The sequence below is a fragment of the uncultured Tateyamaria sp. genome (assembly GCF_947504105.1).
Classification (GTDB): domain Bacteria; phylum Pseudomonadota; class Alphaproteobacteria; order Rhodobacterales; family Rhodobacteraceae; genus Tateyamaria.
The window spans coordinates 110,904-168,017 of the sequence record NZ_CANNGP010000004.1; the positions used below are offsets into that span (position 1 = coordinate 110,904).

A 57,114-nucleotide genomic window follows, 5' to 3' on the forward strand; every position below is an offset into this window, starting at 1 on the left:
GGGCGCAGGACGACAGCCAACACGGGTATCATCCCGGACAACGCGTGTCCGGTCGCTACCTGGGGCACCGCTTTGCAGGTTTCGTGAAATCCGCGCGGCTCATGCCGAATGGGCGCCACGCCCTGACCCTGCGCTTTGACGATGCGATTGACGTTGTCGCGTCGCGGCACTTCTCGGCGTGGCGCAAGCAGGTGAACTGTGTCGTGGATCAGCGCGGGCGCACGTTGCGAACAACATCCAATGGGCAACCGCATGTGGTGATACACGATGCCTGGTCCGGCAGATGATTGGGTAAGGCGGTCCTTGGCCCGCCTAGCTCAACCCTGACACGTCTTCGCGCACCAGCACATAGGTGTGAATGGCAAACACCACCGCACGGCTTTGCGGCAGGCGCAGCAGCGTCTGCCGCTCGCTCCTATAATATGGCCCCTCGGTCAGGCCCGCCCCCACCCCGCGCGGTTCTGACTGAGACCGGGGCTGGAACAGTTCAGGGTCCTGATACCAAAGCTGGTTGAACCGCCACAGCGGACGCCCGACCTGAATCCCGTCAAACAGGCGCTGCACGCGGCGTGCAAGGTCACCGGTGTATTCCGAGACGGGTATGTGAATGTCGACCAGAGGCCGGCCAGCTTTCTCGCTCAGTCGCCACGAGGCCGGAAAACACAACACAGCGCCAGTCAACACATGTTCGTCGCCACGCTTCTGCATCAATACAAAGTCGTTCTGGCACAGCCGCCCCAATGTCCTCATCGGCGCGGAAAGATCCAGCGATACAATGCGCCCATCCGGACAGGTGACGTCATTGCCATCCCGCTGAAACCCCTGCGCAGGCAGGATGTCGAGCACTGCATTCAGCAATTCCGTTGCAGCATCCCGCGCCAACGGGTCTAGGTACAAAACATCCGCCGGGCGTTCCACCAACAAGGTCTCGCGCCGCGCCATCTGTTCGGCATAGGCATCATCAACGCGCAACCATGGCCCGCCCTCGGGCTGGATACCCGGCAAGGCGCGGCTGACGCGCATGTCTTTGGGCAATTCACGCTGCAAAATCACGGTCATGGCGCACATTTGCACGGGGTTCGATCAACACGCCACAGCAAAAAAACGCCGGATGCCTGTCGGAAACGGGCAACTACACCGCGCGAATCCACGGCACCCTGCCCCCAGGGAAGGACGCACCATGAACCAGCATTACCGTGACACACGCAAAATCGATCCCAATCGTGGCGCCGCGTTGGGCGATGGCACACCGAATGATGCCAACCGCATTGAAATCGGCCCAACGCAACTTGCCTTTGCTGAATGGGAGGCCGCTGGCCTGCAACTGCCAAACCTCGCCAACATGCGCGAATACCGCTGGCGCAGGCTGACCCAGCACATCGTTGATCGCGGCTATGCTGGCCTTTTGATGTTTGACCCGCTCAACATCCGCTACGCCACCGACTCGACCAACATGCAGCTTTGGAACACGCACAACCCGTTCCGGGCCGTTCTGCTGTGCGCTGATGGGTATATGGTGATCTGGGATTACAAGAACGCGCCCTTCCTGTCCTCCTTCAATCCGCTGGTCAAAGAGGTCCGGCACGGGGCCGACCTGTTTTATTTCGACCGGGGTGACAAGATTGATGTTGCGGCAGATGCTTTTGCCAATGCCGTGCGTGAAATCTGCACTGAGCATGCGCCCGGCCATACACGGCTGGCCGTCGATAAGCCCATGGTTCATGGGCTGCACGCGCTTGAGGCGCAGGGGTTCACTGTCATGGACGGTGAGGAAGTCACCGAAAAATCCCGTTCGATCAAGGGGCCCGATGAAATCAAGGCCATGCGCTGCGCCGTGAACGCCTGTGAGGCATCCATCAAGGCGATGGAGGATTTCGCACGGACCAATGTGGGCGACGGGGCAACGTGCGAGGACGATATCTGGGCCGTGCTGCACGCCGAGAATATCCGGCACGGCGGCGAATGGATCGAAACGCGGCTCCTGTCGTCCGGACCCCGCACAAACCCGTGGTTTCAGGAATGCGGGCCCCGCATCTGTCAGCAAAACGAGATCATTTCGTTCGACACCGACCTTGTCGGATCATACGGCATCTGCGTCGACATCTCGCGCAGTTGGTGGATCGGGGACCAGAAGCCGCGCCCGGACATGGTCTATGCCATGCAGCACGCCCATGAACACATCATGCAGAACATGGAGATGATCAAACCCGGCGTGATGATCCCTGAGCTGACGGCCAATACCCACGTGCTTGACGACAAGTTTCAGGCGCAGAAATACGGCTGTCTCATGCACGGTGTTGGCCTGTGCGACGAGTGGCCACTGGTGGTCTATCCAGACAAGGCGGTGGCTGGTGCCTTTGACTACGCGCTGGAACCCGGCATGGTGCTGTGTGTCGAGGCCGCCGTGGGCGAAGTTGGCGGAGACTTTACCATCAAGTTGGAGGACCAGGTGCTGGTAACCGAAGACGGGTTCGAGAACCTGATCGGATATGAGTTTGATCCGGCACTGATGGGGGTATGAGCCTCGAAACGGAAGCGCATGCGTTTGAAACAACTGCCCCCGACGGCCCTTAGATGACGTGCATTGCGCATCGTTCACTATGGGTGCCGGGGACTTAAGATCTTGCGGACGGGCGTTAGGATGGATCCCCTGTAAATCCGCAGGCAGTCAAAAGGGTTTCGGCAAAGTCACGGCGGAACGTTCGGATCGCTGTAAAGCTTTCACCAAACGCATGATGCGCAAAAACGACTGAAACCGCATCGTCGCGCATCAGCCAGCCCGCGTACCAACCCTCGAACGCACGGGACAGCACTCCGGTCCTCGCGGGCCCGGACCCCGTCTTTCCATACAACGTCGCGGTGCCAATGGGTCCAGCCTTGGCTATTTCCATCAGGTCAGCAAGAGATGCCCTATCAACGTCCAGCTCATGTCCGAGCAAGCGTTCGAGAAAGCGCACTTGTTCCGTCACAGAGAGTTTGAGTGGGCCACTAAGCCAGAAACTGTCGCTGCCGTCAGGCACCTCTGCGTTGCCATAGTCCCATGCACCCAGCGTTTCACGATATCGGGACGTGCCGACCTCCAATGCGATGTCTTGGAAATACCAGACAGCGGAGCGTTGGAACGCCGTTCCAAGGGTCTGTCCCTGCCTCCAGGCGTCAGGCCAATAGCCTTGGGCCGGGCGCAAATCGCTGTTCCAGTCGCGCCAGGCGTCAATGTTGTCCGCCACGCCAGTATCCAATGCGATCAGCGTGTTAGGAATCTTGAAGGTAGACCATGGCGCGTGTCGCGTTTCCAGATCACTCCCCTCAAGAATGCAGCGCTGGCCCGTCGCGAGGTCAAGCGCGAGAAAACTGGACTCTCTTTCACCAATCCGGTCAGCGAACGGGCTTCGATCAAGCAGGCTGTCGGCATTGGCCGAGAGGGCAAAGATCCCAGTAAAAAGCGCAGCGAAACCCGCCCGCACAGAAAAACAGATTGGCATATGTATATCTTCCTTCGACGAAAAATGTGAATCGGCGGGGATGGAATGCGCCCCATGCGCCAGCACTAGCCCGGTCCAACGCACCTCTCCAGCCCAACAAAAAGGATGTGCATGTTTCCGCCGCGCTGCGTTTCTCGGCCCTTTTTTTTGAGCTATTTCAATATATGCAGCGCCCATAATGTGATCATGACCAGTGTCGGCCAGTGTCTGTTTGTCCTCTTTCCCCGGCGCGGGCATGAAAACTATATGCTGATCCAAATTTCTCGCATAACGTGAATATATCAATCGATTCTATTTTTTGTTGAACTCGCACTTTCAGCTCACGCATGAGCAAAAAGTTGTTTTTGAGGGCCATATGAACGCCGCTGATATTGAAAGCATCGCAATCCACCCGGCAATCGGTGTCGCCCGTGTCGGGAATGCGAAAGACGCATATTTCCTTGCCCCCGAGGTGATCGGGGAAACACCGAAAGACACAGATGGTTTTCGCGGCGCCCATGGTCACCTCAAACGTCAAGTGGCGCGCTTCCGCGTATACGCGACGCTCAAATCCGGGGAGGTGCGCGAAATCACGGCGTCCGAAGTCAAGATCAACTGGCGGGTCGAGGTGGCGAACCTCAAGGCCGGTTGGTACGAATTCCAGCACGCAATGGACCTGCCCCCCGACCAGGTGTTTGAGCCGCCCAAACGCAACGCTGACTTCAATGGTGATGATCGAGAGCGTCTGAGCATACGGCCCAGCATGCGCGACATCAGCGGCACCAACAAAACATCGGACGCTTTCGACGACGGCACCTTTTTCGGCAAGCCCGTGTATCTCGGCGAGTTACGCACCGATGACAGCGGGCGGCTTCTGTTTTTTGGCGGGCATGGCAAGTCCGAACCGTTGGTGCCGGGCACAGCACCGACGACATTTGCCAACAATGATGGTTGGCATGACGACACATGTGACGGACCGGTTCGTGCCATGGTCACCATCGGCGGCCGTGACATCGAAGCACAGCCTGCGCACGTGATCGTCGCGCCGCCGAACTTTGGGCCCGGCCTGTTCGGCGTCGTGACGATGGACGACGTAGTACGCGGTCTGTTCTTCGGGCTTGGCATTCTGGACGCCCCGGAACACACCAGCTTCACCCGCGACATCTGGCCCATCTTCGACAGGATGACCGGGCATCAATGGGTGTGCGACGGCATCTTGCTTCTTGCTGGTCAAGGGACACCGCTGGATGCACGCGACCCGGCGATCATTGCGCAGATGGGGGACCCTTCGGACGCCAGCGCCGCCTACAGGCAGGCCGTATTCAATCTGTTCCGCAACAGCAAGACAGAGGCCCTGAATCATGCAGCCGTGCCCCCATTCTATGGGGACACATACGGGGATCGGTATCTTGATGGTCCACGCGAGGGGGAGTTGGTTAATCCCGCGCGGGAGGACCTGTTCCTGACCAAGACCCAGTATCAGCACCTCGAAAACTGGGCGAATGGCGACTTTGAAGCCGACTGGGATGGTATCCCCACAATCCCGGACTTTGACGACATCGCCGTCGCGGATCAGCCCCGCGAACTGGATCGCGCTGCGTTGCACGAATGTCTGGGTGGCCCGTTTCACCCGGGCATCGAACTGACCTGGCCCATGCGCCTCGCCTCAATGTGGGATCCGGACAGGCCCTATCGGTTGCGCCCCCTGCCCGAGGGTGAGTCGGTGCGCCAGAACTACGGCGTGACGCTCAGCCGTGAACAGGCGCTGGCACCGGATGGCCCTTGGGGACCAACCGGCGCAGGCAGTCTGACGCGCTGGATGGGGGTGCCATGGCAGACGGACGAGGCATCGTGCAATTCGGGCCTTGTCTACACGCCTAGCCTGTACCTCAGCTCGCCCAGTTTTTGGGGCGCGCGCGTGCCGAACCAAGTGCTGCTGATCGAAGCCTACGCTATTGCCACCACTCCGGACCTTGCCCCGCTTCAGGTACAGCGCCACTTCAGCAACCGTCGCTTCTGGCTGCGCGATTTGCAAGGTACAGGCTATGCGGAACGCATCGACAACATTGTGCACAAATGGTGGATGACCGGTCTGGTCGAAGCCCATACACCGCCCGAAGGCTCGGGCCTGCCTGCCCCCTGCTTTGTCGAGACCGGACGCGCCCCCAGTTTCAGCAAAGGTGATCCGAGCCTGAAGCTGGCGCAGGATGTCGTGGCACTGCAGACGCAAGAGGACAAGGCCGCTGGGCCATTGGGTGCAACTCCGGGCGCTGACGATGCCAAAGAGGAACAAACCTTCGAACGGTTTGGACGCGGCGAGGTTTAGTGGCCAATGTTCTGATTGCCGGTGGCGGGCCCGCGGGGCTTGCCGCTGCTATTGCGCTTGCGGAACGCAAGGTGCCCGTCACCGTTGTCGATCCATCAGGAAAAACAGCCGAAACACGCGGCGAACTGCTGGCCCACGGCGCGGCGCAGATTGTCCAGCGTTTGGGCTTGGGCCACGTTCTGAACGATGCGCTGTTGATCAGCGATGTTGTCAGCCATTGGGGTGCCGCTGGCCTGCAGTCCCACGGTACACATCCCAGTCTCGGCCTGCACGGCTGGGGTATCGACCGCCGCGCGCTCGCCAATGCAATGCGGGAACGGGCGCTTGATCTGGGCGTGACACTGCACAAGGCGCGCGTCGCCCAAAGCCACCCATCTGACACGGGGTGGCGTGTGATGGTGAGAACACCCACAGGCACGGAAACACAGCATGCAGACTACGTGATTGACGCAACGGGTCGCCCGGCCCATATCGCCAGACGTCAGCAGGCCACTGTTTTACACGGGCCCGCACTGGTCGCTGTTCTTTGGCAAACAGGCGCGCCGCAACATGCAACAATGCAGGCCGAAGCCGCGCCGAATGGATGGTGGTACACGGTTCCGCACAAAACCGGCGGAACTGTTGGGTTTGTCACAGACGCCGCCACCGCCAAACGCATCAGTGCCAGACCGACCGCCTTCCTGGACAACGTGAAGGACACACTGTCGCTTGTATCGCTTAACGGAATAGCCACTCCGCCCTGGTCAATGGATTGCCGCAGCGCGGTTCTGGATCACACCTCTGGCCCCGGATGGCTTGCAACGGGCGATGCTCCAGCCGCCTTTGACCCCATCACATCCCAAGGCCTTTTCAATGCGTTATCCGCAGGTTTCTTTGCGGGCAATGCTGCCGCAGATGCGGTTTCGGGCGATGCAGAGGCCCCCAAAGTATACGATGCCCTGCTGACCCGGACGGTCGAACGCACGCATGCCACAACCCATCTGCAATACGCCGCTTTACCCTTTGACACGCCGTTTTGGCGACACCACGCACGGGCCGGTCTGGAAAAGAGCAAAACATCGGCAGTTCCCGCTTGAGTGGAATCTGCCGCATATGCAAGCTGGCCCTATTCAGGTGCCGCATTCACGAATGGTTATTCAGATCATTCCATATTTCTGGGAGGAACGCAGTTGCCCACATTTGAGATTCACCCCCGCATTGGCGTTGCACGGCTTGGGAACAGCTTGACGGACTTTTATCTGTCGCCGACCGAAACCGGTGGCCTGCCCGTTGCCTGCGATGAATGGGGCAATGAAACGCCGGACGCCGGGCCTGTCACCGTGTTCAAGGACGCAACCGGCGCGATCAAGCGGCAAGCCGCGAAATTCCATGTTTTTCAAAAGGATGACGATGGAGCTGAACGTAAGGTGTCATTGGACGACGCAGAGATCGACAAGATCGAATGGGTGGCCCATGTCGCGAACAAGAAGCCGATCTGGTACACGTTCTCTGAACTTCTGGGTGACCTCGAATTCGGCGAAAGCGACAGCTACGACAACAACCACGTCTCGTGGAACAACCCTGATGTGACCAGCAGGAAAAAGCGGCAAAAGCTGATCATCGACCCCGGCCCTCGCCACATCTCAACCCCGCAAACCAGCATAGATTTCTCGCGCTACAATATCCCTGAAGACTACAAGCACGGGTCCTTCCCCGACCCATCAAATGGTGGTCAGCAGATTGACACGCTGGGCGAGTTGAAGATGGATGCGCAGGGCAGCTTGATTGCATTGGGTGGCTTTGGTCGCGTCACGGGCAGCGCAGAAATCTCCAGCTTCCGTGGGGCCGCAGGCTATTGGGACGACATCGCGGATGGTTATGTCTTTGCCCGCGTCACCATGGCCGATGGCACGGTGCACGACACATCATCGGCCTGGCTGGTCGTGGGCAGCCCGAAATACGCGCCCGAAATCGTGAACATCACGACGCTGGCTGACACGATGGACGACGTGGCCATCCGCAAACGCAATGCGCGGCCTGATATCTTCCCCGGTGGGGATACCTCCTCGGATTGGCCCCACGACCCACGCAATGGCTATACACCCCTGCAAGGCTTCAACCCGGACTATGTCGTGAACTTCGAACGGGATGTGCAGCCCATCGTCGACCGCATGGGCCTCTACAAATACGTGGCCAACGTCCCCACCATGGATGATTTCGCCAATCCGAAATTCGATATGCGGGATGCCAGCGACACCAACGCCGATCACCGCATGCGTTATTTCGAACTGTTCCGCATGCCCCTTCTGCCCAAGGACTATGCCGAGTTCTACACCACCATGTCCAAAGGCCCCGGCCAGCTTTATGCACTCAAGGACAACGACCCCGACACATTATCGGGCCTGCCCATGATGCCCCTGAACTCGGGCGACAACTCGGTCACCAATACCGGCCCGATCTACAAGTTCGAAACCCTGTCTCCGACGCAGTATTTCTGCCTGTACCAATGGGCCTGCGGACGTTTCACAACTGATAAACCCGATCCGCTGTCACTGACCGACCATATGGACCGGGTGGACGCCAGCAACTGCGTGGGTGCCCCGTTCAGCCCCGGGATCGAAGTGACGTGGAGTGTACGCAGCGCAGCCATCTATGACGCCCCCCTGCATCTCAAGCTCGCCCATTACAAGCGCGGCTATGCCAAGATGACAAAGCACTACGAAAAAGAGGGCCTGAGCGTTGATCACAACGAATGCGCGGGCGGCGGCTGTGAACCCGGCGATCTGACCAAGCGCATGGCGATCCCATGGATGGCCGATTTCCATGAATGCACGGTCCAGACCCCGAACCTGACCAACATCCACGTCAACCAACTGGCAGACGGATCGGGGATCGAGGTGCCACCGGCCTTCTATGTCTACTGGTGGCCGCCACAAAGCCCGTTCAATGTGACCACCGGCACGCAATTGCCGCAGGATCAGGTGCTCGACGCCTTTGTCAGCGACATTGACGGGCAGACCATCGTGCCACAGGGCCAGAATGTCGAATTCCAACGCGGCATCGATTCCGCACAAAAGATGATCGACTCGTGGTTCATGCTGGGCTTCCTGCTGAACCGCGGCACCGAAGAGGTTCCCTATATCGTTGAAACCGAACGGAACTTCGGACAACTGGCGCAGGCGCACATTACCGAAATCGCGTCAGCGGCGGCTGCGGCTTCCACTGCGGCCAAGGGCTGATTGTGGATCAGCATGTCGATGTTGCGATCATCGGCGGCGGACCTGCGGGCACCGCCGCCGCACTGACGCTGTGCAAGCGCAGCGACATCTCTGTCACCGTCCTTGAACGGGGTGCCTATGCACAGCCGAAAGTCGGCGAATCCCTGTCACCGGGCGTCCGTGGGTTGCTGCAATATCTCGACCTGTGGGACCGGTTCGAACAGGAACAGAGACTCAGCTTGCTAGGAAGCGAGGCGGCGTGGGGCAACGACACGCTTGGCACCATGGACTTTATCCTGACGCTGCACGGCGCAGGCTGGGCGCTCGACCGCCAGCGTTTTGAACAAATGATGGCGGACGAGGTAGAGCGGCGGGGTGTGCCGCTACAAACCGAAACAAGCGTCATGGCCTGCCACCACGATGGTGCAGTCTGGCACCTGGATTTGGGCGATCGTGTCATGACCGCGCGTTACGTGATCGATGCAGCTGGGCGAACATCGCGACTTTCACTGCGGGACGGGGCGCATCGACAACGCAACGACACGCTGATGGCCATCAGCACACGCTGGCCACGCGCGGACGATGCCCGACAGATGACACGCGTCGAAGCCTTCGAAGATGGCTGGTGGTATGCTGCCCCCCTGCCCACTGGGGACACCATTCTGTGCCTGTTCTCGGACGCCGAACGCATACATGCCTTGCGACTGTCGGACCCGCAGGTGTGGGCAGACCACCTGTCACAAACACAGCATATCAAGCCGCTGATCAAAGCGGGTCAGACACAGCTATCACAGCTCGAAACCCTGCCCGCCTTCTCCAGCCTGCTGAGCCGCGGAGATCCAAACACTCCCATGGTGGCCGCAGGGGATGCCATCGCCGCGCGTGACCCGCTATCGTCCTCCGGCATACCCAACGCGATCAGCAGCGGCATCCAGGCAGCCCGCGTAGCCGCCGACTGGCTCTTTGGAACCGGCGCATTGAAACCCGCCTATCTGGACGGTGTGGCGCAGGATCACGCGGCGTATCTGAAAACACATTGGCGAACCTACAGGACCGAAGACAGGTGGGCGGACGCACCGTTCTGGCGCTTCCGCTCTGCGCAGGTGACCAGAGGGCCCGGTGCAAGAGTTTGCGCCGCTCCCAATGGGGATACCTCGCTTTTTGTGCCGGGCCATGTTGCCCGCTGGATTGCAGGCGAAGCGCAACGGCCGACATCACAGCTTGATCTTGTCAGACAGGCCCGCCAGACCTTTCCCGACATCCCGGACGAACGACTGCTGCTTGCCATCGAAGACCTGACAATCGTTGCTGATACAGCCCCGTCAGCCTGACATTATCCCGGCAAACCCCATTTGTCCGTTCCCGTTTGCACGCAGCTTCTCACCCGCGCGGCTCGGGTTCCAGATGGCACGCCATATGTCACGGCAACACCTGTGCGTGAGAACTATGTCACGCCCCTTCTTTTCAAAGGCATCCTGCCCCATTCTCCCTGTCAAGGAGACAGCACATGCCCACTGAACGCATCACATTCCCCGGTCATGCCGGAACCCTCGACGCCCGGCTCGACATGCCCGATGGGCTGCATCTGGCCACAGCCGTCTTTGCTCACTGTTTTACCTGCGGCAAGGATATCCCGGCCGCGCGCCGGATTTCGGCGCGGTTGACCACGATGGGCATCGCCGTGCTGCGCTTTGATTTTACCGGTTTGGGCCACAGCGACGGAGAGTTTGCCAACACCTCCTTCACCTCGAATGTCGAAGACCTTGTGCAAGCCGTCGCATATCTCGAGGCGCGAGGCTTGCCACCCACCCTGATGATCGGCCATTCTCTTGGCGGCGCTGCCGTGCTCAAGGCAACCGCGCGGCTGGATCAGATCAAAGCTGTCGCAACCCTTGGTGCGCCTTTTGACCCCAAACACGTGACGCACAATTTCTCTGACGCCCTGCCCGAGATCATCGCGCAAGGGGAAGCCGAGGTGAACCTGGGTGGCCGTCCCTTCCGCATCGGCAAAGGCTTTGTCGAGGACGTGACCGACGAAGCCCTGCAGCCTGCCATCGCACGGCTCAACGCCGCTCTACTGGTTCTGCACGCCCCGCGCGACACGATCGTCAGCATCGACAACGCGAGCGAGATTTTCCTCGCTGCCAAACATCCCAAAAGCTTCGTCACCCTGGACGATGCAGATCACTTGGTGACCAAGGCAGAACACGCCGAATACGCGGCTGACATCATCTCCACATGGGCCAAGAAGTACCTGCAGCTCAAGCCACCCGCCCCGCCCATCGGCGCACCCGAAGGCATCGTGCGCAGCTCGGAAGCCGATCCAAAGGGGTTCCTACAGGACATCACCCACGGAACGCGCCACCACATCCTCGCGGATGAACCCCGCGCCTATGGCGGCACCAATCAGGGCCTGTCGCCCTATGGCCTGCTGTCGGCCGGTCTGGCGGCCTGTACATCCATGACCATCCGCATGTATGCGCGCCGCAAGGAATGGCCGCTGGATCATGTTCATGTCGATGTCAGCCACAACAAAGTGCATGCGCAGGACGCAGGAACAGGTTCAGGCGACAAGATCGATGAATGGAAGCGTCGGATCAGCCTGACCGGTCGCCTGGACGATGCACAGCGGCAACGACTACTCGAAATCGCGGATAAATGCCCTGTTCACAGAACGTTAGAGCGAACCTCTAAGGTTTTGACTGAACTCGCGCCCGTGGGTGAGGTCTTGGAGATCACCTGAGACTTTACGGGCTCAGATCGGCAACTTGACCCCAAGAATGAAATGAGGCGCGGCCCCTTCAGGGACCGCGCCTCTCATTTGGATCAAGGGAAGGATCAGCCGCGTGCGCGGCCCACCAGTTTCCATGCCGCCGGCAGAACCAGAGCGGCCAGTGCCAGCTTCAGCGCATCACCGATCAGGAACGGTGTCAGACCCCACGCGAGGATCGGCTTGTCCCAGCCATAAAGCTGCCCCAGCCACGCCAGACCGGGCACATAGATCAGCACGTTGCCGATCAGCATCGCCAGCGCCATCCACAGCACCGACCGGTCCCAGCCGCGTTGGGCCAGTGCGCCCAGCGCAACGGTCGCCATCACATATCCAACCAGGTAGCCGCCTGTGCCGCCCATCATGTAGGTCAGGCCAAATTTCTCTGCCGACGATCCGGCAAAGACGTCAAAGCCAAGCGCGCCGACAATCATGTAGCCAATGATCGTGACCAGACCCAGGCGCGCGCCATAGGCCGCACCAATGGTCAGAACGACAAAGGTCCCCATCGTGATCGGAACGGGCCACATTGGCACCTTGATTTTTGCTGCAACTGCAAGAAAGGCAATGCCCAACACCACCAGGGCAACTTGCTTGACGCGCAGCGCCGTACCCTCTGTTGCGCCAAGCATATCGCTCAGCACCTTGTTATTCCACGTCGATTCCATGAGGCCTCACCTGTCAGGTCAAAAAGAAGTGGGCGTGTTGTGCCAAGGGGTCGCGGTTTCTGCAAGTGCAAAGCGGATGTTTGCGATCACATCAGCCCATGCGGCTATATCGGGTCACGCTCAAATAGCCCTTGCGCGGTCCACTCACGTCCCACGTCACATTGAATGAAGGCCAGGCCGTAAAGTCATAGGTTCCGACATAAGTGTCCGGATCACAAAAGTGCTCGGTGCGGCCGCCCGAGCACGGCACCCTGTGAAAGAAACGGCCATCGTCAAAGAACACGAACAGATCCTGTGTCCAGTGGTACTTGCGCTCCGCCTGCATCGGGGCCGCACCTTCCATCTGCAAGACACCTCTTTCGAAATAGTCCAACCCATCTGATACAGGCACCCAGCGGGCCGTTCCCTCAAAGCGGGCCGCAGGCCCGACCGTGTGCGTGATCGTGCGTTCGATGGCCCACTCGCCGGCAAAATCTGCCAACGTACGATCAGTCTGCATAGCTGGCTTCTGTGATGTCTCCGCCCTGCCCCACAAAGCGCAACCTATCCCCCTTGCGATCCATCGTGTAGCACGCCCACATGTCATTCGGCGGCCATTGACTGCAGTACTGATCATCTTCGATGCGCCAATAGCCCCAGCTTTCACGCCCCTTGTAGATATAAAGGGTTCGACCCGACATGCGAAAATCCTGCGTGGTGTCAGGATAGGCCAGCATGCGCCCGGTCAGGGCGTCGCGAATCTGCTCGCCCGTCATAGCCTCCCAATCCTCGGCAGCAGCAGGGCTGCCCATCAGGGTCAAGATCAGGGCAAAGCGTCTCATATGGGGGCCTTCGTCTTGTCGTTCGTCGGGCCTCAGTCTAAGGACGCGGCACGATATCCGACAGTCACAAAAAGGTGCCCCATGATCCCACGTTATTCCCGCCCCGACATGGTTGCGATCTGGGACCCGGCCACCAAGTTCCGCATCTGGTACGAGATCGAGGCCCACGCCTGTGACGCGATGGCCGATCTGGGTGTGATCCCCCGCGAAAACGCGGACGCCGTGTGGAAAGCCAAGGATGTTGAGTTCGACGTCGCCCGCATTGACGAGATCGAAGCGGTGACCAAGCATGACGTCATCGCCTTCCTCACGCATCTGGCCGAACATGTGGGCAGCGACAAGGCGCGTTTTGTGCACCAGGGCATGACCAGCTCAGACGTGCTCGACACCTGCTTCAACGTGCAGCTCACCCGCGCCGCCGACATCCTGATTGCCGATCTCGAAGGGTTGCTCGCCGCCCTCAAACGCCGCGCGTTCGAGCACAAGGACACGCCACGCATCGGACGCAGCCACGGCATCCACGCCGAACCGACGACAATGGGCCTGACCTTTGCCCGCTTCTATGCCGAGATGGACCGCAACCTCAGCCGCATGCGCGACGCGCGGGCCGAGATTGCAACGGGCGCCATCAGCGGTGCCGTCGGCACCTTTGCCAATATCGACCCTGCCGTCGAAGAACATGTGTGCGACAAGCTGGGTCTCGTCCCAGAACCGATCAGCACGCAGGTCATCCCCCGCGACCGCCACGCCGCGTTCTTCGCAACTTTGGGCGTCGTTGCCTCCTCCATCGAAAACGTTGCCGTCGAAATCCGCCATATGCAGCGGACCGAGGTGCTGGAAGGGGCCGAGTTCTTCTCGATGGGCCAAAAGGGCTCGTCGGCGATGCCGCACAAGAAGAACCCGGTTCTGACGGAAAACCTGACGGGCCTCGCCCGCATGGTCCGCTCTGCCGTGATCCCGGCGATGGAAAACGTGGCCCTTTGGCACGAGCGGGACATCAGCCACTCCTCGGTCGAGCGCATGATCGGGCCGGATGCCACGATCACGCTCGACTTCGCCCTTGCCCGTCTGACCAGCGTTGTCGACAAGATGCTGATCTTCCCCGAGAACATGCTGGACAACATGAACAAATTCCCCGGCCTGATGATGAGCCAGCGCGTGCTGCTGGCCCTGACCCAAGCCGGTGTCAGCCGCGAGGATGCCTATACCCTTGTGCAGCGCAACGCGTTGAAGGTCTGGGAACATCGCACAGATTTCAAAGAGGAACTGCTGGGCGATGCGGACGTGACCGCCGCACTGAGCAAGGAAGAGATCGAAGAGAAATTCGACCTTGGCTATCACACCAAGCATGTCGACACGATCTTTGCCCGGGTGTTTGCCGAAGGTTGACCTGCAGGGCGGACGACACGTCCGCCTTACTCATTTTTGATCACACAGCATGCAATAAGGCGCATCAGGATGCGCCTTACTTTGTTTTTATTTTGCGGAATGGCATCTGTGCCCTACCCTTTGTCCACCAAAGACAAAGGAGAGGACAGATGAAGACCAAAACCCTTGTGGTGGCACTGGCGTTCACCCTCGCCCCGACGCTCACCCTCGCCATGGGCTGCAACTATGGCAAACACGACCAACAGGCGATGTCCTGCGCTGCTGGCACCATCTATGACGCCGACAGCAACCGCTGCGTGGCCACGACCGGATAACGCTCACGATTTCGTGATCGCATAAAAATCGGAGGCGCCGGGTTGTCTCTGCATCAAACCCGACGCACCCAATACGGAGACTTCCCATGCTGCGCACCCTGATCCTGACCACGGCCATTGCCCTGCCTTTGGCCCTGCCCACCAGCAGCTTTGCCGCCGGCGGTGACGACAATGCAAAACCGAAGAAGACGGAGACCACCCAAAATTGCCTGCAGGCCCGTCAATGGGATCCAGAGAAAAAGGCCTATGTCCGGTTTTCACAGCCTGTGAACGGTGTGTGGGATGCGACAATCCAGAAATGCGTACGCCCCGACAAGACATCCCATCTGGATGCTGACACGCTCTATAAAGCCGTGCGCGAGCTTGCCTATGCAGGCCGGTACGAGGACGCGATCACCGTGCTAGACCAGATGCCCGATCAAGCGGAAGACCGCGTACTGACCTATCGCGGCTTCACGGCGCGCAAGCAGGGCGAACTTGAGCTGGCCAATGTCTATTACCAGCAGGCCATCGATGCGAACCCCGACAACATCCTTGCCCGGTCGTATATGGGACAAGGCAAAGTGGTCGCAGGGGACAAGGTCGCCGCCCTGACCCAATTGCGCGAGATTCAGGCGCGTGGTGGTGCGGGCACGTGGGCCGAGGAAAGTCTGCGCAACGCCATCGAAAGCGGAACCACCTACAACTATTGATCTCGGATTACGGTTGAGAGATTCTCAACCTTTGCCTGCCAGAACGGTGTTAAATCGCTTCGAGGCAGGACATGACCGATCTGGTACCCGTGTCCGCCACCCCTGCCCCAGTGCAGCAGGGTGGCGGCTTTTCTTCCACCCGCAAAACGCCGTCACTGTCTCGTCGGGCTAAGGCTGCCATCGTCGTGCGCCTGCTTCTGAACGAAGGTGCGGATATCCCTCTCGAAGAATTGCCGGAAGACCTGCAGGCCCACCTGACCAAGGCGATGGGCTCCATGCGGGTGGTCGATCGGGACACGTTGCAGATTGTAGCTGCCGAATTTGCGGAGGATGTTGAGCGCATCGGGCTTAGCCTTCCAGGCAGCATGGCCGGGGCGCTGGATGCGCTTGATGGCAAGATCAGCGCACAGACGGCGGCACGTCTGCGGAAAGAGGCGGGTGTGAAACGCGGTGGCGATCCTTGGCAGCGCATCCGCGAAATGGGACCCGACACCTTGTTGCCGGTGCTCGAGGAAGAGGCGGTGGAGATCGCGGCTGTTATGCTGTCAAAGCTGGACGTAAGCAAGGCAGCCGAACTTTTGGGCTTGCTGCCTGGTCCACGCGCCCGGCAGATCACCTATGCCGTATCGCAGACGGGTGCGGTCACGCCAGAGGCCGTGGAACGGATTGGCCTGTCATTGGCCAGCCAGATGGATGCACAACCCCTACGTGCCTTTGACAATGGACCGGTCGAGCGTGTTGGTGCGATCCTGAACTCCTCGACCTCGACAACCCGCGACGAGATGCTTGCCGGGCTTGAAGAGACGGATGAAGGTTTCGCAACGGCGGTGCGCAAGGCAATCTTCACCTTCGCGAATATCTCGACCCGCATTGCCCCGCGCGACGTGCCGAGAATCCTGCGGAATGTGGAACAGGAGGATCTTGTTATCGCCTTTGCCGGGGCACCGGCCATGGGGCTCGACGCATCTGTCGAATTCGTGCTGAACAACATATCAGCACGCATGGCTGATCAGGTGCGCGAAGAGGTGCAGGAGGCCGACACGCCAAAACCTGCGGATGTCGAAGAGGCGATGGGTAACGTTGTCAAAGCCATCCGTGACATGGAAGCGAGCGGAGACCTGATGCTGATCACGGAGGAAGAAGAGTAAACCTTCGATCCAGATGCGTGGTCTCTGCCCCACGGCACAGCCCACGGAACGAGGACCAAACTGCTGCTCTCGACACAGGTCATGGCACCGCGTAAGCGGCACGGATGTCCGATCATCCAAGCAACCCATCGCGCGCCATTCTACTGACCATCGCGGCCATTTTCTGCTTTGGCGTAATGGACGTCGCGGTCAAGGCAGTATCACCTACGACTGGCACAATCCCCGCCTTGTGGGCGCGCTATGCAGGCCAGATGCTGATCGTACTGCTCCTTGTTGCACCCAGGTTGCGAAACGTTGTGCGCAGCAAATATCCCAAATTACAGATCGCGCGCTCTGTTCTTTTGATGCTTGCCACCTTCTTTTTCTTTTTGGCGCTGGGTCGTATCGGCCTGGCCGAAGCAACTGCAGTTATGGCCCTGAATCCGGTCCTGATCACTTTGGGCGGTACCCTGTTTCTTGGTGAAAGGTTGGGATTGCGTCGCATAGGCGCAATCGTCGCGGCGCTTTTGGGCGCGCTGATCATCATCCGCCCCGGGACGGAGGTGTTCCAACCTGCGGTACTGTTGCCGCTTGTCGCGGCCTTATGCTTTGCCAGCTACACGCTGATCACCCGCCGTGTCGGCGCGGATGAAGACGTCTGGACATCGCTGTTCTACACCGGGCTCATCGGGTCGCTCATTGTTACCAGCCTCGTTCCTTTTCACATGCCACCACTGACATTTCCGTCGATGGCGCTGCTTGGGATGATCGGTGTGTTTGGCACGTTGGGGCAATTGATGCTGATCCGCGCCCTTTCGCCGGCCGAGGCGGGGCTGCTGGCACCGTTCAACTACGTAGGGCTGATTACGGCAGTCATCTGGGGCCTGCTTTTGTTCGACGAATGGCCCGACACCCCGACACTCATCGGCGCGCTTGTGATCGCGGGGGCCGGGATTTATGTCTGGCATCGGGAAACGCGGGCCAATTGACGGCGCGCCCAGAACACGGACCGGTATGCGATACGATCCCGAAGACCTGCCCTGGCGCATCAAGCTCGCCTATCTCGCCACCAACGGGGTTGCGCGAGCCTGTATCGGTGCGGCGCTTGCGCTGCCCTACAGGATGCGGGTGCCCTTCATGGGCTGGATCATGTCGCGCATTGTTGGGCCTGCGGCAGGGTTTCAACGCCGCGCAGTCGAACATGTTGCTTTTGCAATGCCGCATCTGCCGCACGCCGAACACCAGCGCATCGCACGCGACAGCCTTGGAAATGTTGGGCGCACCCTGATCGAAAACTATTCGACGCGCATCCTGCTGGACCGTCAAAAGGAAGCAACCATCGACGGCCCCGGATATGAAGCGATGGTCCAGGCAGCCGCGAACGGACAACCGGTCATTCTCGTGACAGGGCATTTCGGGAATTACGAAGCACTGCGCGCCGCCCTTGTAGGGCGCGGGTTCAAGGTGGGCGGGCTCTACCGCGACATGTCGAACCCCTATTTCAACACCCACTACGTGCGCACCATGCAGGCGTTTGGTGGGCCGGTGTTTCCGCAAGGGCGCAAAGGCACGGCAGGCTTTGTGCGTCACCTGAAGGCAGGCGGTCAACTCGTCCTGCTGTTCGATCAACACGTATTTCAGGCACCTGTGCTGAAGTTTCTCGGGCACCCGGCCCACACAGCGATTTCGGCCGCCGAACTGGCCCTGCGCTACAATGCGGTGCTGATCCCATTCTACGGGATTCGGATTGCTGATGGGCTGAATTTCGATTGCGTCATGGAAGCACCGATCCCCCACTCCGATCCGCTGACAATGACGCAGGCCATGAATGACAGTATCAGTTCCCGGATCCAGGCGAATCCAGAACAATGGCTTTGGGTTGCACGCCGCTGGCGCGTCAAAGCCCGCTGACCCGTGACTACCTAAGTTGAGCCGCCGCCAGAATGGGACCACTCAGCCCCTTCTGAACCATGACAACCAACGGCTTTTCACCGGGCGCATCCGCTTTGATCTTCAGGTCTGTGATGCCATCCCACTCCTGCAGGATTTTCCAATCCTCCGTGACATTGGCATAGGATATGGTGTGGCCCGCGTTTTCGCCGCGCGTAATGCGCGCCGTCCGCTCGCGCGTGTAGCGCAGCATTTGCACCACCAGCGGACCGTTTGACGCGCTACTCTGGGCGACAATCTGCACGCTTTCGCCATCGCGGGTAACTTCCAATGAAACGGGCGTAGACTTTTCCGCATATTCCATAATCAAACGCGACAATTCCATGGGGCGTGCACCAACGATGTCGGTCTGCCCATTTATGATCATCTGCGGCGTATAGACGGACCGGCGTCCGGCCTCGACCGCATAACCGCGCTGCCGCTTGGCATAGGCAGGGTCCGCGAACTCGTCTTTCCAGCCAATGTAATCCCAGTAATCCACGTGCAGCGCCAGGGCGATCACGTCATCCCGTTTGGCCAGTTCATGCATAAGCTTGTCCGCCGGTGGGCACGACGAACACCCTTGCGAGGTAAACAGTTCGACCACCACGGGCGACTGTGCGACAGCGGGGCTGACCAAGCTTGCAAATGCCGCAAAGGCAATGGGGATGAAACGATGCATCAAGGGGGCGCACTACCTGTCTGGTTCGATTTTGTCCTGTACCGCTTAATTATGAAAGACTTTCCCAAATCGCCAATCAAGGTTTGTTGAGCGTATGTGACAGTCGGATCACAACATTGCGCACGAAAACTGTATGCAAAGGTATACAAAATCGTCGCACAGCGCTCAAATGCAGTTGATCGCAACCGTCTATTTAGGGCATGACGCTCGCAAATCATTGCCCCATCCGTTTCAGGAAAGGAAAATCCCCCATGCCCATCACCGTTGGTCACGATACATCGAAGGCGCGCAAGACGCTGACCGTTGGCAGCCAGTCCATCGATTACTATTCAATCCCTGCAGCAACTGACGCGGGCCTGGGTGATTTCTCCAAACTGCCCGCCGCGCTTAAGGTGGTGCTGGAAAACATGCTGCGCTTCGAAGACGGCAAGACCGTCAGCGTCGATGACATCAAGGCGTTCGCCGAATGGGGCACCAAGGGCGGCAAGAACCCCCGCGAGATTGCCTACCGCCCTGCCCGCGTACTGATGCAGGACTTTACCGGCGTGCCTGCGGTCGTGGACCTTGCCGCCATGCGCGACGGTCTGGTGGCTCTGGGTGGTGACCCGGAAAAAATCAACCCGCTGAACCCCGTTGATCTGGTCATCGACCACTCGGTCATGATCGACGAATTTGGCAACCCCCGGGCCTTCCAGATGAACGTGGACCGCGAATACGAACGGAACATGGAGCGGTATACCTTCCTCAAATGGGGCCAGAACGCCTTTAACAACTTCCGCGTCGTGCCCCCCGGCACCGGCATCTGCCACCAGGTGAACCTTGAATACCTGGCCCAGACTGTCTGGACGGACACCGACCAGAACGGCAATGAAGTCGCTTACCCCGACACGCTTGTCGGCACCGACAGCCACACCACCATGGTCAACGGCGCGGCTGTTCTGGGCTGGGGTGTTGGCGGCATCGAGGCTGAGGCGGCGATGCTGGGTCAGCCGATCTCAATGCTGATCCCCGAAGTTGTTGGATTTGAACTGACTGGCTCCATGGTCGAAGGCACGACCGGCACCGACCTCGTGCTGAAAGTCGTTGAAATGCTGCGGGCCAAGGGCGTGGTCGGCAAGTTTGTCGAATTCTACGGCGAAGGCCTGAACCGCCTACCGCTGGCCGACCGGGCAACCATCGCCAACATGGCCCCCGAATACGGCGCCACCTGCGGCTTCTTCCCGATTGATGACGAAACCCTGCGTTACCTGCGCAACACCGGTCGCGACGAAGACCGCGTGGCGCTGGTCGAAACCTATGCCAAGGAAAACGGGTTCTGGCGTGGCGACGACTACGCGCCCATCTACACCGACACACTGCACCTTGACATGGGCACCATCGTACCCGCTATCTCGGGCCCCAAGCGCCCGCAGGACTATGTGGCACTGACAGACGGCCAAAACGCATTCCGCAAGGAAATGGAAGAGACATTCAAGCGCCCCATGGGCAAGGAAGTCGCGGTCGACGGCGAAGACTACACCATGGAATCGGGCAAGGTTGTGATCGCCTCGATCACATCGTGCACCAACACCTCGAACCCCTACGTGATGATCGGTGCGGGCCTTGTGGCACGCAAGGCCGCCGCGCTGGGTCTGGACCGCAAACCATGGGTCAAAACCTCGCTCGCCCCCGGCTCGCAGGTTGTGTCTGCCTATCTCGAAGCCGCGGGCCTGCAAGAAGATCTGGACAAGATCGGCTTCAACCTCGTGGGCTATGGCTGCACCACCTGCATCGGCAACTCGGGCCCCATTCAGGCGGAACTGTCCAAGGCCATTGCAGACGGCGATCTGGTCGCCACCTCTGTGCTGTCGGGCAACCGCAACTTCGAGGGCCGGATTTCACCCGACGTGCGCGCGAACTACCTCGCCTCCCCACCCCTCGTGGTGGCGTACGCGCTGGCAGGGACATTGGACATCGACCTGACATCCGAACCACTGGGACAGGACAAGGACGGCAACGACGTCTTCCTGAAAGACATCTGGCCCAGCAGCCAGGAAATCGCCGAACTGGTCGAAGCGACCGTGACCCGCGAGGCGTTCCTGATCAAATACGCGGACGTCTTCAAAGGGGACGAAAAGTGGCAGGGCGTGGAAACGACCGACCAGAAAACCTATGACTGGCCGCCGCAATCGACCTACGTCCAGAACCCGCCCTACTTCCAGGGCATGTCGCCCGAGCCGGGAGTGATCACCAATATTGAGAACGCCAAGGTTCTGGCCGTCCTCGGCGACATGATCACAACCGACCACATCAGCCCGGCGGGGTCTTTCAAGGAAAGCACACCCGCAGGTCGCTACCTGACAGACCGGCAAGTTGCCCCACGCGAATTCAACTCCTATGGCTCGCGTCGCGGCAATCACGAGATCATGATGCGCGGCACTTTCGCCAACATCCGCATCAAGAACGAGATGCTGGATGGTGTCGAAGGCGGCTACACCAAGGGGCCCGATGGCGCGCAAACCTCGATTTTCGAGGCGTCGATGGCGCATCAGGAAAACGGCACCCCGCTGGTGATCTTCGGCGGTGAACAATACGGCGCCGGGTCATCCCGCGACTGGGCGGCCAAGGGCACGGCCCTGCTGGGCGTCAAGGCGGTCATCGCGGAAAGCTTCGAACGCATCCACCGCTCAAACCTCGTGGGCATGGGCGTCATCCCGTTCGAATTCACAAACGGCGACACCCGCAAGTCTCTTGGCCTGACAGGCGACGAAACCGTCTCCATCTCCGGCCTCGACACGATCCAGCCGCTTCAAGAAGTGCCCTGCACCATCACCAAAGCCGACGGCACAGTGCACGAGATCATGCTGAAATGCCGGATCGATACCGCGATCGAGATCGAATACATCGAACATGGCGGCGTTCTGCACTACGTGTTGCGCAACCTTGCATCTGCCGCGTAAGCCGGATTTTATACTACCAGAACGGGCGTCCCTCGGGGCGCCCTTTTTGTTGGGAGCTGCCTATGAAAACCGCACTTGTCACCGGCGCCGCACGCGGGCTGGGCCGCGCCATCGCCGCCGACCTCGCACAGGATCATCATGTCGCCATCACATGGCGCGGCACCAACCCGGCAAGTCTATTGGCCGACCATCCCGACATTGCCGCCTTCCAAGTGGACCTGGCAGACCCCGGTGCGACAGCAGCCCTGCCCCGGAAAGTCATTGATCGCTTCGGCAACCTCGACCTGATCGTGAACAACGCGGGCAGCATCTTGACCGATGATGCGGAAAACTACGATGCCCAAACGGTTGAAACCAATTTCAATGTCAACGTGAACGCCCCCATGGGGCTGGTCGCGGCGGCGCTGGAACACCTGCAACCCGGTGCCGCCATCGTCAACATCTCCTCGCAAAATGCCCGCCTGCCCGCAATGATCGCGCACAGCTATTCCGCCAGCAAAGCCGCCGTCGACACCTGGACCAGGATCGCGGCCAAGACCCTGGGGCCGAAAGGTATTCGTGTGAACGCCGTCGCCCCAGGTGCCGTCAACACACCCGAAGCGACCCGCCCAGAAGACATCACAGAAATGATCACCAAGGACACAGCACTCGGCCGACTTGCCAAACCCGAGGATATCGCCGCCGCCGTCCGCTTCCTCGCCTCCGACGCAGCAACGGGCATCACGGGCGTCATCCTCGACGTCAACGGAGGCTACCGCCTCTAACACGCACCCGTCCCGTTCCTCTTGCCTCGTCGCGGATACGCACATCAATCAGGCAAAAGACAACAACCTGAAAGAGAATTTCAAAGCGCTGAATTGAACTGAGATACAAATCATTGCGAAAATTCCGGAATCAATTTAATTGTTGAATATAAATTGAGCTATTTTTTTACTTTTTAGAACTGGGGGAAGGTTATGAAAAAGCTATTTGCTACTGCTCTTTTTTGCACAATTTTCGCAAGCGCAGCATCAGCGGTCACCATCAACTTCTACGACTTTGACGAGGGCGATGTGCTGGGTATTGGCACAGACCTTGGTGATGGTGTCCTTGCCGACGTCACGGCAATCGGCGGCATCGCACAAGCGGTTGTTTTTGACACCGCCCGCGGAACCGTCAGCACCGGAAATGACCCGGACTTGACGTCGCCCTTCACCAACGCCGAGGACAGCAGCGATCGGCGCGGCTTTGGAAATGCTCTGATCGTCCAGGAAAACGCAACCGGTGGACCGGACGATGTTGTCGGTGGATCTCTGATCTTCAACTTCGACGCGCTGTGGTCTTTCGCGTCGCTGTTCCTACTCGATGCCGAAGTGGGCACAAGCGCAACGCTTTTCAACGGAAGCGACGAAGTGATGTCGTTCACTCTGAACTCTGGCAACGAATCCGAAACGGGCAGTAATCCACGAAACAACGAATTCACGCTGCTTGGTTTTGCCGGGGCAGTCGGAGATACTCTTCGGATTGACTTCGCCGGGTCAGGCGCACTTGGGGAGTTCGAAGTCAGCGCTGTGCCGCTTCCGGCAGGGCTTTCACTGCTCCTGGCAGGGCTCGGGGCCCTGGTATTGGTGCGGAGGCGTCAAACAGCCTAGACGAATTCGGACCGAAAAAACGCCGCAGCATCGGCTGCGGTGTTTTGCACAGGGTTATTTGCCTTGGGCTTCCTCGAGCGCAGGCAGAAACCGGTTCTCGTAGTCCGATCCCACAAGCGGCCCCTGATAGCGGAACAGCACCGTCCCCTCGCCGTCCAAGATGAAGGTTTCCGGCGGGGCCGTGACCCCCCAGTCGATGGCCGACCGCGCCGCCGGATCAAAAGCGACGGCGACAAAAGGATTGCCATCCTCATCCAGATACCGAGACGCAGGACCTTCGGTATCGCGGAAATTCACCCCGATGATCGGAACGCCCTCCGCTGCCATCTCCAACAGCTTCGGATGCTCGGCACGGCATGGCGGGCACCAAGAGGCCCAGAAGTTCACCAGCGTCACCTCACCCCGGGCCAAGTCTCCCTCGGCAACAGGGGTGTAGTCCGCCAATTGCGAATCCGTAAGCGGCGGTGCAGGTGCGCCCACGCGGGTCGAGGGCAATTTATCCGGGTTGTCCCGGAACATCCCCACCGCGGCCAACGCGACGAAGCCAGCAAAAATCCCGATGGGCGCTAACATGAGCGGAGAGATTTTAGCCATTCCGCCCGCTCCGCTTTTCCACCGCATCCATCTCGGCCCGCACACGACGGCCTCGCCACAGGGTCAACACCACGATGCCCACCAGCAAAACAATAGACACGGCATAGGCCGACAGCACGGCATCGGCGTATTTCCCAAGATCAGGCATCACGCCCCCTCCGCATGCAGGCCGGCGCTGCGCGCCTCCCGTGCGATCAATGCCCGCGTCCGACGCAGCCGGATTTCGGTCCCCGTGCGGTACAGGACCAGCGCCAGAAACAGCAGGACAAAGCCCCCGATGCACACCAACAAGGGGATATAGAACACGTCGGCCACGTTCTCTTCCTTGTCCAGCGACAGCGACGCGCCCTGGTGCAGGCCCTGGTTCCAGAACAGCACCGCATAGCGGCTCAATACGGCAAAGACGGTGCCCACTAGACACAGGATCGCTGTCAGATCGGCAGCTGTATCGGGGTCCTCGATCGCCTCCCACAAGGCGACATAACCAAGATAGAACAGGAACAGGATCAGAAAGGATGTCAGGCGCGGATCCCACGCCCACCACGTTCCCCACATCGGCTGCCCCCATATCGCCCCGGTCAAAAGGGCAATCAGCGTCATCACGATCCCCACAGGTGCGGCCGCCTTGGCCGCCAACGCCGACACATGGTGCCGCCGCACAATCCAGATCAGGGACGCCACCAGCATCATGAACCACGCATTGATCGCCATCAGGGCCGCCGGCACGTGCAGATAGATGATCTTGACGGTTGATCCCTGCCGGAAATCATCCGCAGTAAAAAAGAACCCCCATATCAGCCCGACGGCCAAGCAGACCGCAGCGCCAGCCCACAACCACGGCTGCACTCTTTCGCTTAGGCGCAGAAACTTGACCGGATTCGCATATTCCCAAAGTGACATGACGGTTATCTACGCGCTCGCGCGCCCCTTCTCAATCGACATCCACGTTACCGCAGGTTCACCCGCAGCACAGCCCCTGCGGCAAATGGCATCGCCGCCAGCACCGCCAACGTGATCCCGGCCAGTAAGAACAGCGGCGTGCTCGAATCAAGACCCTGCGCCGCGCGACGCGCTGCCTCTGCGCCAAAGATCAGCGTCGGCACGTAAAGCGGCAAAACCAAGAGAGACAACAACAGCCCCCCACGCTTGATCCCTACGGTCAGCGCGGCGCCAAAGGCCCCGATCATCGACAAGGCCGGCGTCCCAAGCGCAAGGCTTAACACAAGCACGCCATATCCCGACGGGGCCAAGTTCAACAGCACGCCCAAAACGGGTGCGGCCAGCACTAAAGGCAAGCCAGTGGTTACCCAATGCGCCGCCGCCTTCACAGCAACGATGCCCTCAAGTGGCAAGGGGGATGTCGCCAGCAAATCCAGCGCCCCATCCTCCCAATCCACGGCCAACAGGCGATCCAACGACAGCAGGCATGCCAGCAAAGCACCAAGCCACAGCACCCCCGGCGCAATCTGGGTCAGCAGCGCCGATTGCGGCCCCACACTGAAAGGCACCAGCACAACAACAATCAGAAAAAACGCCAGCCCAAGGCCAAAACCGCCCCCAGCCCGCAGCGCCAGCGCGAGGTCACGGAAAAACAGCGCTCTCACAGAAACGCCTCGTCGGCCGACGCCATCTGCGCCGCCGCCGCGCGAAAGCCCGAGACATCCAATGTCTCCGCCTCGATCCCCAGATCGATATGGGTCGCCATCAACGCCGACCCGCCGCGCGCCAAATGCCCACGCACCGCATCAGCAAAAAGCGCAACCGAAGCGGCATCCAAGGACACGGTCGGCTCATCCAGAACCCACACATCACGTCCGGTGACCATCAACCGCGCAAGACCCAAACGCCGCTTCTGCCCCGCCGACAACTGTCCAGCGCGACGGGCCACCAGGTCTTCCAGATCAAACGCCGCCAAGGCCGGGGCAATGTCGGATTGCCCAAACACCGACGCCCAGAACGCCAGGTTCTCGGCAACGCTCAGCGCTCCCTTCAACCCATCCGCATGGGCGGCATAGGCGATCCTGTCCTCCGCGCCTGTCACCTGCCCCGCCAGCGGTACCTGCAACCCAGCGACAGTACGCAACAACGTGGTCTTGCCGGACCCATTGGGGCCGCGCAACACCAGCGCCTGCCCGGCAGAAACGGCAAAAGACACGCCCGCCAGAACCGGCACACCGCCGCGGCCCACGGCCAGATCAGTGACTTTCAACTCCATGGCTTATGGCTAACCGATTGAGTGACTTGTCAAAAGCCCCGATCTAACTTCATCTTGCCAAATAAACTCCGGGGGGCGCCGAAGGCGGGGGGCTGGCCCCTCAACGCTCTCAAACAGGCAGCATGGCCAGCGCAATGCGCCGCCCTTCGCTCAGCAGCACATTATAGGTTCGCGCGGCAGATGGGGACGACATCACCTCAATCCCCAGACCAGCGTCCTCAAGCTGGGCACGCAGCTCGGCCGGGATGTGCGCGATCTCGGCCCCTGTGCCCAAAAACAGAACATCCACCTGCCCCGCCAGCACCAAAAGCGGCTCTGCGTCCTCATATCCACCCCAGCCGCCGGTTCCCTTTGGCCCGGTCAACAAGCCGCCCTCGACCACCTCTCCGCCAATGCGGAAAAAGCCGGGGCCATAGCCCTCGACAGGCTGGGCGTCGGTATACGTGATCTCGTTAAGGCGCATGCCCCATCTCCCAAATCGGCAGGCCAAGAATAGCGGAAGCCGCAATGACGATATAGGCCACGGTGCGAAAAAGTCGCTCGGCCTTCGGGTCAAACAGCCACGCGCCCGCAACATTGGCGACCATGTAAAGCGGCACCAGAACCAGCCCGATCAACACGGCCTGTGCATCCAGCAGGTCAAACACCAAAAAGATGCCCAACATCATCACGTCGATACCCAGGAGGTACAAAAGGAAGTTCGCGCGGATCACGGCGATCGCCTTCGCAGACGCCATATACAACAGGATGACCGGAGGGCCCGGAATGCCCGCCAGACCGCCCAGGACTCCACCAAAGGCGCCAACCCCGGCAATCGTGCGCGGCCCCATCGGACCCGAATACCGCCACCCCGAAAGCAGAGCGGCAAGCAGGATCAGGATGGCCACAGAGACACCCCATCCAAACATCTCTGGATCGACAAAGGACAACGTCCACAAACCAATCGGCAAACCGATAGCCACGCCCAGCAACAAGAATTTCGCTTCGTTCAAATCTCCGTCGCGCCACGCGGCGCGCAGGTTGGGCAACGGTCCCCACAGCTCCACCACGACAAGAAAGGCAAGGGCGGCAAAGGGCGACAGAACCGAACTGGCCGCTGCCATGATGATCATGCCCGACCCGAACCCGGCAAAGCCGCGCACCAGTCCCGCCGCAATGATCGCCACCACCAGCCACCACAGCCCGGGCAACGCCAACGTATCGGTGATCAGCTGCGCCATCATACCCTACGGTCGCAGCGTTGCGCGCTTGGGCCTAGGGCCAGTTTGGGAACATGACTAAGCCAGGGAGGCTTCAAGCGTCCACATTCGCAAACTGGTTGCCCGCATTGGCATCCGGCTTGGACCAGTCCCGCTTGACCCCCAACCACAACAGGATGGTCGATGCGACAAAGACGGAACTATAGGTCCCGACGATCACCCCCCAGATCATCGCAAAGACGAACCCGCGGATCACATCACCGCCCAGTACATAAAGTGAGATCAGTGCCAAAAGCGTGGTCACCGATGTCATGACTGTCCGGCTCAGCGTCTCGTTGATCGAGATGTTCAGCACCTCGTTCAGCGGCTTCTTCTTGTACTTGCGCAGGTTCTCCCGCACCCGGTCAAAGACAACAACGGTGTCGTTCAACGAATAGCCCACGATGGTCAGAAGCGCCGCGATGATGGCCAGATCAAACTTGATCTGCAGTTCCGAGAATACACCGATGGTCAGGATGACGTCATGCACCAGCGCGGCCACGGCCCCTAATGCAAATTGCCATTCAAAGCGCAACCAGATGTAGATCAGCACCGCCCCGATGGCGAGGATCACGGCAATCGCCGCCGTCTGGATCAACTCGCCCGACACTTTGGGCCCAACTGACTCGACTGAGGGGAAACTTATGTTGTCGTAAGAAAATGCAACACGCTCCAGGACAAGTCCGTTCCCATTCGCCGCATCACTGATCTGCGACAGAATCTCAAATGTCTGCCCATTTGGAAACACAAATGTGGACGCCAAACCGTCGTCGGTTGGGATGCCTCCAAATTGAGCCACCCGGTCAGACAAAAGTGTTATCTCACCTGACGCCAGTGCAATATCTGCGATCAGCTTGCTGCCTGTCGCGTTACCAAGCGCATGTTGCACTTCGCGGATGGTCTCGGGCGTCACCGCCTCTTGACCCTCTTGCGCCTGGATACGGATCATCGCCACGTTCTGATCGGCATCAAAGGTGGGATCGAACACCTCGGTGATCGAAATGTCACCCAACTCCAGCACAGCCATCGCGTCGCGGTACACACCAATGTCGACCGGCTGCGTGCTTTCGGTCCGCACCGTGGTGCCCCCCCGAAAGTCGATGCCAAAGTTCAAACCCTGAATGGCAAAGGATGCAAAGCCCACCACCATCATCAAGGCCGAGATGCCCAACCAGATTTTCCACCGGCTGAAGAAATCGAAATTGGTGCCCTGTTTGACCAGCTTCAGTCGCATCTTACACCTCGATTGTCTTGGGGCGGCGGCGTTCAAACCACATCACCACCATCAGCCGCGTCACGAAGATCGCGGTAAACACGGACGTCAAAATGCCCAGACCCAGCGTGATCGCAAAGCCGCGCACTGGGCCAGAGCCCATGGCAAATAGGATCACAGCCGTGATGAAGGTCGTGATGTTGGCATCCAGAATGGCCGACAGCGCCTTCTCGTACCCAAGCTCAATCGCACGCGCGGGCCCCCTCGCCGACTTCAGCTCTTCGCGTATCCGCTCGAACACCAGCACGTTGGCGTCCACCGCCATCCCCACGGTCAGAACGATCCCCGCGATACCCGGCAAGGTCAGCGTCGCCCCGATCATGCTGAGCAGGCCAAAGATTAGGCCAATGTTGATGATCAGTGCAATGTTCGCAAACAGCCCAAACAGGCCATAGCTCAGCCCCATGAACACCAGCACGGCAGCAAAGGCGACCATGGTCGCGATCTTGCCCGCATCAATGCTGTCCTGCCCCAATTCCGGCCCAATGGTCCGCTCCTCAAGGAAGGTTAACTCCGCCGGCAAGGCACCTGCGCGCAACAGCACAGCTAGGTTCGTCGATTCCTCGACGCTGAAATTACCCGTGATAATCCCGGACCCGCCCGGAATATGGCTCTGGATCACAGGGGCTGACACGACCTCATCATCCAGAATGATCGCAAAAGGCGACCCGATATTCTCGGCCGTGTAATCTCCGAAGCGGCGCGCACCCGATGTGTTGAACCGGAAACTCACCGCAGGGCTGCCGTTCTGATCAAAGCTCGGCTGCGCATCGACCAGATCCTCGCCCGTCACAACCGGCGCGCTTTCGATGACATAGAACAGGCCTGGCTCGTCCAGCGAAGGCACCAGCTTGTTACCAATGCCCGGGGCTGCGTTTTGGTCCGACGTCCGGTTCACAACAGGGTTAAAGGTCAGCTGCGCGGTCTGTCCGATCAGTATCTTCAGCTCGGCCGCCGATCCGATACCCGGCACCTGAATAAGAATACGGTTACTGCCCTGGCGCTGAATGGTCGGCTCACGCGTCCCGGCTTCGTCAATCCGGCGGCGCACGATCTCAAGAGATTGCTGCACTGTCCGCTCATCCGAGGCCAACTTCTCCTCGTCGCTCAGCGAAACCACAATCACATCCGCACCGTCAGCCCGCACAACGATGTCGTTGGCCCCCGCCCTGGTCAGCGAAGCCACGGGCCGCGCCAGCGTCCGCACCACCTGCAAGGCGCGCTGCAAGCCCGCGGGCTCGCCAATGCGAATGCGCAGTTCGTCAGATGCCGAAGGCTGCAAGCGGATGGTGCCAATGGTCGCCCGCTCCGGGCGCAGAATATCCCGGATCTCGGGCCAGCTCGCCTCCATGCGGCTGGCATAGACATCCTCGACCTGTACCTCGGCCAGCAGATGCGCGCCGCCCCGCAGATCGAGACCAAGATTCACCAAAGACGACGGCATAAAGCCCGGCCACTGCGCGAGCATCGCCTGGTTCTCGGCTGTGTCCGCACCTATTTCGATGGCCTGTGCGGCATCATTGTGCTGCTCAACGCGGGTATAAAATCCGTTGGGCAGCGCCAGGATCAGACCCAGCGCGCACAGCGACCAGATCAGAACCCGTTTCCAGCTTTCGATCTGAAGCATTACTTCGCAGGCTCGGTCTTGTTCAGAACCTGCGCGATGGTCGACTTGACGACGCGAACCTTCACACCCTCGGCCAGTTCCACCTCGACCTCATTGTCTTCCTTGACCTTGGACACCTTGCCGATCAAGCCACCCTGAGTGACGATCTGATCGCCCCGGCGCAGCGCCTCAACCATGGAGGCATGCTCTTTGACCTTCTTTTGCTGAGGGCGGATCAGCAGGAAATACATGATCGCAAAGATCAGGATCAGGGGAATAAACTGGCCGATGGCTTCCATGGGAATTGTCCTTGGTCTTGGGGCGGAGTTTGGCCCGCTTCAGAGTTTGGCAGAACCTATGGGCGGGGGCGTGCGTGTGCAAGACGGAAACACCTGCGAAAGGGAGTTTTGATACGCTTTGCACGGCGTATCCGGTATGCCATCCTGCACCGATGCGGCTTGTTCAACTCACCGGCGTATTCCTGATCGCTCTTTCAGTACTTTTGTCGCTGGGCCCAAATGCGCACGCGCAGCAGTCGGGCCTGCCCCTGTTGCCGGAACAAGGTCACGCCGACTGGACAGCCATCGGGCGGCTTAACATCGCCGGGTTCCGCACACGGCGCGCCTGCACGGGGACGCTCATCGCGCCGCGCTGGGTGCTGACGGCGGCACATTGCGTCATCAGGCGCGACAGCACGACTGAACCACCGGGAAACGTCCATTTCGTGGCGGGATGGTTACGAGGAAATTTCGTCTGGCATAGCCCCGCAAAGTCGGTCCACCTTCACCCCGATATTGCGCGCGGCCCCGCAGCGGATGTGGCATTGATCAAATTGCAGAACTCAGCCCCGAAAGAGGTCGTCCAACCGATAAAGCTCGGCATGCCATCCGCCCGCACTGACACAACAAACGCAATCATAGGCTACCAGCATTCCCGTGACGCGATGCTAAGCGCTGCGTTCGATTGTCCCTTGACGCAGGCGCAGGGTCCGGTCCGCATTCTGAATTGCCCCGTCATTCCCGGCTTGTCGGGAAGCCCCGTCCTGTCGCGTACCCCAAAAGGTTGGCAGGTCAACGCTGTCGTCTCGGCCCGCGTTGAACACGGCGGACATGCGCAGGCACTGGTTGTTGCGCCAGGCATCTGGGCGTCCGAGACGACGGATCAATCTCCGTGAAACGTGCATGTTTACAAGGCTCCAAACCTCAACGAACCCGTATCCGAGCGCCACGATGGGGATGCACAGTGGGTGTGCGGATGCTGCACCGGGGGTGACACCCTGTTTGCCCCCCTTTTCCCGGCCCGCGTGATGGGGCATATGACCCCCACTGAAACACCAAGATCAGAGGCCAGACATGCACGACATCCGCGCCATTCGCGACAATCCCGACCGCTTCGACGCCGCCCTTGCGCGCCGTGGGGACGCTGCGATGTCGTCGTCTCTTCTGGCCTTGGACGAGGCACGTCGCGCCAAGATCCTTGCCGCCGAAACCGCGCAGGCCGAACAGAACAAGGCGTCCAAGGAAGTGGGCGCCGCCAAGGGCCGTGGGGACGAGGACGAGTTCCAACGCCTACGCGCCTTAGTGTCTGAAAAAAAAGCGGAAATCGCGCAGATGCAGGAAGAAGCCAAGGCGCTTGACGCCCAGCTGACCGACGCATTGGCGCGCATCGCCAACCTGCCTGCAAGCAACGTGCCGGACGGCGCAGACGAGGATGACAATGTCGAAATCCACCGTTGGGGCAACCAGCAAAACTTTGATTTCGAACCAAAAGAGCATTTCGAGATAGCAAGTGTCGCAGCCAGCATGGACTTCGAAACCGCCGCCAAAACCTCTGGCAGCCGCTTCGTCATGCTCAAGGGTTCCGTGGCCCGCGTCCACCGCGCGCTGGCTCAATTCATGATCGACACCCATGTCGACCAGAACGGGCTCACAGAGGTAAACAGCCCCGTACTTGTGCGCGACGACGCCATGTATGGCACTGATAAACTTCCCAAATTTGGTGAAGACAGCTATCGGACCGAGGATGGCATGTGGCTTGTCCCAACCTCCGAAGTGCCCCTGACCTACACCGTCGCAGGCGACATTCTGGACGAGGCCACCCTGCCCATCCGCATGACCGCCCACACCCTCTGCTTCCGGTCCGAGGCCGGTAGCGCGGGCCGGGACACGGCGGGCATGCTGCGTCAGCACCAGTTTGAAAAGGTCGAGATGGTGTCGATCACCCATCCCGACGCCTCCGAGGATGAACAACAGCGCATGCTCGGCTGTGCCCAAGGCATCCTCGAAGCTCTTGAAATTCCTTACAGAACTGTTGTTCTCTGCACGGGTGACATGGGCTTTGGCGCGCGCCGCACCTACGACATCGAGGCGTGGTTGCCCGGTCAGAACACCTATCGCGAGATCAGCTCGGTCTCGACCACCGGTGATTTCCAAGCCCGCCGCATGAACGCCCGCTTCAAGCCCGCGGATGGTGGAAAGCCGCAATTCGTACATACCCTGAACGGATCGGGTCTGGCTGTTGGTCGGTGCCTGATTGCCGTCTTGGAAAACGGTCAACAGGCCGATGGCTCGATCGCGCTGCCCAAGGCGCTGGCCCATTACTTAGGGGGCAAAACGACGCTCACAGCGGACGGAGCGCTGGCTTAAATCTTCAAGGAACCGGGGCGGTAATCGCCCCGCTTCTGTCGGCGCTCATCCACAGAAGCGTGGATTTCCCATTTGGAAATAGGACCTTGGCGCCACTTCTTAAACAAGGACCAACCGGTATCGATGTTCGCATCCGCCAGTGGGTCCGGGTCGCTGGGAGGGAATCGTTGTTCCGGTTCCAACGTCAATCGCCCCGCGCCCCGCACCACCCAATCAAGCGCAATCATCGACAACGGCTGTGCCGCGCCCGACCCGCCGACAACGCCATGATCGCCCACGAACCAAATCTGCTGATAAGGGCGCAGCGGCCCTGTATCGCCATGGTTCAGGCCATTGTCCCCGTCCAGATTGTCCCACTTCGCAGGCCTGTACATCACCCGCCGCTCGTCCAACGCAAGCGCGTGCCGGGCGGATTGCACAAGGCTGGACAACGCCATATCGTGAAACTTGTACTGCCTGTTCCACATGGATGCGATCGGCCCCAGCAGAGATGGCGGAATGCCTCGAGCCCCCACCGTGTCCCAAACCCCGAGATATGATATCTCGACCAGCCGGGACGCGTCATCGCGCCATGCCTGATCGGTGACAGAAGTACCGAACTTCGGTGACATCTCGCGGCGCGCTTCACGAATATGCGGAGCGTCAGGATGATTGCGCTTGCCCCGCTTGCGATACAAGTCAAACGCCGCATTCACCCCTTCTGTACTGGTGTCCGTGATGATCCCGCATTTACGGATCATCCCTGCGACCGAACGCGCCGTGAATGCGCCACGTGAGAACCCAAAGAGATAAATCTCGTCTCCGGCCTGATAGGCTTGGGCCAGAAACTGGTAGGCCTGCTTGACCTTGGCATCAAGCCCCCAACCGAACGCTCCGCCGCCCCACTTGTTGAGGAACTTCTTGACTGGGCCATCGAACCGCCTGTCGGTCCCGACACCGGCGAAATACGCCGCCACCTGTTCCTTGGCCGGATCGTTGACCAGCGCGCGCTTGAGTTTGTGCACGCTGGTCGGTTCTTGCATGTCCGGAGAGTTCCAGGTCCCGTCACAAAAGATAGCAATGCGTGTCATATCTATCCAAGTCCTTGAAATAAAGCCGAAAGCACTAATGTATGATGTTAAGGTTACCGGCCTTGCGAAATTTGTAAACGGTGGAAAACCATGCCTGCGTTTGTGCTGATCCTTGCTCTGACCTTTGCCGCATCCCCTTTTTGGGTGCCCAGTTTCGGGGGGTTCGATGCCGATCAGTTTCCGATCCCGCAAGTTGATCCGCCAGTGCAGCCCGAAGGCTACGCCTTTGCGATTTGGGGCGTGATCTATCTTTGGATGATTGCCGGTGCCGCCTTTGGAGTCATGCGGCGATGGAACGCCCCTGACTGGACAGAGATGCGCCTGCCACTTGCCGTGTCTCTGGGAGTTGGGAGTGTGTGGTTGCCCGTGGCTGTGCGCAGCCCGGTTTGGGCGACGGTGCTGATCTGGGTGATGCTGATCAGTGCGCTGATCGCCCTTTGGCGCAGCCCCCGGCTAGACCCTTGGGCCGCCGCCTGGCCTGTGGGACTCTATACAGGGTGGCTGAGTGCTGCGAGCTGTGTGGCCCTGGGTTTGCTCTTGGCAGGATACGGGCTGACATCCGAACAGACGGCTGCATGGGTGACGGTGTCGGCGGCCATTCTGCTAGCATTTGCGATCCAACGCAGTCTGGGCCGTGCGCCGACCTACGGCATTGCGGTGATCTGGGCCTTGGTGGCCATTGCGGTGCAGAACGCGTTTGACCCGCGATCTGTCGGGATGCTGGCCTTGCTTGGCGCCGCGGTCATGGTGTTGCCTGTGATCCGATCCGCGGTGCAAAAAACGTAGTGTCCCCGCGGGGACACGTTCATTTTCAACGCCTTAAATGCTTGAGGTTTGGTTAACGCGCTAGCTACGCCGCCCTTCGGTGTGTTTGCGCAGCTTGGATGGCCCTGCCTTTTTCCGCCCCTTGTAGGGGTTGGCATCATTTTGGCCGCGCATGAACAAACGGATCGGCGTGCCAGGCATATCAAAATCCAGCCGCAAGCCATTCACCAGATAGCGGTTATAGCTTTCTGGCACCTTGTCGGGATGCGAGCACATCACAACAAAGCCCGGAGGCCGCGTCTTGGCCTGAGTCATGTAGCGCAGCTTGATCCGCTTGCCTTGAGGCGCGGGCGGTGGGTGCTGTTCCAGCATACCCGTCAGCCAACGGTTCAGGGCGGCAGTCGGCACACGCCGGTTCCATACATCGTAGGCGCGCATGATAGCGCCGTGCAGACGGTCAAGGCCCCGACCCGTTTTCGCCGAGACGGTTACAAGCGGCGCACCCTTGAGCTGAGGCAACAGCCGTTCAAAACTTTCCTTGAGATCCTTCAACTTAGCCTGCTTGTCGTCCTCGATATCCCACTTGTTGATCGCGACGACCACGGCGCGCCCCTCGCGTTCGGCCAAATCAGCAATGCGCAGATCCTGCTGTTCAAACGGGATCGCGGCATCCAGAAGTACCACAACAACTTCGGCAAATTTAACGGCGCGCAAGCCATCACTGACCGAAAGCTTTTCCAGCTTTTCCTGTACCTTGGCCCGCTTGCGCATGCCCGCGGTGTCAAAGATGCGCATGGGCGTGCCGTCCCAATCCGTGCGCAGGGAGATGGCATCGCGGGTAATCCCGGCCTCTGGTCCCGTCAGCAGGCGATCTTCGCCGACGATATGGTTGATCAGGGTGGACTTGCCCGCGTTCGGTCGGCCCACAACGGCAACTTGCAAGGGCTTGGCGTTCGTAGGTTGAGGCACGTAGTCAGGATCGTCCTCATCCTCGTTTAACGTTACATCCGTTTCCGGGGCCTCTTGCGCATTCTTCTCTTCGTGAAGGTCGGCCAGAGGTTGCAGCTGTGCGTACAGGTCGTTCAGTCCTTCGCCGTGCTCGGCCGACAGACGGATTGGTTCACCAAGACCCAGCGAGAACGCCTCGATCACGCCTGCATCCGCCGCTGTCCCTTCGCCTTTGTTGGCTGCCAGCAGCACATGATCGGCCCGCTTGCGCAGGATGTCGGCAAAGATTTCGTCGGTTGGCGTCACTCCAGCACGCGCATCGATCATGAACAGGCACACATCGGCCATGTCCACCGCACGCTCTGTCAGCCTCCGCATGCGACCCTGCAGGCTGTCGTCCGTTGCTTCCTCGAGCCCTGCCGTGTCGATGACCGTAAAGCGCAAGTCGGCGAGCCGCCCGGCCCCTTCGCGCAGGTCGCGCGTTACGCCCGGCTGATCGTCAACCAACGCAAGGCGTTTGCCCACAAGGCGGTTGAACAGTGTGGACTTGCCCACATTGGGACGGCCAACAATGGCGAGTGTCATGGTCATGGCAGAAATGTATCCGATAGATCAGAGCGCGCACATAGACCATTCGCGCCCCCACTTAAAGGGGGCGAGGCTGCGGCTTAGCGATAGGCCAGCAATTGGCCCTTGCGCGACACGACATATAGGGTCTGGCCTGCCACCACGGGCGCGGTTGTTGCGCCCCCCGGGATTTCGGTTCGACCCGTCAGTCCGCCCGAGACCGGATCAAAGCTACGTAGTGTGTCGTCCGAGGAGGCGACAAGCAGACGACCGCCCGCTAGCACCGGACCGTGGTGCGCAAACACTTCGGATTGCCGCGCGGGACGGTCCTTGACGAAGTTTGGCAAGCGCGTACCCCAGATGCGGCTGCCATCTTCTGCACTCAGGCGAACAAGTTCGTTCCGGTCCGAAATCAGAAAGACACTGCCAGACACAGGCAGAACGGTATCAATCGCGCCTTCAGGGCTGGTCCAGATCGGAGTGCCGGATCCGGCATTCACCGCGACCGTGCGCCCCGATTGGTTGCCCGCATAGATTACGCCGTCCTTGGCAATGGGACGACCCGTAACATCGTCAACCTTGGACAGCGCGCGGCCTTGCCGTTCACCCAGCACAGATGCGTCCCAGCGGCGCAGGCCACCCTGACGGAACACCGCCTGCATTTCACCGGAGCCAAAGGAAAACACTGCCAGCCCATCGGTCACGATGGGGGCTGGCCCACCCAATACATTTGTTCTCGTTTCGGAACTGGTGACTTGCCACGCGATGCGGCCGCTGTCTTTCTCGATCGCCCAGCCGGTGTCGTCTCCGGCCATGACATACACCAGATCCTCAAAGGCTGTCGGTCGTCCGACGCCAATGGCTTCCAGCTCCTGTTCCCAAATCGTGCCGCCCGTCTCGACGTCAAGAGCTGTCAGCGTGCCAAGCCCGCTTGAGACAAACAGGATGTTGCCGTCGACAGCGAGACCACCGCCTGTGCCCTCGCCGCCCCGTGCGCGTTCGGTCAGGATGTCACGTTGCCAAAGCACCTGCCCGGATGTGGATACGGCCGTGACAGTCGTTTCTGCATCAAGCGTGAACACCCGGCCACCCGAAACAACGGGGTCAGCAACGATGCGATGTTTGCGGCTGTCACCGTCGCCGATGTCGACAGACCACACTGGCGTCAGTGTCTGTCCCAATTGCGGATGATCCGTTCGAAAAGCAGGTGTCCCAAAGCTTTGTGCGGCGTCCGCATTGGCGACTTGGGGCGGCAACGCGATGTCACGTGCGGCTTCGGTCAATGCATCGGCTTCAGTCGCTTCTGTGGTCAAAGCGGCCGAAACAGGCTCGCGCTTGCCAGGCAGTATGATTTCCCGTTCTGAACAGGCCGCGACAATGGTCAGCGCCACGGTTGCCAGCAGGATGCGTTTGCGGGTGTTCCAAACCATGCCCAAATCCCCCATCGTCCGACCCATCTTATTCTCCGGCGGTCTCTGTGGCCTCTGGCGCGCCGCCCAGCGCCACCATTGCCTGTAGGGCACGACGTTGCAAGCCCGGGGTCGCTTCGGCGTCATCTGTTATAGATTGGAAGCGCGCGATGGCCGCGTCCGGATTCCCGGTCTCGATATCGATCAGTGCCAGCTGTTCCTCGGCCAGAAGCCGCATGCGCACACCGGGAACCGCCAGCGCCTCAAAGCCTTGGCGCCGCGTGTCGGCATCCTGCGTATCGCTTTGCAGCATCAGTGATTTGAAAGTGGCGATCTGGCGATAGATCAGCGGCAGATCGGGGGATTGTGCGATAGGCTGCAAGGTTTGAACGGCGTCCTCTGGCCGACCGGCCTGCGACTGCGCGCCGGCGGTCATAAATGCCAGAATCGCGGCACCCTCTGGCGTGTCAGCGGTCACGCCCGTGAGGGCATCGGCCCGCGCGTCGTCTTCGTTCGCCGCGAGCGTCGCCAGCATCGCGTCACCAAGGGCTTGCGCCTTAGCCGCTTCCTGGGCGCGGCGGTATTCGTTGAAACCAGCGGCACCAACGATACCGACAATCACGATCGCAGCAATCCAGCCATAGCGTTTCAGATAGCCATAGAGGCGGTCGCGGCGCACCTCTTCGGTGACTTCGTCAATAAAGCTGTCGGTATCGCTCACGCCCGCGCTCCCAATATACGTGGCGGATTGGCTCCGCCTCACCCTTGTTTTCCGAGCTGTCTTACAGTGATGCCGCGCCCAAGCCAAGAGCGTGCATCTGCCATACGCACTGCGTCAATTGAGCATCATTGCGATGCAGTCGCAAAAAAAGTAATCTGAACTGGTTAGTTTAGACGTAAGACCTTCTATATTGAACCTGCCCCACCCTCATGTGGCGGGGCATTCGGTCTACCAGGGAAGAACACGAGATGCGGATTGTGTCGTTGATCTTGGCCATTGCAGTTGGCGCAGGGTTATATTTTTGGGTCATTGAACGTGAGCAGACGCTTGCATTTCTCGCCGAACGGACCGGCGGGCCGGAAACGGAATCGGCAGATACAACCGACGAGTTGGCATCGGCGGAAGCCGAGGATACGGCTCAGGAAACAGAGACCTTGATCAAAGTCGTCGCCCGCAAGTCGATAGCACGTGAAATCGACAATGCTGTTATCTTGCGGGGTCAGACCGAAGCTGCCCGCGAGGTCGAGATACGGGCTGAGACATCGTCTACCGTCATCTCCCCCCCGCTGCGCAAGGGGGCTTTCGTCGAAGCAGGCGAGTTGATGTGTCAGCTTGACCCCGGGACCCGCGCCTCGGCCCTCGCCGAAGCACGCGCACGTCTAGCAGAGGCCATGGCCAGCAAGACCGAAGCCGAAAGCCGCGTGCCCGAAGCCGAATCCCGTGTCATCGAGGCCCAAGCACGCATTGACGAAGCGTTGGTGAACCAGAATGCAGCTCGCCGGTTGAGCGAAGGCGGGTTTGCCGCTGAGACACGTGTAAAGAACTCCGAAGCTGCCCTTGCGGCCGCCGAAGCCGCCTTTGAAGGTGCGAAGGCGGGTGTGACGGCTGCCAAGTCCGGTCTTCAAAGTGCCGATGCCGCGATCGAAAGCGCTGCAGCAACTATCGCCACCGCGGAAAAGGAATTGGAACGCCTGGACATCCGCGCACCGTTCTCGGGCCTTCTTGAGAGTGACACTGCCGAGTTGGGCACGTTGCTGCAACCCGGGTCACTTTGTGCCACGGTCATTCAGCTTGATCCGATTAAACTGGTCGCCTTTGCCCCTGAAACCGAAGTTGCCCGCGTTGCAGTCGGCGCAACCGCAAGTGCCCGCCTTGCCGCTGGCGGCCAGGATGTCGCTGGCAAGGTCACCTTCCTGAGCCGATCCGCTGACGAGACCACACGTACGTTCCGGGTTGAGATTGAAGTCCCAAATGCCGAGCTGAGCATCCGCGACGGGCAGACGGCCGAAATCGCCATCTCAGGCGCGGGCGAAAAAGCGCATCTTCTGCCTTCGTCGGCGCTGACGCTGAATGAAAATGGCGTATTGGGCCTGCGCACGGTCGACGATGTTGGCCTTGTTGCCTTCAATCCGGTCAACGTCGTGCGTGATACTGCGCAGGGCATCTGGCTGACCGGGTTGGCGGACAAGGTCAATGTGATTGTCGTGGGGCAGGAATTCGTGACTGCAGGGGTCACAGTCGCACCCACCTTTCAGGAGCAGACCCAATGACCGGTATTGTTGACTGGGCCGCGTCCCGTGCGCGTATGGTTGTTGCCTTCATATGCCTGTCCATCCTTGCAGGCGGCCTGGCTTATATTGTGCTGCCCAAGGAGGGTGAGCCGGATATCGAAATCCCGACCCTGGTGATTTCACTGCCCTTCCCCGGCATTTCCGCTGCGGATTCGGAAACCCTGCTGATCCAGCCGATGGAAACCGAATTGGCGGATCTTGATGGTCTGGACCGAATGACGTCCACGGCAGCCGAAGGCTACGCCAACGTGGTCCTGGAATTCGAATTCGGTTGGGACAAGACCAAGGTTCTGGCCGATGTTCGGGATGCCATGGATAAGGCCGAAGCAGACTTCCCCGACGGGTTCGAGCAATACACGGTCGACGAATTCAACTTCTCAGAATTTCCCATCATTATCATCAACCTGACCGGTCCAGTGCCGGAACGCACAATCGCGCGAGTGGCAAAGGATTTACAGGACGACATCGAAGGGCTTGATGCTGTTCTGGAAGCCACCCTCGTCGGCAACCGCGATGAGATGGTCGAGGTCGTGATCGACCCGCTGCGACTTGAAGCCTACAATGTGACAGCTGGTGAGTTGATCAATGTTGTTCAGAACAACAACCAATTGATTGCGGCCGGAGAAATCGAAACGGCCCAGGGCGCATTTGCCGTCAAGATTCCGTCATCTTTCGACGAGGCCCGCGATATTTATGACCTGCCTGTCAAAACCAACGGAGACCGGGTGGTAACGCTGGGCGACCTGGCCCAGATCAACCTGACATTCGAGGATCGCGAGTCGACCGCGCGGTTCAACGGGAGCGAAACCGTGGCTTTGCAGGTGGTCAAACGGAAGGGCTTTAACCTGATCGATACCGCGACCGAAGTGAAGGTACTGGTTGATGAAAAGGCCGCCGAATGGCCCGATGGTCTGATCGCCGCAGTAGAGGTGGGCACATCCAACGACATGAGCCGCGAGGTTGCGTCGATGGTCGGCCAGCTTGAAGGGTCGGTCCTGACCGCTATTGCGCTGGTCATGATTGTCTCGCTTGCCGCCCTTGGACCGCGCGCGGCCGTCCTTGTGGGGTTTGCCATTCCGACCTCGTTCCTGCTGTGCTTTGTTCTGCTGGCGATCATGGGGATTTCGATCTCGAACATCGTGATGTTCGGTCTGATCCTGGCCGTGGGTATGCTGGTCGACGGCGCCATCGTTGTTGTCGAGTATGCTGACAAGCGACAGCAGGCCGGTGTCGGTCCGATGCGATCCTATGTCGAGGCCGCGAAACGGATGTTCTGGCCTGTTGTCTCATCAACGGCGACAACGCTTTGTGCCTTCCTGCCCATGCTGTTCTGGCCCGGCGTGCCGGGTGAGTTCATGGGCATGTTGCCCGTAACGTTGATCTTTGTTCTGTCGGCTTCCTTGATCGTGGCGCTAATTTACCTGCCTGTCATGGGCGGAGTTTTAGGGCGGTTTAGTGCATTTGTATCGCAGCAGAGTCTGCAAATTTCGCGCTTGCCCTGGTTCGTACTTACTCCGATGGCAGTCTTAGGCGTTGGCATTTGGACTGCAATTTTTGCTGGAATCGGCATGTGGCTTACCGGCTCGCTGCCGGAAAGTGATCCGAACGCACCGCCGCCACCACCGGTCCAAGCAATCATTGATGCACTTTCCAATATGGATCAAGCTGACATCTTTGGTTCGGTTTTGCCGACATTTGGCCAGGTGTTCTTGATTGGCTTCGCACTTGCCGCCGGATTGGCAATTGTTCTGGGCATCGCGTTCTATCTCATGCTTGCCGCCACTGCGATGTTCCCAATATTCGGCCGGTTCGCCGGATGGTTCCGCGGAGTCGCGGGTCTCAGACAAAACAGGAAGGTTCGCGCTGGCTATCAACGTTCCGGTTTTGGCTACGCAATTCAGAGCATTGTCGGAAACCCGGTGATGCCGCTTGTGATGATCGGCTTTGTGTTTGTCTTTGTCGGCACAACGCTGATCTATTTCATCAACAACAATCGCGGCGTCGAATTCTTTGTCGAGACCGAACCCGAACAGGCCATTGTCTATGTGCTGGCGCGCGGGAACATGTCGCTCGAGGAAAAGGACTCACTGCTGACACAGGCAGAAGAGATCGTTCTGGCGCACCCGGGGATCAAGAGCGCCTTTGCCTTTGCTGGTGCTGGCGGGTTGAACGCCAACACCGGTGGCGCGCAATCGCCCCGTGACACAATTGGTCAGATACAGCTCGAAACCATTCCGTGGGAAGATCGCCCCGACGCGTCAGAGCCGTGGTTTACTGTGCCCTTCGTTGACTACACTGTCATGCGTGAGGTGAAGGCCGAAGACTTTGACGGAAACACGGTGCTGGACGAGCTTTCGACCGAGCTGGCGCAGATCCCCGGCATTCGGACCGAAGTGCTTGCACTGGCCCAAGGCCCGGCGTCTGCCAAGCCCGTTCACCTGCGCATCAAGGGCGATGATTGGGACGATCTGCTGGAATCCGCGGCAGCGGCCCGTGCGCAGTTTGATACCCTGCCCGGCCTGACCCGGATCGAGGACACGCGCCCGCTGCCCGGCATCGACTGGCAGATCGACGTGGATGTGCAAAAAGCAGGCCGTTACGGTGCGGATGTGGCAACCGTTGGTGCCATGGTGCAGCTTGTGACCCGTGGTCTGTTGCTGGACACGATGCGCGTGGACACGTCGGATGAAGAGATCGAAATCCGCGTGCGCCTTCCCGAGGCAGACCGGGTGCTGTCCACACTTGATACCCTGAAGGTGCGGACGGCGGACGGTCTGGTTCCACTTGCGAACTTTATTACCCGCACACCGGTGGCCGAACTGGCGCAGATCAGCCGAGTTGATCAGAAGCGCTATTTCGACGTGAAGGCCGATGTGCTGGATGGGTTGCAAAAGGTGGTGCGCCCCATTGATCAGGATGGAGCAGAGGTCGAACAGATCTTGGCGACCGTACGCCCATCGGCAGACGCCATCTTTTCGGTCGACGGTCAAGGCTTTGCGGTGTTCGCGATGGCCCCCGAGGGAGCGTCACTTGATCTTCAGGCGGGTCTGAATTCGGGCGAGCTGCGTCTCGTCCCGGTCAACGCGAATGAACGTATTGCGGAGTTGACCAAGTGGATCGATACGTCGCCCTTTACGACCGGTATCGACAGTGAATGGACGGGGGACCAGGAAGACCAGGCCGAGTCGAGCGCTTTCCTCGGCCAGGCGTTCCTGGGTGCGCTTGGGTTGATGTTCATCATCCTGCTTGCACAGTTCAACTCGTTCTACAACTCGCTGCTGGTCCTGGGGGCGGTTATCCTGTCCACGGCGGGTGTGCTGATCGGTATGCTGGTGATGGGTCAGGCGTTCTCGATCATCATGACCGGGACGGGCATCGTGGCGCTGGCAGGCATCGTGGTGAACAATAACATCGTGCTGATCGACACCTATCAGGAGTACGAAAAATACATGCCGCGGATCGAGGCGATCATTCGCACAGCACAAGACCGTATCCGGCCCGTTCTGCTGACGACGATCACCACGATGGCCGGCCTTGCCCCGATGATGTTTGGTCTGTCGCTGGATTTCGGCGACGGCGGCTATACCGTCAACAGCCCGACCGCGCTGTGGTGGAAGCAACTGGCGACGGCCGTGGTCTTTGGTCTTGGGATCGCGACAGTGCTGACGCTGGTGGTCACGCCTTCGCTGCTGGCGGTTCGGGTCTGGATCGTCACATATGTGCGTTGGATAAGCCAATTGCTGGCCAAGCTGTCCATGGGCCGCGCCAGCCGTGCTGCACGGGACTGGGCATTGACACGCGACACACGCACCGTTGGCAACCAGGAATTGGTATGGGATTTCGGAGACGAGCCAAGCCACACCGACGCAACGCAACTGAAAAAGTCGCTTGCGACTGCGCCTCTCAAGGCGGCGGAGTAACGTAGAGCACGGTGCCGGTGACGTTTGTTTGAATGCCACCGGCACGCCATTTTCTAGTCAGACTGGACCATTCGGAAACACGTCATTTCGATCTGCCCGGCACACAGGAAGCGATATGGGATTGGCTGGTGCCCGGCCTTGAGCAGTCAGGCGGTGCGCCCTGGGAACCGCTGCTGAAAAAAATAGAGGAACGAACCGATCAGAAGCGCGTCTTTGATGTTGGATACTGCTTGGGATACGCGCGGTTCGAACATCAGACCATCGAATATGAAACTGTCAGCTATCCCAAACATGCGCGCTATGTGTTCCAAGGCGAGATGAACCCGGCCAACCGGAACCTGGTCCGAGGCACGATGGAATTCACAATCGAACCCATCGCCGAAACGAACCGCTGCAGGGTCACACTGGCCCGCAACCGCCGGTCGGTGTTGGTGCGCGAGGGATTATTGATGTGGTTCGACGACGCGCTTGGCGATCAGGTTGACCACATACGTGCCAAGTGGAACGATAAATGGAATTGGAGCATGTCTGGATAGATCAGACGTCATGCTGCGCTATTGGCCTGAGACGCCTGCTATTCCACCGTTTCGTCCGCCTGTTGCCGATACCAAAGTTGGGCATAGCGTCCGTCCTTGGCCAGCAACTCGTCATGCGTGCCGGTTTCCACGATTTCACCCTGTTCCAGCACGATGATCCGGTCCGCCTCGGCGATGGTGCTAAGTCTGTGCGCAATCGTCAACACCGTACGCCCCTGCCCCGCCGCGTGTAGCGCGTCTTTGATCTCTTGTTCGGTCTCGGTATCCAGCGCGCTTGTTGCCTCATCCAGAAGCAGGATCGGTGGGTTCTTGAGCAAGGTGCGGGCGATACCGACACGCTGCTTTTCCCCGCCAGACAGCTTCAGGCCACGCTCGCCCACAGCGGTGTCATAACCTTCCGGCAGCGCCTGAATGAAATCATGAATTTGTGCGGCCCTGGCAGCCGCCTCTATTTCCGATTGGCTGGCATTATTGCGCCCGTAGGCGATGTTGTATCTAATCGTGTCGTTAAACAGCACAGTATCCTGCGGCACGACGCCAATGGCTGCATGCAGGCTGTCCTGCGTCACATCGCGCACGTCCTGCCCGTCTATGCGAAGCGCCCCGGCACCCACATCGTAGAACCGGAACAAGAGCCGACCGATCGTAGATTTGCCTGACCCTGTTGACCCGACGATGGCAACCTGCTGTCCCGGTTCCGCAGTGACCGAAACACCCTTGAGGATCGGGCGCGCGGGATCGTATCCGAAATGAACGTCATCCAGCTCGATCCGTCCGCCCGTGACGTTCAGAACTTTGGCATTCGGGGCATCCACAACCTCGGCTGGTTGTTCCAGCAGATCGAACATCTCACCCATGTCGACAAGGGCCTGCCGAATCTCACGATAGACGGTGCCAAGGAAGTTCAACGGCATAGTGATCTGGATCATGTACGCGTTGACCATGACGAAATCGCCCACGGTCAACGTGCCGTTCTGCACCCCGATAGCGGCCATGACCATCACCGCCACCAGACCTGATGTAATGATGACCGACTGACCGAAATTGAGAAACGCCAAAGAATAGCTAGTCTTGAGCGCGGCAGTTTCATACCCCTCCATCGCCTTGTCATAGCGGCCCGCTTCTCGTGCTTCAGCCCCGAAATACTTGACCGTTTCGAAGTTGAGCAGACTGTCGATCGCCTTTTGGTTTGCGTCGGTGTCCTGCTCATTCATCACGCGCCGCAGTTTTACCCGCCATTCGGTCACGGCAAAGGTGAACCAGACATAGAGCCCGATAGTGACGGCCACGACGACCAGATACCAAACGTCGAACAGGATGGTCAGGATGACGCCGATCATCAACAGTTCCAACACCAGCGGCCCGATGGAGAACAGAAGGAAGCGCAAAAGGAATTCGACCCCTTTCACCCCCCGTTCGATGATACGGCTCAAGCCCCCGGTCTTGCGCGTGATATGGTAGCGCATGGACAGGCGGTGGATGTGCTGAAACGTTTCCAGCGCCAACATTCGCAGTGCGCGCTGTGCCACACGGGCAAAGATGGCATCGCGCAGCTGCTGGAAACCCACGTTCATCAGGCGCGCGATGCCATAGGCCACGGTCAGGCCGATAGCCCCCAGCGCCAGATCGGAAACACCTTCGCCACCTAGCACATTCACCGCATCGCGATAAAGGATGGGCGTATAGACCGACACCATTTTCGACAGCACAAGCGCCAGCATCGCCAGCATGACGCGTTGCTTTACCCACGGCTTGTCAGCTGGCCATAGATACGGCGCAACCTTGCGAATGGTGCGCATTCCCGAGCTGCGCTCGGACTGGCTGACATCCTTGTTAGGATCATTGGACGGAGTTGTCGGATCGGCGGGTGTAGCCGAGGCCGAAGTGTCTGCGGGCATAGAGAGGCGTTCCTGACGTTCAGGTGTCACTATCTAGGACACGTAACCCCGACTTGCCAGCGCCAGCGCGCATCGTTTTCTAATTTGGCAGTGCAAAAACCTGACCTGGGAAAATTAGATCCGGATTGCGGATGCGGTCGCGGTTGGCTTCGAACACCTGGACATACAGCGTGCCCTCGCCATAACGATCACGGGCAATGGCCCATAGGGTGTTGCCGGCTTGGACAGTGATCTGCTTGGCCGGTGCATCCGCGTCGTCGGCTTCTGCCAGAACCTCGGGATCCTCACGCCGGAACGGCGTTTCGACCCGGCTTGTCACCTGTCCGGCGTCATTCAGTTCGTCCACGCGCAGTGTGTATGTGCCAGTGTCGATCTCGGGCAGTTCACCCTTCCACTTCCCATCGTCGCTGACATCAATATCTGCGATCGGGGTATTGTTGACGTAAACGCGCACTGTATCCGCATTTGGCTGCGCGCGACCGGCAAGCTCCACTTCCCCTGCGCCAGAATAACTGATGCTATCAAGCGCGATGTTGTCCAGTGCTTCCGGAGCCACGTTGGCCAATACCTCAACTCCGTCTGCCGTTGATTTCAGAACAGTGACTTGCGTGTCAGGCTCTTGAACAACGTCCTGGGGCTCGTCAGCGGTACGAGCTGTGTTACTTGCACTATCCCGAGGCCGGTTGTTCGTTGCGTTCGCGGGGACCTCCTGAGCCGATTTTGCTTGCGCAGTCTCCTCGCGCGGGGTTTCCAGCGGCGTTGGTGCCTCCACCGCTTCTGGCTTAGAAGGTGTGGACTGTGGCGCTTCCGGCTCTGATGGTGCCGCCGCCACGTCGTCAGACGGCTCCTGCTTTGCAACAGGTGCGACCTCCGCCAAAGCCTGCGGTGTCACACCTTCAGCAGGCTCTGGTGCGGGTTGCACCTGCGGGGCAAGGATCACTTCGTCGACTGAAGCAATCTCGTCCTGGCCGACGCGTTGAACCACCGTGAGCACTTGCGCCTTCGGACTTGGCGGCAGGATAGTGATTGCAGCAAAGCTGCCCCCATCATCTGTTGTCGTTTCTGTATTCTCTGCCCCGTCCAAAAACACGGCGACCTTGCTTCCGGGGACTGCGCGCCCTGCAATCACCGTGAGGCCATCCGGTTCGACCCGCACTTCGTCTATCGAGGGTGGATCGGGCTGGATGGTCTGTTCGGGTTTGGCGTCTATCCCCTGCTCCGGTTCAACAGCAGTCACCTGTGGCAAGTCCTTTGGTGCGACGGCAGCAATCTGCGGCGCTTGCGCCGTATCGGACCGGTTTGCGTTGATGTACAGGCCAACGCCGACCGCCGCCGCGACAACGACAATCGAGGTGCCCGCCAAAGCACCTGTCGATCCGGCAAATGCCGCCCATTTGGACATGTTGACCCTTTCCACCGCACCGGTTTGCCCGGTTTCGTTGCGCTTGCATAACAGGCAGCGCTATAGCGGTCAAAAGAACGGCGTCACAAAACCATCACTTTCGCGCGCCCGTTACAGGAGCACCACATGTCCCCATTTTCCGTCTGCGTCTATTGCGGCTCGCGCCCCGGCAACGCCCCCCGCTACACGGTCGAAGCGGAAGCCCTTGGCAGCGGTATCGCAGAGCGGGGATGGCAGCTTGTCTATGGGGCGGGCGATGTCGGGTTGATGGGGTCGGTTGCCCGCGCGGCCCAGGCGGGCGGTGGTGATACTTTTGGCGTCATCCCACGTCATTTGGTCGACTGGGAAGTCGGCAAGACCGACCTGACCCGCTATGTGGTGACCGAGACAATGCATGAACGCAAGAAAGTCATGTTCATGAACTGCGACGCGGTGGTCGTGCTTCCCGGTGGGGCAGGATCACTGGACGAGCTGTTCGAAGTGTTGACATGGCGGCAATTGCGGCTGCACGAGAAGCCTGTCGTGCTGGTCAATATCGATGGCTATTGGGACCCCTTGATTGCGCTGCTGGATCACGTTGTTCACGGTGGGTTCGCCGACGCGTCGCTTCTGGATTACTTCCAGGTCACCGACAGCGCGCACGCGACATTGACTGCGCTTGGCAAGAATTTGATCTAAAACGGAAAAAGGCCGATCACAACGACCGGCCCTTCCGCTTGGTTTTGATGTGCCAGCTTACATCCGGCCAGCAACATTTTCCCAGTTCACCAGATTGTCGAGGAAGTTCGTCAGATAGGCAGGCCGTTTGTTGCGGAAGTCGATGTAGTAAGAATGCTCCCACACATCGCAGCCCAGCAGTGCCGTCTGACCAAAGCACAACGGATTCACGCCATTTTCGGTCTTGGTAACCTTCAGGCCACCGTCCTTGTCCTTGACCAGCCACGCCCAGCCCGAGCCGAACTGACCAGCACCTGCAGCCGAAAACTGGTCCTTGAACGCATCAACCGATCCAAAGCTCTCGGTTAGGGCCTTTTCCAACTCACCCGGCATCACATTATCGCCTGGGCCCATCATTTCCCAGAACTGGTTGTGGTTCCACAACTGGCTGATGTTGTTGAAGATACCGTTCTGCGCGACCGCGTTCGCATCATAGGTGCCGACAACAATCTCTTCGAGAGATTTGCCGGCCCATTCGGTGCCTTCGATGGCCTTGTTGCCATTCACGACATAGGCGTTGTGGTGCAGGTCGTGGTGATATTCCAGCGTTTCCTTGGACATGCCCTTGGATGCAAGCGCGTCGTGAGCATAAGGAAGATCGGGAAGTTCAAAAGCCATGGGGGCCCCCTTTGTAGTATTGCAAGGTCGTGCCTGACAGATTGTGCGCGGACGGGCAAGTTCAAGGCAAGACTGTCTCGAATTTAGCCTAGCCGTCGAGCTGACCTGGATGGCATTGCCCTCGAGCATTGATGGAATTGATAACGCGTCTGAGCCACCCGGAGACCGTAATTTCCGTGCGTCCTTCGTTCAAAACCGCACGATATCCAATCGTTGCGGGCCGTGGTCGTGCCGGAATATTGCTCACCCGCCACGTCGGGACGGACTTGCCATCGTTCCGCTGCCGGGCACGCATCGGAATGGGCTTTTCATAGACTTCCCCGATAAACATATCGAAAACTTCAGGCGTTGCGCCGTTGTCCGGAAACCAATCACCAGCGACATAAAGCCGTCGCCCATATCCCGAACGTTTCACACCAGATCAAGCCCTGCAGCAGATCCCGCGATCCCTATCGCGACGGCACATGCCAAAAACATTCGTTTCGTTCGTATCCCCATAGAAAAATACCAGATGCTAATGCGCAACAAGGGGCACAGGTTCAACGGGTATCGACCAAAACTAGAAAAAATTGACGTCGCTGCCTGGCTGCGCAGCCGTTATCAAAAGATCAAATACATATTGCGCCTGGCTTCGGAAACAGATGATGCGAAACGTATCATCTTCATGCAGCCAGAACGCGGCTGGTACCTGAGCCATACGTGTCCTGCGAAACATACCGAATGTGAACTGATCGGGGGCCAGATCGACGGGTACCAGCTTCGCCAAAACCTCGCGCGCACGTGGACCCGACAGGTCGAATACACCACGAGCATCGGAAACGTCGACGCACAAACTGTGCTGATCGCCCAGTACTGCCTGCATCTTTTCGATGTTTGTCCCGACCGTGTCGTAGGGGCACAAAACCAGCAGTTCATCCGGCGACATCCAGCAAATCCCGCGGGTCTCGACGCAATTGGCCTGCCCCTGCCCCGGCATGTCTACCCCGGCAACGCTGGTGGCCGCCTTTTTCACCTTGGCGTCGGAAAACGCCCCCCGCAGGGTGATCATGCCCTGCAAGGGGGCTTCGGTCACAGTTGCGATCCCGTCGGACCATGTGGCGCCGTTCAATGCGCTGGTGGCACTAGACATTCTGCTTCTCCCCGTCCGGATCATAGAAGACCGGGCTGACGATCTTGGCCTTGTAGGTGGTCCCATCGGTGCCCGGGAACTCAATCACTTCGCCCATTCGGTCCGGCCCATGCAGGACAAGCCCCATGGCGATGCCCTTGTTCAAGTTCGGCGAATGGTAAGAAGACGTAACACGCCCCTGCATGTTGCGCTGCCCATTGTCGTTGGTCCCATCGGCGACGGCGTAAGCCCCATCAGGCAGAACGGATCCATCAACCGTTTCCAGACCAACCAATTTCCACCGCTCAGGATCCGCCATATGCGATCGCTGCTGCGCACGCTTGCCCAGATAATCGTCCTTCTTCTTGGAAAGCGCCCAATGCAGCCCAAGGTCTTGCGGAATGACCGTGCCATCCGTCTCGTCCCCGATCATGATAAAGCCCTTTTCGGCGCGCAGGATATGCAATGTCTCGGTGCCATAAGGCATGACGCCCAGATCGGCCCCCACGACCATCAGTGCATCCCAGAACGCCTGCCCTTCCGAGGCGCCCACAGCGATTTCATAGCTCAGCTCGCCCGAGAATGAGATGCGGTAAGCGCGCACGTCGAAGCCACCAAGCGTACCATCGGCCCATTCCATGAAGCCGAGCCCCTCGGCTGACACGTCCATACCGCCCAGCGCCTCAAGCGCCTTGCGGGCGTTCGGGCCAACCACCGCGATCTGCGCGTATTGCTCGGTGACATTGGCAACATAGACCTGCATGTCCCACCATTCGGTCTGCAGCCATTCTTCCATATGCCCATGAATGCGTTCAGCCCCGCCGGTTGTGGTGTGGCACAGGAAACTGTCCTGATCGATCCGCGCCACAACGCCGTCGTCAATGAGGAACCCGTTTTCGCTGCACATCAGGCCATAGCGGCATTTGCCGGGCTTCAACGTGCTCATCATATTGGTGTAGAGCATGTCGAGGAATTTGCCCGCATCAGGCCCTTTGACAATCAGCTTTCCGAGAGTTGATGCGTCGAGGAGCCCGAGGTTCTCGCGCACATTCTTTGTCTCGCGCATCACGGCATCATGTACGCTTTCACCGCTGCGGACATAGGCGTAGGGACGGCGCCAGTGGCCGACCGGTTCCCAATCAGCGCCGTTTGCATCGTGCCAGTCGTGCAGTGGCGTTCGGCGCACTGGCTGAAATACTTTGCCCCGCGCCTCACCCGCAATCGCCCCCATCGAGATGGGCGTGTAAGGAGGGCGGAACGTGGTTGTACCGGTCTGCGGAATGGGTTGATTAAGTGCATCCGAAAGGATCGCCAGGCCGTTGATATTACTTAGCTTACCCTGATCCGTTGCCATGCCAAGGGTTGTGTAGCGCTTGGCATGCTCAACGCTCTCAAAGCCTTCTTGCGCGGCCAATTGCACATCCGACACTTTCACGTCGTTCTGATAGTCTAGCCACGCCTTTCCACGCAGGGTGGGCCCCGCGCCCTGCGGCATAAGCCAGACAGGCGCCATCGCCGCCTCTTCCACACTGATGGCATCCGGTGCTGCAGCTTTACCTGGATTGTGACCTGTAGAACGCGCCGCCGTATGCCCCATGGCATGCGCGTCACCGACCAGTTCAGCCAACCCAAAGTGCCCGTTCGCCGATCCTGCGGGACTGACAAACGCGCTGCCGTCCGCGCCGGTTGGCGCTTTATCCACATCCGGGCGGAACATGGCAAAGTCGTTGTCCCAAAGCAGCTTGCCGCCGCAATGTGACCAGAGGTGGACGACCGGCGACCACCCGCCGGACATGGCCACTGCATCGCAAGCGATCTCTTCAAGCACCGCTCCCTCGCCCGCTTGCGAGCATACGGCAACGCCGGTGACACGCTTACCGCCAAGAACCTTGGACACGCCATGCCCCATCAGCACACGGATACCCGCCGCCTTTGCCTGAGCCACAAGCGGGCTGTCCACAGGCAAGACGCGTGCATCAAGAATGGCTGGAACATCAAGTCCTGCAGCTTTCAAAGCGCTTGCGGTGCGGTATGCGTCGTCATTGTTGGTCACAATGACCGTGCGGTCACCCGGACTGACACCATAGTTCACCACATAATCACGCACGGCTGACGCCAACATGACGCCGGGAATATCGTTGCCAGCAAATGACAACGGACGTTCAATTGCACCGGTGGCGGTCACAACGTGCCCCGCCCTGATGCGCCACAGACGATGACGTGGGCCATCGGCCTCGGGCGCATGATCAGTCAGACGCTCGTAAGCGAGCACATATCCATGGTCGTAAACCCCAGCGCCCATGGTGCGCGTGCGCATGGTGACGTTGGGCAAGGCTTTCAACTCTGACACGAGTTCGTCCACGACGTTATCCACAGGCTTTCCGCCAACCTCACCACCATCCACTGGCGCACGTCCGCCCCAATGCACAGTCTGTTCGATCAACAAGACCCGGGCACCCGTCTTAGCTGCGGATCGGGCGGCGATGAGACCCGCAATGCCACCGCCGACAACCAGCACGTCGCAGAACGCGTAGAAGTGTTCGTAGGTGTCCTGATCACGACCTTTAGGCGCCTGTCCCAATCCAGCAGCCTGACGAATGAACGGTTCGTAGACGTGTTTCCACAGCGGACGTGGATGGATGAACATCTTGTAGTAGAAACCAGCCGGCATGAAGCGCGACAGCTTGGCGTTGATTGCGCCCACGTCGAATTCCAAGCTCGGCCAGTGGTTTTGCGAGGTGGCAAGCAGGCCCTCGAACAGTTCAGTCGTGGTTGCCCGCTGGTTCGGTTCGAACTTTCCTTCAACGCCAAGGTTCACCAGCGCGTTGGGTTCTTCCGGCCCCGCGGCCACAATCCCGCGCGGACGGTGGTACTTGAAAGACCGCCCAACCAGCATCTGATCATTGGCCAGAAGGGCAGAAGCGAGCGTATCCCCCTCAAAACCGCGCATCTGCTGCCCGTTGAAGGTAAAGCGAACGGCCTTGTCCTTGTTCAAAAGACGGCCGCCTGTAGCGAGACGTGTGCTCATGTGTGGCCCTCATCGCGGCGGCAGGCGTCGAAGCCTCCGGCGGTCGTATTTACAGTCAGAAGAAACAGGGTCACGAAAACGCCCTCCACGACCAGCCAGGGCGCTTTTCAGTGATCCTGTCGCACAGCTCTTTCGGAGGTTCGGTGACTTGCGCGGAATAGATGCCAAAAACTTCGAGCGTTGTTGTGCACCGTGCGGCGTGGAACCACTTGCCGCAGCCATAGGCGTGGCGCCAGCGTTCGAAATGCACGCCTTTGGGGTTTTCGCGCATGAACAGATACCCCTCAAAGTCATCATCCGTTGACCCGGGGCCAAAACGTTTCAGGTGCGCCTCACCTCCGGCATGGAACTCGGTTTCTTCTCCGGTCTGGCCGCAATTGGGGCAGGTCAGGATCAGCATAGGTGCACTCCGATTTTTGGAGCGGACACGCAAAAGGCGGGCGCCCGAAGACGCCCGCCTGATGCGGTCCGAATAGTTTGGGAGGGGTTATTCGGTTGGCACCGCCGTGCCCGTCGTGTCTGTCGCAGCAGGTGTAATTGCGTCCTGGGTTGGAGCCCCCTCACCGCCGCCCGAGCCGATAGAGCCGAGCAGTGCAAGAAGTGCCACGACAGCAACGATGACCGCGAAAGAGATAAGCAGCCCACGGCCTGACACGCCGTCGCCACGATGGATGTTCGGGTTTGGATAGTCTGACATGTATAAGCCTCCGCTTTGTGGAGTTCTATGTCAGCACTTGGTGGTGCATGTGCAATGCCGGGGGCCTTGGGTTCGAAAAACGGGCTGAGCCCAGCCGGTTTTGCGCATGCAGGGCGGCTGCATCCCGCCGGTTTTACGATTTTTCGTGACGCAGCATCGATTTCCGTGCAACTGTCAACTAAAGTTGACAGGAGGTCGTTATGGATCACACAACGGGCGCCATCTTGGTCTTTGGCGCGATTGCATTGGGTGCAATCGTCATGTTTGTCTTGGAGCGTCGTGCCGCAGCCAAACGGCTGGAAGCGCGCGGTGGCCGCGAGATTGATGTCGCCAACCTGATCGCCTTTGGCAGTGCCGCGGGCGAAGGGGAAAAGACCCACAAGTGATTTCGCCTGTGTACGCGTCCGTGTCAGAGATATGATATGGAAAGTATCCTGATCCTGATCGGGCTGTCCGCCCTCGGTCTTGCGTCCGTGGTTTGGTTCGTGTGGCACATTTTCGAACGGCTCAAACTGCCCCGCCACGTCGTCGAAGACACTGATTTCCCCAATATATCGGGTGGTCCGTAACGCGTGACTTGTCATCAGTGCGCAACCCCAGCAGCCACGCTTTCATCGATAAACCGACCCTCACCGAACCGGTTCAACCCGAATTCATCCGTGAGCGGTGACCGCCCCTTAGCCATCAGCTCGGCCATGGCCCAGCCTGACCCCGGAATCGCCTTGAACCCGCCTGTGCCCCAACCGCAATTGATGAAAACGCCATCGACAGGCGTTGTCGACAGGATCGGAGAACGGTCGCCTGTCACATCCACGATGCCGCCCCATTGGCGCAACATCTTGAGGCGTGAAATCATTGGGAATGTTTCGATCAGCGCTCGCACCGTTTCCTCGATATGATGGAACGACCCGCGCTGGGTGTAGTTATTGTAACCGTCGGTACCGCCACCAATCACCATCTCACCCTTGTCAGACTGGCTCATGTAGCCATGGACTGTGTTTGCCATGACCACCACGTCCATGCAGGGTTTGATCGGTTCGGATACCAAAGCCTGAAGTGCCACGGATTCGATGGGCAGACGGAACCCCGCCATATCGGCCAGATGGCCCGAATGTCCCGCCACAACGATACCCAGCTTGTCGCAATCGATGGCCCCCTTCGAGGTATCGACACCGACAACCTTGTCACCCTCGCGCCGGATTGCCGTCACTTCGCATTTCTGGATGACATCCATACCCATGTCAGAACAAGCACGGGCATAGCCCCACGCCACTGCATCGTGGCGGGCCGTGCCACCACGGGCCTGCCAAAGGCCACCGAGGACGGGGTAACGCGGACCTTCCAAATGGATGATCGGCACCAGTTCCTTGACCTTCTCCGGGCCGATGAACTCGGTAGTCACGCCTTGCAGCGCATTGGCGTGTGCCGTGCGCTGGTACCCGCGAACCTCATGATGGGTCTGCGCCAGCATGATGACACCGCGCGGACTGAACATGACGTTGTAGTTCAGGTCCTGACTCATCGTCTCGTAAAGGCTGCGCGCCTTTTCATAGATCGCAGCCGATGGGTCCTGCAGGTAGTTCGAGCGAATGATCGTGGTGTTCCGCCCTGTATTGCCGCCTCCAAGCCAGCCCTTTTCCAGAATGGCGACATTCGTGATACCGAAATTCTTGCCTAGGTAGTAGGCTGTGGCCAGCCCGTGCCCACCTGCCCCAACAATGATCGCGTCATACTTCTTCTTCGGCTCGGGCGCGCGCCATGCGCGTTCCCACCCGGTGTGATAGCGGGCGGCCTCTCGGGCGATGGCAAAAGCAGAGTATCGTTTCATGGGCAGCCGTCCGGACCGTGGAATCACAATGCATGTACGTGCGGTTTTAATCGCCTTTGTATCCATAAAAAGGGGCCGCGCTGGCGGCGTTTTTTGACGGATTTGCGACACATGTCCCGACCTGCGACATCACGGGTGCGCCATCGACCCTTTTGCTGGTCCAGCGCAGGGGTTACATGATCACGAACGAATTGATGTGGTGCGCATGGTATTTTGGACAATCACGGCCTTGTTGACGCTTGCGGTGCTGGCGACGTTGGCCCGCGCGATGTTGCGTGGATCAGTTGGCGACCGACCACCGGCGGCATACGATCTGGATGTGTATCGGGACCAGCTGCGGGAAGTTGACAGGGATCTAGCGCGTGGTGTTGTGTCCGAAGCGGATGCAGATCGGGCCCGCACGGAAGTGTCACGCCGCATCCTGGCGGCCGATGCGGCCCTTCAAAAACATGAACAAAGCGCCAGAAGCTCGGGGGGCTTGATGGTCCTTGGCCTTACTCTCGCTGTGATCATCGTTGGATCTTACGCGATCTACACGCAGCTGGGCGCGCCGGGATACGGCGATCTCGCCCTTGCCAACCGGATCGAGGCTGCACAGATCCTGCGCGAAGAACGCCCAAGCCAGCAAACCGCTGAGGCCAGTCTCGGCAAGCAAACCGCTCCATCCGATGCCGACCCTGACTACGTGGTCCTTGTCGAACGGCTGCGGCAAGCGGTTGTCACCCGTCCAGACGACATTCAAGGGCATGAATTGCTAAGCCGGGCAGAAGGACGCCTTGGCAACTACGCAGCAG

General features: G+C 59.5%; 54 protein-coding genes (2 of these 54 running past the window's edge). 26 read left to right on the plus strand and 28 right to left on the minus strand.

Translation table 11 applies throughout. The features are described 5' to 3' along the window. Positions 1–287 carry the 3' portion of a glyoxalase superfamily protein gene (locus tag Q1A75_RS04285; RefSeq protein WP_299591846.1) on the plus strand. The gene continues 157 nt to the left of window position 1, outside the view, so 287 of the gene's 444 nt are visible here — the last part of the coding sequence; its start codon lies beyond the left edge, outside the window; the stop codon is at positions 285–287. A 25-nt stretch (positions 288–312) separates the two neighbouring features. On the opposite strand, the gene Q1A75_RS04290 is transcribed toward Q1A75_RS04285, so the two are convergent. Next, positions 313–1,059, minus strand: a complete 747-nt coding sequence (locus Q1A75_RS04290) for a DUF3445 domain-containing protein (RefSeq protein WP_299549418.1) — start codon at positions 1,057–1,059, stop codon at positions 313–315. Positions 1,060–1,180: 121 nt separating this feature from the next. Here Q1A75_RS04290 and dddP point away from each other — a divergent pair, with 121 nt between their 5' ends. Beyond that, a complete protein-coding gene (gene dddP / locus Q1A75_RS04295) occupies positions 1,181–2,521 on the plus strand; it encodes a dimethylsulfonioproprionate lyase DddP (RefSeq protein WP_299549421.1) in 1,341 nt (446 codons plus the stop codon). Positions 2,522–2,636: 115 nt separating this feature from the next. Here dddP and Q1A75_RS04300 read toward each other — a convergent pair whose 3' ends face one another. Beyond that, on the minus strand, positions 2,637–3,482 hold the full coding sequence (locus Q1A75_RS04300; RefSeq protein ID WP_299549424.1) for a penicillin-binding transpeptidase domain-containing protein: 846 nt from the start codon (positions 3,480–3,482) through the stop codon (positions 2,637–2,639). Between the two features lie 355 nt (positions 3,483–3,837). Between Q1A75_RS04300 and Q1A75_RS04305 the strand changes: the two genes are divergently transcribed. The 5 genes from Q1A75_RS04305 (at position 3,838) to Q1A75_RS04325 (ending at position 11,727) form a co-directional block, all read left to right on the plus strand. Then, the gene (locus Q1A75_RS04305) at positions 3,838–5,787 is read left to right on the plus strand and encodes a LodA/GoxA family CTQ-dependent oxidase (RefSeq protein ID WP_299549427.1); all 1,950 of its coding nucleotides are present in this window, start codon (positions 3,838–3,840) and stop codon (positions 5,785–5,787) included. After that, complete coding sequence (locus Q1A75_RS04310; RefSeq protein ID WP_299549428.1) at positions 5,787–6,863, plus strand: tryptophan 7-halogenase; 1,077 nt, start codon at positions 5,787–5,789, stop codon at positions 6,861–6,863. The genes Q1A75_RS04305 and Q1A75_RS04310 overlap by 1 nt, the downstream gene beginning before the upstream one ends. Continuing rightward, complete coding sequence (gene lodA / locus Q1A75_RS04315; RefSeq protein WP_299639005.1) at positions 6,864–9,005, plus strand: CTQ-dependent lysine 6-oxidase LodA; 2,142 nt, start codon at positions 6,864–6,866, stop codon at positions 9,003–9,005. Between the two features lie 2 nt (positions 9,006–9,007). Then, complete coding sequence (locus Q1A75_RS04320) at positions 9,008–10,315, plus strand: tryptophan 7-halogenase (protein WP_299549432.1); 1,308 nt, start codon at positions 9,008–9,010, stop codon at positions 10,313–10,315. Positions 10,316–10,491: 176 nt separating this feature from the next. Continuing rightward, positions 10,492–11,727, plus strand: coding sequence for a bifunctional alpha/beta hydrolase/OsmC family protein (locus tag Q1A75_RS04325; RefSeq protein ID WP_299549434.1), 1,236 nt, complete (start codon positions 10,492–10,494; stop codon positions 11,725–11,727). A 95-nt stretch (positions 11,728–11,822) separates the two neighbouring features. Here Q1A75_RS04325 and Q1A75_RS04330 read toward each other — a convergent pair whose 3' ends face one another. The 3 genes from Q1A75_RS04330 to Q1A75_RS04340 all read right to left on the minus strand — a co-directional run bounded on the left by Q1A75_RS04330 (position 11,823) and on the right by Q1A75_RS04340 (position 13,243). After that, positions 11,823–12,422, minus strand: coding sequence for a biotin transporter BioY (locus tag Q1A75_RS04330; RefSeq protein ID WP_299549436.1), 600 nt, complete (start codon positions 12,420–12,422; stop codon positions 11,823–11,825). A 91-nt stretch (positions 12,423–12,513) separates the two neighbouring features. Beyond that, positions 12,514–12,921, minus strand: a complete 408-nt coding sequence (locus Q1A75_RS04335) for a DUF6314 family protein (RefSeq protein WP_299549439.1) — start codon at positions 12,919–12,921, stop codon at positions 12,514–12,516. Next, positions 12,911–13,243 carry a hypothetical protein gene (locus Q1A75_RS04340; protein ID WP_299549442.1) on the minus strand — a complete coding sequence of 111 codons (333 nt, stop codon included), beginning with the start codon at positions 13,241–13,243 and terminating at the stop codon, positions 12,911–12,913. Before Q1A75_RS04340 ends, Q1A75_RS04335 begins: the two co-directional genes overlap by 11 nt. A gap of 81 nt (positions 13,244–13,324) precedes the next feature. Here Q1A75_RS04340 and purB point away from each other — a divergent pair, with 81 nt between their 5' ends. The 6 genes from purB (at position 13,325) to Q1A75_RS04370 (ending at position 18,676) form a co-directional block, all read left to right on the plus strand. Then, complete coding sequence (gene purB, locus Q1A75_RS04345) at positions 13,325–14,632, plus strand: adenylosuccinate lyase (protein WP_299549445.1); 1,308 nt, start codon at positions 13,325–13,327, stop codon at positions 14,630–14,632. Between the two features lie 149 nt (positions 14,633–14,781). Then, positions 14,782–14,946: a hypothetical protein gene (locus Q1A75_RS04350; RefSeq protein WP_299549447.1), complete on the plus strand. Its 165-nt coding sequence runs from the start codon at positions 14,782–14,784 to the stop codon at positions 14,944–14,946. An 86-nt stretch (positions 14,947–15,032) separates the two neighbouring features. Then, positions 15,033–15,638: a hypothetical protein gene (locus Q1A75_RS04355; RefSeq protein ID WP_299549449.1), complete on the plus strand. Its 606-nt coding sequence runs from the start codon at positions 15,033–15,035 to the stop codon at positions 15,636–15,638. Positions 15,639–15,709: 71 nt separating this feature from the next. Then, positions 15,710–16,786: a FliG C-terminal domain-containing protein gene (locus tag Q1A75_RS04360; protein WP_299549450.1), complete on the plus strand. Its 1,077-nt coding sequence runs from the start codon at positions 15,710–15,712 to the stop codon at positions 16,784–16,786. Between the two features lie 104 nt (positions 16,787–16,890). Continuing rightward, positions 16,891–17,754 carry a DMT family transporter gene (locus tag Q1A75_RS04365; RefSeq protein ID WP_299549451.1) on the plus strand — a complete coding sequence of 288 codons (864 nt, stop codon included), beginning with the start codon at positions 16,891–16,893 and terminating at the stop codon, positions 17,752–17,754. A 25-nt stretch (positions 17,755–17,779) separates the two neighbouring features. After that, entirely contained in the window at positions 17,780–18,676 is an 897-nt protein-coding gene (locus Q1A75_RS04370) for a lysophospholipid acyltransferase family protein (protein ID WP_299549452.1), read from the plus strand. Between the two features lie 7 nt (positions 18,677–18,683). On the opposite strand, the gene Q1A75_RS04375 is transcribed toward Q1A75_RS04370, so the two are convergent. After that, positions 18,684–19,376 (minus strand): thioredoxin family protein, encoded by a 693-nt coding sequence (locus tag Q1A75_RS04375; RefSeq protein WP_299549455.1) that lies wholly within the window; start codon positions 19,374–19,376, stop codon positions 18,684–18,686. A 251-nt stretch (positions 19,377–19,627) separates the two neighbouring features. On the opposite strand from Q1A75_RS04375, the gene acnA reads away from it, so the two are divergent. From acnA to Q1A75_RS04390, 3 genes are all read left to right on the plus strand, one after another. Beyond that, positions 19,628–22,315 (plus strand): aconitate hydratase AcnA, encoded by a 2,688-nt coding sequence (gene acnA / locus Q1A75_RS04380; protein ID WP_299549458.1) that lies wholly within the window; start codon positions 19,628–19,630, stop codon positions 22,313–22,315. A 62-nt stretch (positions 22,316–22,377) separates the two neighbouring features. Further along, positions 22,378–23,079, plus strand: coding sequence for an SDR family oxidoreductase (locus Q1A75_RS04385; RefSeq protein ID WP_299549461.1), 702 nt, complete (start codon positions 22,378–22,380; stop codon positions 23,077–23,079). Positions 23,080–23,271: 192 nt separating this feature from the next. Beyond that, entirely contained in the window at positions 23,272–23,946 is a 675-nt protein-coding gene (locus Q1A75_RS04390; RefSeq protein ID WP_299549464.1) for a VPLPA-CTERM sorting domain-containing protein, read from the plus strand. Between the two features lie 54 nt (positions 23,947–24,000). Here the strand turns inward: Q1A75_RS04390 and Q1A75_RS04395 are convergent, their stop codons facing one another. From Q1A75_RS04395 to yajC, 10 genes are all read right to left on the minus strand, one after another. Further along, complete coding sequence (locus Q1A75_RS04395; protein WP_299549467.1) at positions 24,001–24,540, minus strand: DsbE family thiol:disulfide interchange protein; 540 nt, start codon at positions 24,538–24,540, stop codon at positions 24,001–24,003. Next, a complete protein-coding gene (gene ccmD / locus Q1A75_RS04400; protein ID WP_299206732.1) occupies positions 24,533–24,688 on the minus strand; it encodes a heme exporter protein CcmD in 156 nt (51 codons plus the stop codon). The genes Q1A75_RS04395 and ccmD overlap by 8 nt, the downstream gene beginning before the upstream one ends. Further along, the gene (locus tag Q1A75_RS04405; protein ID WP_299549470.1) at positions 24,688–25,440 is read right to left on the minus strand and encodes a heme ABC transporter permease; all 753 of its coding nucleotides are present in this window, start codon (positions 25,438–25,440) and stop codon (positions 24,688–24,690) included. The genes ccmD and Q1A75_RS04405 overlap by 1 nt, the downstream gene beginning before the upstream one ends. Positions 25,441–25,487: 47 nt before the next feature. Then, on the minus strand, positions 25,488–26,144 hold the full coding sequence (gene ccmB / locus Q1A75_RS04410) for a heme exporter protein CcmB (RefSeq protein WP_299549473.1): 657 nt from the start codon (positions 26,142–26,144) through the stop codon (positions 25,488–25,490). Then, complete coding sequence (gene ccmA / locus Q1A75_RS04415) at positions 26,141–26,755, minus strand: heme ABC exporter ATP-binding protein CcmA (RefSeq protein WP_299549476.1); 615 nt, start codon at positions 26,753–26,755, stop codon at positions 26,141–26,143. Before ccmA ends, ccmB begins: the two co-directional genes overlap by 4 nt. A gap of 109 nt (positions 26,756–26,864) precedes the next feature. Beyond that, positions 26,865–27,218 (minus strand): Mth938-like domain-containing protein, encoded by a 354-nt coding sequence (locus tag Q1A75_RS04420; RefSeq protein ID WP_299549479.1) that lies wholly within the window; start codon positions 27,216–27,218, stop codon positions 26,865–26,867. After that, the gene (locus Q1A75_RS04425; RefSeq protein WP_299549481.1) at positions 27,208–27,975 is read right to left on the minus strand and encodes a sulfite exporter TauE/SafE family protein; all 768 of its coding nucleotides are present in this window, start codon (positions 27,973–27,975) and stop codon (positions 27,208–27,210) included. The genes Q1A75_RS04420 and Q1A75_RS04425 overlap by 11 nt, the downstream gene beginning before the upstream one ends. A 73-nt stretch (positions 27,976–28,048) precedes the next feature. Next, complete coding sequence (secF, locus tag Q1A75_RS04430) at positions 28,049–29,227, minus strand: protein translocase subunit SecF (protein WP_299549484.1); 1,179 nt, start codon at positions 29,225–29,227, stop codon at positions 28,049–28,051. Between the two features lies 1 nt (position 29,228). Then, a complete protein-coding gene (secD, locus tag Q1A75_RS04435; RefSeq protein ID WP_299549487.1) occupies positions 29,229–30,893 on the minus strand; it encodes a protein translocase subunit SecD in 1,665 nt (554 codons plus the stop codon). After that, positions 30,893–31,171 (minus strand): preprotein translocase subunit YajC, encoded by a 279-nt coding sequence (gene yajC / locus Q1A75_RS04440; protein ID WP_299549490.1) that lies wholly within the window; start codon positions 31,169–31,171, stop codon positions 30,893–30,895. The genes secD and yajC overlap by 1 nt, the downstream gene beginning before the upstream one ends. Positions 31,172–31,323: 152 nt before the next feature. Here yajC and Q1A75_RS04445 point away from each other — a divergent pair, with 152 nt between their 5' ends. Next, the gene (locus Q1A75_RS04445; protein ID WP_299549492.1) at positions 31,324–32,046 is read left to right on the plus strand and encodes a trypsin-like serine protease; all 723 of its coding nucleotides are present in this window, start codon (positions 31,324–31,326) and stop codon (positions 32,044–32,046) included. A gap of 178 nt (positions 32,047–32,224) precedes the next feature. Continuing rightward, positions 32,225–33,517 carry a serine--tRNA ligase gene (serS, locus tag Q1A75_RS04450; RefSeq protein ID WP_299549494.1) on the plus strand — a complete coding sequence of 431 codons (1,293 nt, stop codon included), beginning with the start codon at positions 32,225–32,227 and terminating at the stop codon, positions 33,515–33,517. Here the strand turns inward: serS and Q1A75_RS04455 are convergent. Beyond that, positions 33,514–34,587: a DUF2235 domain-containing protein gene (locus Q1A75_RS04455; protein ID WP_299549497.1), complete on the minus strand. Its 1,074-nt coding sequence runs from the start codon at positions 34,585–34,587 to the stop codon at positions 33,514–33,516. The genes serS and Q1A75_RS04455 overlap by 4 nt on opposite strands. A gap of 90 nt (positions 34,588–34,677) precedes the next feature. Here Q1A75_RS04455 and Q1A75_RS04460 point away from each other — a divergent pair, with 90 nt between their 5' ends. Then, a complete protein-coding gene (locus Q1A75_RS04460; RefSeq protein WP_299549500.1) occupies positions 34,678–35,373 on the plus strand; it encodes a hypothetical protein in 696 nt (231 codons plus the stop codon). 60 nt (positions 35,374–35,433) lie between these two features. Here the strand turns inward: Q1A75_RS04460 and der are convergent, their stop codons facing one another. The 3 genes from der to Q1A75_RS04475 all read right to left on the minus strand — a co-directional run bounded on the left by der (position 35,434) and on the right by Q1A75_RS04475 (position 38,997). Beyond that, a complete protein-coding gene (gene der / locus Q1A75_RS04465) occupies positions 35,434–36,891 on the minus strand; it encodes a ribosome biogenesis GTPase Der (protein ID WP_299549502.1) in 1,458 nt (485 codons plus the stop codon). A 77-nt stretch (positions 36,892–36,968) separates the two neighbouring features. Beyond that, positions 36,969–38,324 carry a PQQ-like beta-propeller repeat protein gene (locus Q1A75_RS04470; RefSeq protein ID WP_299549504.1) on the minus strand — a complete coding sequence of 452 codons (1,356 nt, stop codon included), beginning with the start codon at positions 38,322–38,324 and terminating at the stop codon, positions 36,969–36,971. A gap of 1 nt (position 38,325) precedes the next feature. Then, a complete protein-coding gene (locus Q1A75_RS04475) occupies positions 38,326–38,997 on the minus strand; it encodes a tetratricopeptide repeat protein (protein WP_299549507.1) in 672 nt (223 codons plus the stop codon). Positions 38,998–39,245: 248 nt separating this feature from the next. On the opposite strand from Q1A75_RS04475, the gene Q1A75_RS04480 reads away from it, so the two are divergent. Genes Q1A75_RS04480 through Q1A75_RS04490 form a run of 3 tightly spaced genes read left to right on the plus strand, consistent with a single transcriptional unit; the run spans position 39,246 to position 45,024 of the window. Further along, on the plus strand, positions 39,246–40,547 hold the full coding sequence (locus Q1A75_RS04480; RefSeq protein WP_299549604.1) for an efflux RND transporter periplasmic adaptor subunit: 1,302 nt from the start codon (positions 39,246–39,248) through the stop codon (positions 40,545–40,547). Continuing rightward, a complete protein-coding gene (locus Q1A75_RS04485) occupies positions 40,544–44,488 on the plus strand; it encodes an efflux RND transporter permease subunit (protein WP_299549510.1) in 3,945 nt (1,314 codons plus the stop codon). The genes Q1A75_RS04480 and Q1A75_RS04485 overlap by 4 nt, the downstream gene beginning before the upstream one ends. Positions 44,489–44,520: 32 nt before the next feature. Next, positions 44,521–45,024 carry a hypothetical protein gene (locus tag Q1A75_RS04490; protein WP_299549513.1) on the plus strand — a complete coding sequence of 168 codons (504 nt, stop codon included), beginning with the start codon at positions 44,521–44,523 and terminating at the stop codon, positions 45,022–45,024. 38 nt (positions 45,025–45,062) lie between these two features. On the opposite strand, the gene Q1A75_RS04495 is transcribed toward Q1A75_RS04490, so the two are convergent. Both Q1A75_RS04495 and Q1A75_RS04500 read right to left on the minus strand, forming a co-directional pair. Continuing rightward, complete coding sequence (locus tag Q1A75_RS04495; RefSeq protein WP_299549516.1) at positions 45,063–46,922, minus strand: ABC transporter ATP-binding protein/permease; 1,860 nt, start codon at positions 46,920–46,922, stop codon at positions 45,063–45,065. Positions 46,923–47,001: 79 nt separating this feature from the next. Next, the gene (locus Q1A75_RS04500) at positions 47,002–48,324 is read right to left on the minus strand and encodes a LysM peptidoglycan-binding domain-containing protein (RefSeq protein ID WP_299549519.1); all 1,323 of its coding nucleotides are present in this window, start codon (positions 48,322–48,324) and stop codon (positions 47,002–47,004) included. A 126-nt stretch (positions 48,325–48,450) separates the two neighbouring features. Between Q1A75_RS04500 and Q1A75_RS04505 the strand changes: the two genes are divergently transcribed. Beyond that, complete coding sequence (locus Q1A75_RS04505; protein WP_299549521.1) at positions 48,451–49,002, plus strand: TIGR00730 family Rossman fold protein; 552 nt, start codon at positions 48,451–48,453, stop codon at positions 49,000–49,002. Between the two features lie 57 nt (positions 49,003–49,059). Here Q1A75_RS04505 and Q1A75_RS04510 read toward each other — a convergent pair whose 3' ends face one another. The 5 genes from Q1A75_RS04510 to Q1A75_RS04530 form a co-directional block, all read right to left on the minus strand. After that, positions 49,060–49,659, minus strand: coding sequence for a superoxide dismutase (locus Q1A75_RS04510; RefSeq protein ID WP_299549524.1), 600 nt, complete (start codon positions 49,657–49,659; stop codon positions 49,060–49,062). A gap of 559 nt (positions 49,660–50,218) precedes the next feature. Continuing rightward, positions 50,219–50,788, minus strand: coding sequence for a sarcosine oxidase subunit gamma family protein (locus Q1A75_RS04515; RefSeq protein WP_299549527.1), 570 nt, complete (start codon positions 50,786–50,788; stop codon positions 50,219–50,221). Continuing rightward, positions 50,781–53,795, minus strand: a complete 3,015-nt coding sequence (locus Q1A75_RS04520) for a sarcosine oxidase subunit alpha family protein (protein WP_299549530.1) — start codon at positions 53,793–53,795, stop codon at positions 50,781–50,783. Before Q1A75_RS04520 ends, Q1A75_RS04515 begins: the two co-directional genes overlap by 8 nt. Positions 53,796–53,865: 70 nt before the next feature. Then, entirely contained in the window at positions 53,866–54,195 is a 330-nt protein-coding gene (locus Q1A75_RS04525; RefSeq protein ID WP_299549532.1) for a sarcosine oxidase subunit delta, read from the minus strand. 87 nt (positions 54,196–54,282) lie between these two features. After that, positions 54,283–54,492: a hypothetical protein gene (locus tag Q1A75_RS04530; RefSeq protein WP_299549535.1), complete on the minus strand. Its 210-nt coding sequence runs from the start codon at positions 54,490–54,492 to the stop codon at positions 54,283–54,285. 200 nt (positions 54,493–54,692) lie between these two features. Between Q1A75_RS04530 and Q1A75_RS04535 the strand changes: the two genes are divergently transcribed. Continuing rightward, the gene (locus Q1A75_RS04535; protein WP_299549538.1) at positions 54,693–54,878 is read left to right on the plus strand and encodes a hypothetical protein; all 186 of its coding nucleotides are present in this window, start codon (positions 54,693–54,695) and stop codon (positions 54,876–54,878) included. A 36-nt stretch (positions 54,879–54,914) separates the two neighbouring features. Beyond that, positions 54,915–55,061 carry a hypothetical protein gene (locus tag Q1A75_RS04540; protein ID WP_299549541.1) on the plus strand — a complete coding sequence of 49 codons (147 nt, stop codon included), beginning with the start codon at positions 54,915–54,917 and terminating at the stop codon, positions 55,059–55,061. 14 nt (positions 55,062–55,075) lie between these two features. Here Q1A75_RS04540 and Q1A75_RS04545 read toward each other — a convergent pair whose 3' ends face one another. Further along, the gene (locus Q1A75_RS04545) at positions 55,076–56,320 is read right to left on the minus strand and encodes a sarcosine oxidase subunit beta family protein (protein WP_299549544.1); all 1,245 of its coding nucleotides are present in this window, start codon (positions 56,318–56,320) and stop codon (positions 55,076–55,078) included. A 205-nt stretch (positions 56,321–56,525) separates the two neighbouring features. On the opposite strand from Q1A75_RS04545, the gene ccmI reads away from it, so the two are divergent. Then, a protein-coding gene (gene ccmI, locus Q1A75_RS04550) for a c-type cytochrome biogenesis protein CcmI (RefSeq protein WP_299549547.1) crosses the window boundary here: on the plus strand, positions 56,526–57,114 show its 5' portion. It continues 629 nt past the right edge of the window; 589 of the gene's 1,218 nt are visible here — the first part of the coding sequence; the start codon lies at positions 56,526–56,528; its stop codon lies off the right edge, out of view.

Excerpts from the sequence above, each read along its gene's own strand:
- Q1A75_RS04290 (WP_299549418.1), bottom strand. The coding sequence starts at position 1,059 with ATGACCGTGATTTTGCAGCGTGAATTGCCCAAAGACATGCGCGTCAGC.
- dddP (WP_299549421.1), top strand. The coding sequence starts at position 1,181 with ATGAACCAGCATTACCGTGACACACGCAAAATCGATCCCAATCGTGGC.
- Q1A75_RS04300 (WP_299549424.1), bottom strand. The coding sequence starts at position 3,482 with ATGCCAATCTGTTTTTCTGTGCGGGCGGGTTTCGCTGCGCTTTTTACT.
- Q1A75_RS04305 (WP_299549427.1), top strand. The coding sequence starts at position 3,838 with ATGAACGCCGCTGATATTGAAAGCATCGCAATCCACCCGGCAATCGGT.
- Q1A75_RS04325 (WP_299549434.1), top strand. The coding sequence starts at position 10,492 with ATGCCCACTGAACGCATCACATTCCCCGGTCATGCCGGAACCCTCGAC.
- Q1A75_RS04330 (WP_299549436.1), bottom strand. The coding sequence starts at position 12,422 with ATGGAATCGACGTGGAATAACAAGGTGCTGAGCGATATGCTTGGCGCA.
- Q1A75_RS04335 (WP_299549439.1), bottom strand. The coding sequence starts at position 12,921 with ATGCAGACTGATCGTACGTTGGCAGATTTTGCCGGCGAGTGGGCCATC.
- Q1A75_RS04340 (WP_299549442.1), bottom strand. The coding sequence starts at position 13,243 with ATGAGACGCTTTGCCCTGATCTTGACCCTGATGGGCAGCCCTGCTGCT.
- purB (WP_299549445.1), top strand. The coding sequence starts at position 13,325 with ATGATCCCACGTTATTCCCGCCCCGACATGGTTGCGATCTGGGACCCG.
- Q1A75_RS04350 (WP_299549447.1), top strand. The coding sequence starts at position 14,782 with ATGAAGACCAAAACCCTTGTGGTGGCACTGGCGTTCACCCTCGCCCCG.
- Q1A75_RS04355 (WP_299549449.1), top strand. The coding sequence starts at position 15,033 with ATGCTGCGCACCCTGATCCTGACCACGGCCATTGCCCTGCCTTTGGCC.
- Q1A75_RS04360 (WP_299549450.1), top strand. The coding sequence starts at position 15,710 with ATGACCGATCTGGTACCCGTGTCCGCCACCCCTGCCCCAGTGCAGCAG.
- Q1A75_RS04365 (WP_299549451.1), top strand. The coding sequence starts at position 16,891 with ATGTCCGATCATCCAAGCAACCCATCGCGCGCCATTCTACTGACCATC.
- Q1A75_RS04370 (WP_299549452.1), top strand. The coding sequence starts at position 17,780 with ATGCGATACGATCCCGAAGACCTGCCCTGGCGCATCAAGCTCGCCTAT.
- Q1A75_RS04375 (WP_299549455.1), bottom strand. The coding sequence starts at position 19,376 with ATGCATCGTTTCATCCCCATTGCCTTTGCGGCATTTGCAAGCTTGGTC.
- acnA (WP_299549458.1), top strand. The coding sequence starts at position 19,628 with ATGCCCATCACCGTTGGTCACGATACATCGAAGGCGCGCAAGACGCTG.
- Q1A75_RS04385 (WP_299549461.1), top strand. The coding sequence starts at position 22,378 with ATGAAAACCGCACTTGTCACCGGCGCCGCACGCGGGCTGGGCCGCGCC.
- Q1A75_RS04390 (WP_299549464.1), top strand. The coding sequence starts at position 23,272 with ATGAAAAAGCTATTTGCTACTGCTCTTTTTTGCACAATTTTCGCAAGC.
- Q1A75_RS04395 (WP_299549467.1), bottom strand. The coding sequence starts at position 24,540 with ATGGCTAAAATCTCTCCGCTCATGTTAGCGCCCATCGGGATTTTTGCT.
- ccmD (WP_299206732.1), bottom strand. The coding sequence starts at position 24,688 with ATGCCTGATCTTGGGAAATACGCCGATGCCGTGCTGTCGGCCTATGCC.
- Q1A75_RS04405 (WP_299549470.1), bottom strand. The coding sequence starts at position 25,440 with ATGTCACTTTGGGAATATGCGAATCCGGTCAAGTTTCTGCGCCTAAGC.
- ccmA (WP_299549476.1), bottom strand. The coding sequence starts at position 26,755 with ATGGAGTTGAAAGTCACTGATCTGGCCGTGGGCCGCGGCGGTGTGCCG.
- Q1A75_RS04420 (WP_299549479.1), bottom strand. The coding sequence starts at position 27,218 with ATGCGCCTTAACGAGATCACGTATACCGACGCCCAGCCTGTCGAGGGC.
- Q1A75_RS04425 (WP_299549481.1), bottom strand. The coding sequence starts at position 27,975 with ATGGCGCAGCTGATCACCGATACGTTGGCGTTGCCCGGGCTGTGGTGG.
- secF (WP_299549484.1), bottom strand. The coding sequence starts at position 29,227 with ATGCGACTGAAGCTGGTCAAACAGGGCACCAATTTCGATTTCTTCAGC.
- secD (WP_299549487.1), bottom strand. The coding sequence starts at position 30,893 with ATGCTTCAGATCGAAAGCTGGAAACGGGTTCTGATCTGGTCGCTGTGC.
- yajC (WP_299549490.1), bottom strand. The coding sequence starts at position 31,171 with ATGGAAGCCATCGGCCAGTTTATTCCCCTGATCCTGATCTTTGCGATC.
- Q1A75_RS04445 (WP_299549492.1), top strand. The coding sequence starts at position 31,324 with ATGCGGCTTGTTCAACTCACCGGCGTATTCCTGATCGCTCTTTCAGTA.
- serS (WP_299549494.1), top strand. The coding sequence starts at position 32,225 with ATGCACGACATCCGCGCCATTCGCGACAATCCCGACCGCTTCGACGCC.
- Q1A75_RS04455 (WP_299549497.1), bottom strand. The coding sequence starts at position 34,587 with ATGACACGCATTGCTATCTTTTGTGACGGGACCTGGAACTCTCCGGAC.
- Q1A75_RS04460 (WP_299549500.1), top strand. The coding sequence starts at position 34,678 with ATGCCTGCGTTTGTGCTGATCCTTGCTCTGACCTTTGCCGCATCCCCT.
- der (WP_299549502.1), bottom strand. The coding sequence starts at position 36,891 with ATGACCATGACACTCGCCATTGTTGGCCGTCCCAATGTGGGCAAGTCC.
- Q1A75_RS04470 (WP_299549504.1), bottom strand. The coding sequence starts at position 38,324 with ATGGGTCGGACGATGGGGGATTTGGGCATGGTTTGGAACACCCGCAAA.
- Q1A75_RS04480 (WP_299549604.1), top strand. The coding sequence starts at position 39,246 with ATGCGGATTGTGTCGTTGATCTTGGCCATTGCAGTTGGCGCAGGGTTA.
- Q1A75_RS04485 (WP_299549510.1), top strand. The coding sequence starts at position 40,544 with ATGACCGGTATTGTTGACTGGGCCGCGTCCCGTGCGCGTATGGTTGTT.
- Q1A75_RS04490 (WP_299549513.1), top strand. The coding sequence starts at position 44,521 with ATGCCACCGGCACGCCATTTTCTAGTCAGACTGGACCATTCGGAAACA.
- Q1A75_RS04495 (WP_299549516.1), bottom strand. The coding sequence starts at position 46,922 with ATGCCCGCAGACACTTCGGCCTCGGCTACACCCGCCGATCCGACAACT.
- Q1A75_RS04500 (WP_299549519.1), bottom strand. The coding sequence starts at position 48,324 with ATGTCCAAATGGGCGGCATTTGCCGGATCGACAGGTGCTTTGGCGGGC.
- Q1A75_RS04505 (WP_299549521.1), top strand. The coding sequence starts at position 48,451 with ATGTCCCCATTTTCCGTCTGCGTCTATTGCGGCTCGCGCCCCGGCAAC.
- Q1A75_RS04510 (WP_299549524.1), bottom strand. The coding sequence starts at position 49,659 with ATGGCTTTTGAACTTCCCGATCTTCCTTATGCTCACGACGCGCTTGCA.
- Q1A75_RS04515 (WP_299549527.1), bottom strand. The coding sequence starts at position 50,788 with ATGTCTAGTGCCACCAGCGCATTGAACGGCGCCACATGGTCCGACGGG.
- Q1A75_RS04520 (WP_299549530.1), bottom strand. The coding sequence starts at position 53,795 with ATGAGCACACGTCTCGCTACAGGCGGCCGTCTTTTGAACAAGGACAAG.
- Q1A75_RS04525 (WP_299549532.1), bottom strand. The coding sequence starts at position 54,195 with ATGCTGATCCTGACCTGCCCCAATTGCGGCCAGACCGGAGAAGAAACC.
- Q1A75_RS04530 (WP_299549535.1), bottom strand. The coding sequence starts at position 54,492 with ATGTCAGACTATCCAAACCCGAACATCCATCGTGGCGACGGCGTGTCA.
- Q1A75_RS04535 (WP_299549538.1), top strand. The coding sequence starts at position 54,693 with ATGGATCACACAACGGGCGCCATCTTGGTCTTTGGCGCGATTGCATTG.
- Q1A75_RS04540 (WP_299549541.1), top strand. The coding sequence starts at position 54,915 with ATGGAAAGTATCCTGATCCTGATCGGGCTGTCCGCCCTCGGTCTTGCG.
- Q1A75_RS04545 (WP_299549544.1), bottom strand. The coding sequence starts at position 56,320 with ATGAAACGATACTCTGCTTTTGCCATCGCCCGAGAGGCCGCCCGCTAT.